We start from the raw sequence: 57,012 nt of genomic DNA, 5'->3' as shown, positions 1-57,012 counted from the left end.
CAATGATCTGATGGCCAAAGCAAACGCCGATCAGTGGTTTTCCGCTTTCCCAGATCTCGCGCACCAAAGCTTCCAACGGGGCGATCCAGGGAAGGTCTTCGTAAACCCCGTGACGCGATCCGGTAATGACCCACCCATCCGCATCATCCGCACTTTCGGGGAAATTGCCGTCGACGACGGCAAAGGTCACGAACTCGAACCCGTTGTCGCGCAGCAACGTGGGGAAAAGTTCGTCATAATCCCCGAATTCTTCCTGTAGCACTTCGGGGGTGTGGCCGGTTTGTAGAATACCGATTTTCATGTGTCACCAAATTTGATCAAATTAATCCTAGCCGAGACTGGTTGATGCGGCAAGGGGGGTCAAACCGTCTCGAGATAGCTCAGCCAGTGATCCTCGGGCGGGATGCTCTCAAATCGGGTGATCTCTTGCCGCTTGGTCATGGTCAGATAGCGGATCAGGTCAGCGGGGAACAGCCGCGCCACCAAGGGATCCGTGGCAAACCTGTCAATCGCGCTCGACCAATCCGGCATCAGCTGAGGCAGGTCCGCGATGTCATAGGCGTTCCCCGTGATCGGGGCAGGTGGTGTCAAGCCGTCCTCGATGCCGACAAGTGCCGCGCCCAGAACCGCCGTCAGCATCAGATACGGGTTTATGTCTCCGCCGGCGACGCGGTGTTCGATGCGCCGTGCGGCCGGGGCTCCGCCCGGGATGCGAATGGCTGCGGTTCGGTTTTCATAGGCCCAGCAGGCGCCCGTGGGCGCATGTGCACCCGGTATGAGCCGTGTGTAGGAGTTGCCGTGGGGGGCAAATATCAGCGTACTGCCTGGCATGGCCGCGACACAGCCAGCTACGGCAGATCGCAAAACCTCGGTGCCTTCCGGCCCGTTGTTGTCGAACACATTGCGCCCGGTCTGGTCCAACACCGAGAAATGCACATGCATTCCGTTGCCCGCGTCATCGGCATAAGGCTTGGACATGAAGGTGGCCGCAAATCCGTGCCTGCGCGCCAATCCACGCGTCAATACCTTGAAAAGCCACGTATCATCGGCACAGCGCATGGCGTCCTGATGGTTCAGGTTGATCTCGAACTGGCCGATGCCGCTTTCCGAGATGGCCGTCTGCGCGGGGATGCCCATTGCGGCGCAGCCGTCGTACAGGTCGGTGAAGAATGCTTCGAACGCGTCCATTTCAGCAACCGACAGAACGGCCTCATCCGCTAGGCGCCGCCCGGTGATCGGATTCACTGGCGGTTGTGGTTGCGCGCCAGAAGCGTCAACGAGTGTGAACTCCAACTCCGTCGCGGCAACAACGGACCAGCCACGTTGCGCATAGCGGTCGAGTATGGCAGACAGAGCATGCCGCGGGTCGCCCGGGAACGGTACGCCGTCATCATCATACAAGCTCATTGGCACCAGCGCCGTTTCCGTATCCAGCCAGGGCACGGGTACCGGGCCGCGTTCGGTCGGGCGCAGCACCCCATCTGCGTCGCCGGTTTCAAAGACCAGCGGGCTACCGTCGATATCTGCGCCCCACAGATCAACGTTCAGTGCCGAGAATGGCATTCGTACAGCCCCCTTCTCCAGTTTGTCCGCATAGACGGGGGGCACGCGTTTGCCGCGCATCTGACCATTCAGATCACATGCGGCAACGCGGAAATTGTGCAGGGCGCTCAGGTCCATTGGGGGCTCCGTCGGTGAAACTCCCCAGTGATTTACTTCAATGGATCTGCTTTGTCATCAAATTTGATCAAATTTTGCTTGGGGGTCGTGGAACGTCCGCGCCGGTTCTGACCGGCGCGGAGAGGTGCTTTTAAGCGAAGCTGACACCATGCGCTTCCATTGGCAATTGCGCCACATGCACACCTGACAGCGCATTGATCGCATTGGCCAATGCAGGCGCTGACGGTGGCGTGCCGGGTTCTCCTACGCCGGTTGGCGCTTCGGCCGATGGCACGATATGTACGTCAATTGCGGCAATATCCCCGATACGCAGCGGTTCGTAGTCCGGGAAGTTGTATTGATCCACAGCACCGCTGGTCAGAGTGATCTGGTCACGCATCACGTGGCCAATGCCATAGCCGATGCCGCCTTCCATCTGCGCGCGCACAACATCCGGGTTCACGGCAATGCCGCAATCCACGGCACAGGTGACCTTTTCAATCTTGATGCCACTTTCCGGATCGCCCGAGATTTCGACCACTTCAGCCGCGTAAGACCCAAAGGACTTATGAACGGCAATCCCCTGCGACCGACCTTCTGGCGCATTGCCCCAGTTTGCCTTTTCGGCCGCCAGCTTCAAAACAGCGGCTTTTCGCTGCTGGTCCGCGTTGCTGCTGTCGGACAGATGGGCCAGACGGAATTCCACCGGATCGCGCCCTGCCGATTGGGCCACCAGATCCATCATGGTTTCCATCGTATAGGCCGTGTGGGTGTGCCCCACCGAGCGCCACCATAGTACCGAGGTTGCCTTGGGCGTATCTGTTAAACCCAGCGCCATTCCCGGAATCTGGTAGGGGCTGTCCGCGATACCTTCGACCGAGCTGTGGTCGACCCCGTCATGCACTGCGAAGGCCTCGAAGGCCGTGCCTTTCATGATTGATTGGCCAGCTACCTGATGCTGCCATCCGACGATTTTGCCATCGGCATCCAGCCCGACCCGGACCTTGTGGCCAAAGGCGGGGCGGTAATACCCGCTGCGGATATCGTCTTCGCGGGTCCAGACCAGTTTCACCGGGCGCGAGCGGTCAGTGACGACAAAGGCCAGGGCGGCCTCGACCTGATAATCCGCATCCGGGGTGGCGCGGCGCCCGAAAGACCCGCCTGCCAGCATGGTCTTGATGTGGATCTTCTCGGCGGGCAGGCCAAAGATCTGCTGGTAGGCCATATGAGGCCCCGTCGGCATTTGTGCCCCGTCATGCAGAACGATGTCTCCGTCTGCGGTCTGCTCGATGGTGCAGTTCAGCGGTTCCATCGGGGCATGGGCCAGCAGTGGGAAGTAAAACGTTTGTTCGACGACCTTGTCCGCGCCGTCGATGGCGGCTGCCACAGCTGCAAAATCCGCCTTGTTCACGTTATACGTGGGCTCAGCCTCCAGCGCGGCCATGATCTCGGCCTTGATCTGGTCCGAGTTGCGGGTTTCCGCGCCGGACATGTCCCATTCGACCTCAAGCGCATCGCGTGCTTGAATCGCGGCCCAGGTGTTTTCGGCATAAACCGCGACACCGGCCTGATTGGGCAGAACCGCGGCGCTGATATAGCCTTTGACCTCTTTCGATGCGCTGTCATCAAAGCCCAGGGCGATGCCGCCCTTCGCTTCCGGGCGTTTGATCATGGCGATCATCTGGTTGGGCAGGTGAACGTCCATGGCAAACATCGCCTGGCCGTTGCCCTTGATTGCCGAATCCTTGCGGCGCACCGTTTCATTTCCGATCAGGCGGAATTCCGACGGGTCCTTCAGGCGCGGCTCTGCCGGAGCGTCCAGTTGCGACGCAGCGGACACGAACTCAGCGATCGGAGCCGACTTGTCGCCTGCCTTGACGATGCCGTCTTCGATGGTGATGCCGGATGCATCCACGCCCCAGCTCTGCGCGGCGGCGTTGATCAGCATCTCGCGCGCAGCAGCACCGGCCTGACGGTATTGCAGCCACGAATTCGCCATCGCGGTCGAACCGCCGGTGCCCTGGAATGGACCAAACAGCAGGTTGTTGTAAACGTTCGGATCCGAGGGGGCGAACTCGTATTCGATCTGGTCCATGGTCAGGCCGATTTCTTCGGCAATCAGCGTCGGCAGCCCGGTTGCCGGGCCCTGACCTTTTTCAAAGTGTTTGACGATGGCGGTCACGGTGCCATCGGCATCGATTTTCACGAACGGGTTGAACTGCGCGGTCTCGGACGAGGCCGCGGCCAGTGCACCGTCCGGACGGGTGCCGACCAGCAGGACGGCACCGGCAGCGGCGGCACTTTTCAGAAACCCACGGCGAGAGGTGTTGATGGTCATGGATCAGGCCTCCAGAATTTCAGACGCGCGCTGGATACCGGCGCGGATGCGTTGATAGGTGGCGCAGCGGCAGGCATTGCCGGACATGTACTCGTCAATCTCCTGAGCCGACGGTTTCGGGTTCTCGGACAGCAGCCCGACAGCCGACATCACCTGACCCGACTGGCAGTAGCCGCACTGGACGACATCCAGTTCGACCCAGGCCTGTTGTATGGCAGCGCCGATCCTGTCGTCACCGACAGCTTCGATGGTCGTGACTTCGGCGCCGTCGACGTCTTCAATGAAAGTCTGGCACGAACGGACGGGTTCACCGTTCAGATGCACGGTGCAGGCCCCGCAGGATGCAACGCCACAGCCGAATTTCGTGCCGGTCAGTTTCAGTTCGTCTCGGATCACCCAGAGAAGAGGCGTTCCGGGTTCGGCCTCAACCTCGTGGGTCTTGCCGTTCAGGTTCAATGTAAGAGCCATGATGAGGGGGTCTCCTGTTGGTGCTGGTTTCCGCAATTGGTAAACTCGCGGGTTTACTCATGGCATATAATTTTGCCTCTGTAAACTTCTGCGTTTACCTAGTGTTTGACCAAGGCGCGTCAACAGGTCTATAGCTCTGACATGAACGAATGCAGCGCACATAATGCGTCCAAGCGCGCACAGATCATCGAAGCTGCCGTGGCAGAGTTCCAGGAAAAGGGCTTTGCGGCGGCCAGTATGGACCGCATTTCAGCACGGGCCGAAGTGTCCAAGCGTACGTTGTACAAGTACTTTGAAAGTAAAGAAAACCTGTTCCGCTCCATCGTGGTCGAATTGTCCAGCCGCTTTGCTGAAGTGCTGGAAATCCGGTATGAAAAAGGTCGCGATATTCGTACGCAACTGACCGAACTGGCCTGGGCCGAGGGACGTATTCTGATGCGGCCCGATGTTATTGCGATGGCCCGGATGGTGATCAGCGAAACCTTGCGCAACCCGACGCTTGCGGCGGAAGCTCAGGGCAAGCTGGACAAGACGGCGACGTTCATTGCCATGCTCAAGGATGCGGCAGAGGATGGGCAGCTTCGGATCGATGACCCGGAACGGGCCGGGCGCGAATTCATTGGCCTGATCAAGGCGCGCGCCTTCTGGCCACTGCTGTTTACGGGTGGCGCGCTTGGCGAAGCCAAGATGACGGAAACGATCGAAAGCAGTGTCCAGATGGTGATGAGCCGATATGGTGTCTGATCGGAAACAGCTGAATCCCGACGGCCGCCGTCGGGACGCCGTCAGAGGGATGTGTTAGGGCTTTTTGACTTGATTCGGGTGGGCAAGACCACTGACAGGCCATCGGATTTCGAAACATAGCAGGACGGAGGCGTTGCTGTGACAGGCAAGGCAACACAGGCTGCGCGTTTAAGCGTGGCACCCATGATGGACTGGACAGATCGCCACTGTCGCTATTTTCATCGGCTGCTCAGCGCGGAAACGTTGCTGTATACCGAGATGGTGACAGCGCCGGCGCTGGTGCGGGGCGGGGCGGTGCATCTGTTGGACCATTCTCCTGAAGAACACCCGGTTGCTTTGCAACTCGGCGGCTCTGACCCGGAAGAACTGGCACAGGCCGCGCGTTTGGGGGCTGAGGCCGGGTATGATGAGATCAATCTGAACTGCGGCTGCCCGTCGGATCGGGTTCAATCCGGCACTTTCGGCGCGGTTTTGATGAAAGATCCAGCCCGCGTTGCCGACTGCGTGACTGCCATGCGCGAAGCGGTGAACGTGGATGTCACCGTTAAATGCCGCATCGGGGTCGATGACCAGGAGCCCCAAGATGTATTGCCCGCATTTCTTGGGCACATCAGCGCGGCAGGGTGCCAAAGGGTGACGATCCATGCCCGCAAGGCGTGGTTGCAGGGGCTGAGCCCCAAGGAAAACCGGGATATTCCGCCTTTGGACTATGACCTTGTGCATCGGATGAAGGATGAGTTTTCGGATCTTCACATATCGATCAATGGCGGCATCAACACGCTGGACGAGGCAGCCTCTCATCTGGAAGCCGGTCTTGATGGCGTGATGATCGGTCGGGCCGCGTACCATCAGCCGGGCGATGTCCTGTCGGATGCTGACCGACGCATCTTTGGTACCGGAAAAACGCGTGATCCGTTCGAGATCGTTCAACACATGGTGCCTTATGTGGAACGGCATCTTGCCAATGGCGGTCGTTTGCACCAGATCACGCGTCATATGTTGGGCCTTTTCGCGGGTCGTCCCGGAGCCCGCGCATGGCGGCGCGCCTTGTCGGAAGGGGCCGTGCAGGATGGGGCCGGACCCGAGGTGATGCTGCGGGCGCTGGATCAAGTGGCGCCTATGGCAGAAGTATAAGCGGCAGGGGGAACGATGCCCGAGACGATGTTGCTGGCCCAGATGCTGGGCCTTTTGCTTGTGATCGGAGCGCTGGCCGGCGTACTTGCCGGATTGCTGGGGGTCGGCGGTGGAATCGTCTTGGTGCCCGCCTTTTTCTATGCGTTTCAAACTCTTGGCTACGGCGGTCCGCAGTTGATGCAGCTGTGTCTGGCCACGTCGCTGGCCACGATCATCGTGACGTCGGTCCGATCCGTTCTTGCGCACAACAAGAAGGGTGCGGTGGATTGGGATATCCTGCGCGGTTGGGGGCCGGGGATCGTCGTCGGTGCGATCATCGGGGTTCTGGTTGCCTCGGCCCTGCGCACCGAGGCCTTGCAGGCACTGTTCGGCATATTGGGAATGGTGATCGGGGCCTACCTGGGGCTGGGGCGTTCGGAATGGCGGCTGGGTGATGTCATGCCCGGTGGGGTAAAGCGGGCCATCCTGTCTCCTGCGGTCGGGTTTCTTTCGGTTCTGATGGGAATAGGCGGCGGCAGTTTTGGTGTGCCGCTGATGAGTCTTTACAACACGCCGATCCACCGTGCCGTGGCAACCGCGGCCGGATTTGGTGTGATCATCGCCGTGCCCTCGGTCATCGGTTTTTTGTTTCTGGATATCGCACCGGAACACCGGCCTCCGCTGACCATTGGGGCGGTCAATCTGGTGGCCTTCGGTATCGTCGTGGCAATGACGATGATCACCGCGCCCTGGGGGGTGAAGCTGGCCCATGCGATGGATCCGAAACCCTTGAAGCGCGTGTTCGCCGTGTTCCTTACGCTGGTGGCGCTCAATATGCTGCGCAAGGCGGTGGGTTTGTGAAGGATTTTGACGTCAGGGGGTGGGTGAAATTCCCCTATGATCCAGTGCTTGCGGCCTGGGTGGGCCATGCGCTGCCTGCCGCACGGGCCTCGGTAACGGACCCGGCCCATGCTGACTGGCTGGATTGTGACGGGACGTGGTTCATCGGTGTTGACGCGTTGCCCAATGACGCGCAGGGCAGGGTTGGCCGTTCGGGGCCTTTGGCAGGAACCGCCATGTCATTCATTGCTGGGCGTTATGGGCAGTTGCCGCTTCACAAAGGCCAAGTCTCGGTCATGCATCCGGGATATCCACGCCCGCGTCGGGGGGAAAACGAAGCCGCCGCGCGGTATCGCAGAAATCGGGACGCGGCCCATGTGGATGGCTTGCGCCCAATGGGGCCGGATCGCCGCCGCCGGGTCGATGAACCGCATGCCTGGATTTTGGGCATACCGCTGACCGAGGCCAGCCCGGATGCCTCGCCCATGGTGTTGTGGGAGGGCAGCCATCATATCCTGGGCGCGGCGTTCAGGCGCGCCCTTGCGGGGAAGCCACAAGAGCGTCTGCATGAAATCGATATAACGGATATCTACCAATCCGCCCGTCGCGAGGTTTTCGAAACCTGCCCGCGAATCGAACTGCCTGCAAAACCGGGCGAGGCTTACGTGTTGCACCGCCATTGCCTGCACGGGGTTGCCCCTTGGGCAGACACGGCAAACGCTGGGCCGGATGGACGGATGATCGCCTATTTCCGCCCGGAATGCGCCGGGGGTGTGGCGGAATGGGTCGAATCCTCTTAACTTCCTGTCATTGTTTGACTTTGGAGGTTTTGACCGATGATTACGGTCCATACGAATTCTGATGGTGCGTTGATTGAAGTCGAGTTGTCGGGGAAGGTCACCAGCGCCGACTACGCGGACATCTTGGTTCCTGCGATCGAAGCGGCGCTCACCGAACACGATTCCGTTCGGCTGCTGGCTATCGTGCAGCCGGAGTTCAAGGGGTATGATTTGGGTGCGGCCTGGTCCGACACCAAGCTGGGGCTCAGCCACTGGCGGGGGTTCGACCGGATCGCGGTTGTTGCCGATCAGGGCTGGGTGCAAACCAGCATCCGACTGGCGGCCCCGATCCTGCCGTGCCCGGTTCAGGTCTTTGAATTGGCCGAGCTTGAGGCCGCGCGCCGCTGGATGCGCGAGTCGCTGGGGTCCATTCACGTGACCGATCTTGAGGGCCCATGCGTGCAGATCAGCCTTTTGGGAAAACTGGACCCGGAGGAATACAAGCAGGCCGAGCGCGACCTGGACGCTTTGTTGCATGACCGGTCCGGGTTTCGGTTGCTGATCGACCTGCGGGAATTTGATGGCTGGCAGGGGTTGTCCGCTCTTGCGGCACATTTTCGTCTGGCCAGCCGCCATATCGGGCAACTGGATCGCGCGGCCATCGTCGGGGACAAAAGCTGGCAGCACATGGCACAACGTGTCGCCAGTCATGTCTTGGGCACTCGGACTCAGTTCTTTCCGTCCGAGGAAATCGAAAACGCCAAAACCTGGTTGGCCGCCGGGTAAGGACCTGCTCTGCGCCCCAACCTGCATCTTGTGATCTTGCTGCCAACGAACGGCTTGCGTGCTTTGTTCTCTGGTCAGAACAAAGCACCTTTGAGCGTGAATTGACCTAATCTGATTGGCTTGTTTCGCGGAACGAAACTCTCCACATGTTTTGAAACCGGTCTTGATACCGTGCCGGTCAAGAATTGTGACGTAAGGGAACTGGTGGGTTTTTCCGTGGAATATCTGACCTTAAGGTCAACACGGACCAAAAACCGCGTGTTTTCCCCCTAAATCTGACCGGAAATGCCCTTACCTACGCCGTGTCGCTGCGGGCCTCCACTCACGTTGAACAGATGCGTTCATGAGCTGGCCCCTCTTGGAGCTCGACCTCGGCCCGCGGCGGCACAGTTATTGGAAGCGGGAAGTTTGCGATGACATTTAAGTTGTTGATGGAAAGATTTGCTGCACGCAAGACGCCGGCATTCAAGGCGGACAAGACCAGCACGAAGCATGTCCAACATGCAACCGACAAACTCGGGACTGCAAAAACAAGCAGATCCGAAATCACTGCTCTGTTCGAGTCAGAGCTGCGCGGGCACGAGCCGAACGGACCTGCCCGCGACAATTCTTGAGAACACAGGGATTTGCCCCGATGCAGACCGGTTGAATTCAGGAACCGTTCAGCCGCGCTGCACGCCCGCCACGACGTTTGCTAAGGCGCGGCTTTCTGGTTGGCAGGTTTTCCATGATTTCGGCGCGTTCGCGGCTGTCCATCTTGGACCAGCGGGTGATTTCATCAATCGTGCGATAGCAGCCGGTACAGATACGTTCAGTCGGGTGAACGACACAGATCTGGACACAAGGGCTTTCGACCTCATTCCTTTTCCAAACCATATTCGTCATCACTGGTCTCCGACCCGTTGCAAAAAGCGCAGCCTGTCCAGCGCCCCTTGCAAGATATAGCTGGCCGCAACGTGATCAATAACCTGTCCGCGACGTTTTCGTGTCGTATCCGCCTCAAGCAGTGCTTTTTCTGCCGCAACCGTGCTGAGCCGTTCGTCCCAAAATCCGATGGGCAAATCGGTCAGGCGGGACAAATTGCGCGCAAATGCCCGCGTTGACTGGCATCTTGGCCCTTCGCTGCCATCCATGTTCTTTGGCAGGCCCAGCAAGATGCCCCCGATCTCGCGATCGGTTACAATTTCGATCAGGCGCGCGGAATCGAGCGTGAATTTCTTGCGCCGTACCGTTTCCAGCGGGCTGGCGACGCCGCGCATCCGGTCGGACACTGCGACTCCGATTGTCTTTTCCCCAAGGTCCAGCCCCATCAGGGCACTCATAGGTTGCAGCGCTGCTGCAAAATCTTCGATAGCGTCATGGATCATTGAGCGATCCCGGCCTGAAGGGCCGCCGCATCGATGATCTGCAGCGCCTCTGAGTTGCCGGCAAACACTTCCATGGCCTCATCGCGAATATCGATGGCACGCTGGCCCTGGCCCAGAACGCCCAAGGCGGCGATCAGGCGGGCCCATTCCTCGGGGGACCCGCCTTCTGTCGCCAGACGGTCAGACAACTGGTCCACCATGCCCTGAATCATCTGCTGCCGTTCTTCGGGGCTCAGCTCTGCGGCGGCGGCCATGTCTTCCTGACTGGGGCCAGGTGCCGTGCTCAGATCCGGTGCATTGAATACACCGGCCCGAAAGGCCAGTTCGTCGATCTGAGCCCGAATTGCTTCGGCCCAGGGCGCACCTGCCGGGGATTCCCGCAACGTTTCGACCCACATGCGATAGGCAAGGTCCGGCCGCCCGATCTGGGCCAGCATCTGCCCCCAATAATAGCGCGCCGGGCCGTGACGGGGGTCACGGTTCAGCGCTTCGATCAGCGCCTGTTCCGCTTCGGGTGAGACATATCCACCTGCGGCCAGAATCATCATTTCTGCCAGGTCCGCATAGGTATCAGCCGTGGCACTGTCGCCGGACAGCTCGATCACCTTTTGCTGTGCGGTGTACCCGTCCTTGAAGTTGCCCGCATTCGTCTCGTGCTGCGCCAGCAGCATCTGACCCTGCAAATCGTCTGGCCGGTTCGCAACCGTTTCACGCAACTGCTTCAGCAGGTTCGCATAGCTTTCGTCCAACTGCGCAGGTTGGGGCGGGGTCGCCAGCTCTTCCGCGGCGCTTTGGGATGGCCGGTTGGCGCGCACTTCCTTGGCCAGTTCCAACCGTGCGGTCAGCGGCATATCGGGCAATCCGACGGCCCCGGTGCGATGATACATCGCCAATGCGCCACCGATCAGAAGCAGCGAGATGGCCAGGATCGACAACGCTGAAACGGTACGAGAAGGTCCGGCGCCGGCGCCCTCTTTCTTCATCTGGTCATCTGCGGCCAGAATGCGACGGGAAATTTCCGTGCGCACCCGTTCCGCGTCGGCCTCGCCAATGACCCCGCGCGCCAGATCCCGATCCACACCGGCCAACTGTTCGCGATAAACCCGCAGATCGTATGCGGCCGCGGGTTCATCCCCACGGCGTTTGCGCAGCAGGGTAAAGCTGAGAAAAGCTGCGATCAGCAGCGCGACAAGAAAAATCAGAACCCAGAACGTCATGGTCCCTCCGAGGATGCTGCCCTGACTTAGACCTGTGAGGCGTCCGACAAAAGGGACAAATGGCCGCGAATGAGCGACATGTCGCAATAGTGCTATATTGCGGCGTTGCACGGCAGGGCTAAAATGCACTCACACGGCATATCTGCGCCCAATCACCGAACCGGATGGATTCGCACATGAAACACTATTCAGCCTTTGCTGTGGCGCGGGAAGCTCTGCGCTATCACACCGGATGGGAGCGCGCCTGGCGCTCACCCGAACCCAAGAAGCGTTATGACGTCATCATCGTTGGTGCTGGCGGTCATGGTCTGGCGACCGCGTATTACCTTGGCAAGAACTATGGCATCCAGAATGTCGCGGTTATCGAAAAAGGCTGGCTGGGCGGCGGCAATACCGGCCGCAACACGACGATCATCCGTTCGAACTATCTGCAAGACCCGTCTGCCGCGATCTACGAGAAAGCGCGCAGCCTTTACGAGGACCTGAGCCAGGAGCTGAACTACAACATCATGTTCAGCCCGCGCGGTGTCATCATGCTGGCACAGACCCAGCACGAGATCCGCGGCTACCAGCGCACGGCCCATGCCAACGCGCTGCAAGGTGTAAAGACGGAATGGATCGGTCCCGAACGCGTCAAACAACTGGTGCCTATCATCAACCTGGACGGCCCCCGGTATCCGGTTCTGGGCGGCCTTTGGCAGGAACGCGGGGGCACGGCGCGCCACGACGCGGTGGCGTGGGGTTATGCGCGTGCCTGTTCGGCGATGGGTATGGACATCATCCAGCAATGCGAAGTCACCGGTATACGCTCGGATAACGGTCGCGTCGTCGGGGTCGACACCACCAAGGGTGCCATCGATTGTGACAAGCTGGGCATCGTCGTCGCGGGCCATTCGGGTCAGTTGGCCGAAATGGCGGGCTTCCGCCTGCCGCTGGAGGCCGTTGCCTTGCAGGCGCTGGTATCCGAGCCGATCAAACCCTGCATGGATGTGGTGGTGATGGCCAACACCGTGCACGGCTATATGTCACAATCCGACAAGGGCGAAATGGTGATCGGTGGCGGCACCGATGGGTTCAACAACTTCACGCAGCGCGGGTCGTTCCATCATATCGAGGAAACCGTGCGGGCGCTGGTCGAAACCTTCCCGATGATCTCGCGTCTGAAGATGCTGCGCCAGTGGGGTGGGATCGTGGACATGACAGGTGACCGCTCGCCCATCCTGTCGAAAACACCGCTACAGGGCTGCTTTATCAATGGCGGCTGGGGTACCGGTGGCTTCAAGGCGATTCCGGGTTCGGGCTGGGGGATGGCGCAGCTGATGGCGACGGGCCACTCACCGCTGACCGAAGCCTTCTCGATGGACCGCTTCAAAGAAGGCCGCTTCATCGACGAAAGCGTCGCCGCCGGGGTGGCGCACTAGGGGGATTCCCGAAGGTGCCAGAAAACAGAATTCAGGTCGGCCCCCGCGCCGACCGACCGCCAAAAGGATGACAACATGCTAATCCTGAATTGCCCCTATTGCGGCGTAGACGCCGAAGAAACCGAACTGGCTGCCGGCGGCGAAGCGCATCTGAAGCGTTTCGGCCCGGGCTCGTCCGATGACGAATTCCACGACTATCTGTTCATGCGTGAAAACCCGAAAGGTGTTCATTTTGAACGCTGGCGCCACGCCAATGGCTGCGGCAAGTGGTTCCACGCCGCGCGCTGCACGCAGACACTCGAAGTGTTCGGCACCTATTCCGCGCAGGTCACCGAGCCGCCGCAGGACATCAAGGATGCCATCACTGCCAAACGGCCCGGCTGGACGTGGAGAGAGTTCTCCTGATGCTTCATCTTTTCAAAAATACTCCCGCCGGAGGCTTTGACGCCTCCACATGCGAAAGGTCAGCGACATGAGCACCCGTCTCGCAAAACAAGGCCGGCTGATTGACCGGTCGAAAAAGGTATCATTCACCTTCAACGGAACCTCGATGCAGGCATATGAGGGGGATACGCTTGCCTCGGCCCTGCTGGCCAATGACCAGATGATGGTTGGCCGGTCGTTCAAATACCACCGACCCCGCGGCGTTGTCGCCAGCGGCGCGGAAGAGCCGAACGCGCTTGTCGGTCTGGGACAGGGCAACCGGTTCGAACCGAACCAGCGCGCCACCACGACCGAGGTGTTCAACGGCTTGACCGCAATCTCACAGAATCATTGGCCAAGCCTTGAACATGATATCGGCGCGGTCAACACGGCCTTTGCCCGGTTCCTTCCGGCCGGCTTCTACTACAAGACGTTCATCCACCCCAAACCCTTCTGGAAACACGTCTACGAACCTTTCATCCGGCAGTCGGCGGGATTGGGTAAGGCGCCCGACAAGGACAACCGGGATGCCGACACTTATGAGCACTTCTACGCCTTTACCGATGTTCTGGTGATCGGCGGTGGTGTGGCTGGTTTGCAGGCGGCCAAGGCGGCGGCACAGTCCGGTGCCAAGGTTCTGCTGATCGAGCAGACCGCGCACTGGGGCGGTCGCGCTCCGGTTGACGGCGGCACCGTCAATGGTGAGCCTGTGGATAAGTTCGTGGAGCAATTGGTTTCCGAACTCGAAACAATGGACAGCGTCATCATGCGCAAGCGCTGCATGGGAGCGGGTGTTTATGACCATGGTTATGTGTTGGGATACGAACGTCTGACCGACCACACGCCGGGCGTGCAAGGCCCGCGCCATCGCTTGTGGCGCATTCGTGCCAAGCAAATTGTGACGGCAACGGGTGCAATTGAAAGACCATTGTCCTTTGCTGGCAACGATGTTCCGGGTGTGATGCTGGCTTCGGCCATGCGCGATTATGTCGTGAACTGGGGGGTGACGCCGGGGGATCGTGTCATCGTTGCCACCAACAATGATGACGCTTACCGCACCGCGATCATCCTGAAACAGGCCGGTGTGGATGTTTTGCGTATTGTTGACGCACGGGCAACGGCTGGACCTCTAGCGGAAGAAGCCCGCCAGTTGGGTATCCGCGTCGACCCGGGCAAGGCCATTGCCAAGGTCAAAGGCGGCAAGCGCGTCAAAAAGGTTGCCATCTGCAATCAGGAAGGTGTCGGCGGCGCGCGTGAAGAGGTCGAGGCGGATGCGGTCGCCATGTCTGGCGGCTGGTCTCCGGTCGTGCACATGTGGTCCCATTGCGGAGGCAAGCTGATCTGGGACGACGCGAACGCGCATTTCCGGCCGGATCCCGAGCGTCCGCCGCTGGGGGCCGACGGCAAGGGGTTCGTTGTTGCTGCTGGCGCGTCCAACGGTCCTCTGGCATTGCAAGATGTACTGACAGACGCCCATGCCGCCGGCAAGGCGGCTGCCAAGGCGGCTGGCTTCAAGCCCAAGAACACCAAGGCGCCCGCAGGTGAGACAACCGTCGAGGCGCCGATGGAAGCGGTCTGGCTCATGCCGGCAAATGCCGAAGTTCAATTGCGCATGAAATCGTGGCTGGATTTCCAGAACGACGTCAAGGTTTCAGACGTCCAGCTGGCCGCGCGCGAAGGGTATGAAAGCGTCGAACACACCAAGCGATATACCACTCTGGGTATGGCGACCGATCAGGGTAAGTTGAGCAATATCAACGGATTGGCGATCCTTGCTGATGCACTGGAATCCGAAATTCCCAAGGTTGGCACAACCACCTTCCGCCCGCCTTATACGCCCATCTCGATGGGCGCGATCGGCGGTGAGGCACGCGGCGATGTATTCCAACCGATCCGTCAGACACCGATGCACAACTGGCACGACAGGAACGGCGCCGATTGGGAGCCGGTCGGTCACTGGCGCCGGGCCTATGCCTATATCCGCCCCGGTGAATCCGTGCACGACGCGGTCAATCGCGAGGTCAAGAACACCCGCGAGAACCTCGGCCTGCTGGATGCCTCGACGCTGGGCAAACTGATCGTCAAAGGCCCGGATGCCGGCAAGTTCCTCGACATGATGTACACCAACATGATGTCGACGCTGAAGGTCGGCAAGTGTCGCTATGGCCTGATGTGTTCTGAAAACGGCTTTCTGATCGACGACGGCGTTGTCGCTCGCATCGACGAGGACACATGGCTGTGCCACACCACCACCGGCGGGGCCGAGCGTATCCATGGTCACATGGAAGAATGGCTTCAGACCGAATGGTGGGACTGGAAAGTCTATGTCGCCAACGTGACCGAGCAATACGCGCAGGTCGCCGTGGTCGGCCCCAACGCCCGCAAGGTGCTGGAGAAGCTGGGCGGCATGGATGTCAGCAAAGAGGCGCTGCCCTTCATGGAATGGCGCGATGGCAAGATCGGAGGCTTCGATTGCCGGGCCTACCGCATTTCGTTCTCGGGCGAGCTGTCTTATGAAATCGCCGTTCCCGCCAGCCAGGGTCAGGCGTTCTGGGATGCCTTGATGGAGGCAGGCAAAGAGTTTGGCGTCATGCCGTACGGAACCGAATGCCTGCACATCCTGCGGGCCGAGAAGGGCTTTATCATGATCGGGGACGAGACCGACGGCACCGTGATCCCGCAGGATCTGGGGCTGCACTGGGCGCTGTCCAAGAAGAAAGAGGATTATCTGGGCAAACGCGCCCATTCCCGCAGCCACATGGCGGATCCCGCGCGCTGGAAACTGGTCGGTCTCGAGACTGTGGATGGATCGGTTCTGCCGGATGGTGCTTATGCGGTGGGCGAGGGCGTCAATGCCAACGGTCAGCGCAACATGATCGGCCGTGTGACGTCGACATATTACTCGGCCAATCTGGGCAAAGGCATCGCCATGGGGCTGATCAAACACGGCCCCGACCGCATGGGCGAGATCGTCGAGTTCCCGGGTACCGACGGCAAAACCTACAAAGCCAAGATCGTGGACCCGATCTTTTATGACAAGGACGGGGAGAAGCAGAATGTCTGAACCCATCAGCGCATTGAACCACGCAAGCTATGACGGCATCGCCCAGGTCAAGGAATGCGGCCTGCAAGGCATGATCACCCTGCGCGGCGACCTGTCCGACAAGGTGCTGGCCAAGGCCGTCAAGGATGCGACCGGCCAGAAAATACCCGGTCAGCGCGAGGCGCTTGTGACCGGCGACACCGGCGTGGCTTGGATGTCGACCGACGAGTTGCTGGTTCTGGTGCCTTATGCCGAGGTCGAAGCCAAACTGGCCGACATGGTCGGTGCCCTGAGTGGCACCCATGCTTTGGCGGTCAACGTCTCGGATGCCCGCGCCGTCTTCAGCGTCTCTGGTGCCAGCGCCCGCGAAGTTCTGGGCAAGGTCGCACCTGTCGATCTGTCGGCGGATGCTTTCCAGCCTGGCCAGATCCGCCGCACGCGTCTGGCGCAGGTGGCTGGTGCTTTCTGGATGGATGATGAACAGACCTTCCGCGTGGTCTGCTTCCGTTCGGCAGCGGATTATGTGTTCAAACTGCTCAAGGTGGCAGCACAGCCCGGCAGTGAGGTCGGGGTCTACTGAACAAAAAAAGCCCCGGTTCCACCGGGGCTTTTTCTTACTTGACTGTCGAACAGGTCCCGACCCCAAAAGGCTTGTTCGCGAAGTTTCCCTGAACAAATGCCATGCGGACGGCGACTGTGTTGTCGGATGGTTTCAGGTTCGCTTGATATCGAACACGGACATTGCCGCCGGCAGCCATTTTTTGATCGAGGTTCCAGATAATACGATACCCCTTGGCGCCGCGGTTTTTGAATTTTGCCTTGGCCCAATCCTGGTACGACGTGGCGGCCATCGCCGAAGTTGCGGCGGGGTCAATCTGGAAAGCATACTCTGGCGCGATCCAGCCATGGGCGTCCTGTTTGGTCATTTTGCAATGATAGGTAACTGTTTCGGCGGCAGCGGTTTATGCAAGCACCGCGGCGGCGACAATCAGGAAAAGTCTTTTCATTTTATCCGGTTGGCTGTGATTTCTTATGTAGGCACTCAAAGCGATACATCTCACAGATGCAAGCAGGACTTCGCGTAAGCGAAGAAAAAATCGGCTGACGTTCTACCCTTGCAAGAGAACGGTGTGAAAACGGCTCAGACCGTCTTTGGTCAGCAAGTCCGAAACCTTCAGGGGGTGCGCTTTGTCGTCCGACAGCCCCGAATAAAACCCCAGCTCATCCATCAAAGCGCTGACACGTTCGTGCCTCTCGTTTTCCGGCAGCAGAGGCGCGTGAAGAGACAGAAGAAGGGCGGGGCGGTGTTCCTTCAGCCACGCGGACAAAGTGGGTGCGACAATGAATTCCGCCCCTTCGATGTCCATCTTGACCAGCGACACCCGCGACAAATCGTTCGCCGCTTCGAACTGGTCCCAGGCGATCGTCAACGCATCAGACCCATGCGCCCCGTCGTGCAGAAGGGAACTGGTGGAATCCCCGGGTTCACCGCGTACAGAGGCCATGCGAGCCACGGCAAACCGATCTGACAGGGCGACCCCGAAGGCCGAGACGTTCTGAATGCCGTTCAGATCAAGGTTCCATGCCAGGTGCCGGAACGCGGTCGGGTCAGGCTCAAAACACCAGACATGCCGCGCCTTGCGTGCGCCGTACAGGACCGTCGGGCCAATCCACGCCCCGATATCCAGATAGTCGCCTTGCGGGGACAGGAACCGGTCAAGAACTGCGAATGTTTCAGGTTCCCACGCGCCCGAAGTGGCCTTGCGCCAGAACTTCGAATGATACGGGTCCAGACGAAAGCGCTCGCCGTTCAGATTGCCCGCATAATATCCGCGGGTGCGATAGAACATCTTGCGCACCTGTGTCAGCATCGTCTGCCTCCGGGTTTTCTTGTCTCGGCCCTTGACCTGCGGCGGTTGCCAAAGCATTTAACCTTGGGAACCGCAACTTACATTTAAACAGGGGGCCGACATGGCTTTTGAACTTCCTGATCTTCCTTATGCACATGACGCGCTGGCAGCCAAGGGTATGTCCGCGGAAACGTTGGAATATCACCACGACCTGCACCACAAGGCCTATGTCGACAACGGCAACAAGCTGATCGCCGGCACCGAGTGGGACGGCAAGTCGCTGGAAGAGATCATCGTTGGCACTTACGACGCAAACGCCGTGGCACAAAACGGCATCTTCAACAACATCAGCCAGTTGTGGAACCACAACCAGTTCTGGGAGATGATGGGGCCGGGCGAGTCCAAGATGCCGGGCGAGCTGGAAAAGGCTCTGACAGAAAGCTTTGGTTCGGTTGACGAATTCAAATCGCAATTCAGCGCTGCCGGTGCCGGTCAGTTCGGTTCGGGCTGGGCGTGGCTGGTCAAGAATGCCGATGGCTCGCTGGCCGTCACCAAAACCGAGAACGGTGTTAACCCGCTCTGTTTTGGTCAGACCGCGCTGCTGGGTTGCGATGTTTGGGAGCACTCCTACTACATCGATTTCCGCAACAAGCGCCCGGCTTACCTGTCGAACTTCCTCGACAATCTGGTGAACTGGGAAAACGTCGCATCCCGGATGTAACGTATTGAACCGACGTCGGTTCATAAAGGGCCTGCTGGCGGTGACGCTGGCAGGCCTTGTCACGGCCGCCTACGGGTTCGTCATTGAACCCGCGGTTCGTTTGCGCGTGCGCAAATGGCGCATTCAGCGGGACGACTGGACAGCGCCGCCGCTCAGAATCGCCGTACTGTCCGATTTGCATGTGGGCGAGCCCTATGTCGGCCTGAACCGCGTAAAGCAGGTGGTCCGCCGAACCAATGCGCTGGCTCCGGACGTGATCCTTCTGCTGGGTGATTTCTTTGCAAGCCACAAAGGTGTGTCGGACACGGTCAAGATGCAGGACCTGGCACCCGTGCTTGCCGGGCTTGAGGCGAAGAATGGTGTCTTTGCCGTGCTGGGCAATCACGACTGGTGGGATGACAGGACGGCGCAGCGGCGCGGATCCGGGCCCAATCGCTATGCCAAGATCCTGGAACAGAATGGCATTTCGGTGTTGTCCAATGCTGCCATCAAACTCGAGGCTCCGGGCATCTGGCTGGCCGGGCTTGAGGATCAGCTAGCGATCTGGCGCAAAGGCAAACCACAAGGATTGGACGATCTGGCGGGTACTCTGGCGCAGATCACCGATGACGCTCCGGTTGTGATGATGGCGCATGAGCCCGATGTTTTTCCCACTGTGCCCGAGCGGGTGGCCTTGACCCTTTCGGGGCACACACATGGTGGCCAGGTGCGCCTGTTCGGCTGGTCGCCCGTCGTGCCATCGAAATTCGGCAATCGCTATGCCTATGGCCATGTACGCGAAGATGGGCGCGATCTGGTGGTGTCGGGCGGTATCGGATGTTCAATCCTGCCGGTTCGACTGGGCGTGACGCCCGAAATCACCGTTGTCGAGATGTCCGCCTAAAGGGTTGATGACCGACCGGTGAAAACCCGCCGATACGTGCGCTTTCTGCATGACGGTATCTTGTTTGCTGCTTTCCAATGCACATCTCTGTAAGGCAGAGGGAGAGAACTGCTTGTCAATTCAAACAATGATCGGGCTGCGCACTGCTGGTGCGTGAACGACCCCGCATGTCCGGCAGGTCGAGAGATACCCAGAAAACAACCTTAACAGGAGATCGCAATGGTCGCACTTACACAGGGAACTTGGGTTATTGTTGCAGATGGAGAGAAAGCGCTGGTGATGGAGAATATCACCGATGCCGACGATCCCAACCTTGTCGTCGTCGCTGTTGAAGAACAAGACGGCCCGACCGGGAAACCGACTGACCGCGCAGGTCGTCGCAACGACGGCGGACCGAAACAGAAATCGGCAGTTGAAGAACCCACGTGGAAGGCACACGCAAAATCTCTGTTCGTGCAGGATCTGGCGAATCTGTTGAATCGGAAGGGGCTGAAAGGGGCCTATGACCGGCTGGTTCTTGTGGCAAGCCCACAGGTTCTGGGTCTGTTGCGGCGTCGTTTGCACAGCGAGGTGCTGGGAAAGGTCGTGGCCGAGGTCAACAAGACCCTGACCAATCATCCTTTGCACAAGGTCGAGCAGGTGGTACGCCACAGTCTGCAACCCAAGGCCAGACTGGCCTGATCAATACGGCGGGCGGCTCAACCGCCCGCACGGCTTTCCATCCTCAGGTCAGTTTGTCTCGCAAGGCGCTCATGGCTGTATCGGCGTCTTCTACCCAGGTGATGAAATCCGCCAGAGACGTGTCGGCAAAGCCTTGCCCGATCACCTGGTCCAACAATGTGTGCAACGCGTCCCAATAGCCATTCACATTGACCACGACGATGGGTTTGTCATGCAGCCCAAGCTGGCGCCAGGTCAGCGCCTCGAACAACTCGTCCAGCGACCCCGGACCGCCGGGCAGAACAACGACGGCGTCGGCGTTCATGATCATGACCTTCTTGCGCTCGTGCATTGTCTCGGTGATCACGAAATGGGTCAGATCCGTCTTCCCGACCTCACGCTTGACCAGATGCACCGGAATGACGCCGAAAGTTTCACCACCGGCATTCTGTGCGGCACGGGCCACTTCACCCATCAAACCGACATCTCCGGCTCCGTAGACCAGCCGCCAGCCTTCCTGCGCCAGCAGGCTGCCAAACTGCCGTGCAGTTTCAGAATAAGCCTTCTCGGCTCCATTGCGTGACCCGCAGTACACACAGATTGATTTCTGAGACATCAAAGGGGGGCTCCGGGGTTGTGTCAGGGGTTTTGACCCGTGATAGCGGGATTGATAGATTGGCTCAACTGTCCGTCGGAAAGCTTTTCAACGCAAAGCTTTTGCCCGGCGGAGTGAAAGGAAAATAATGGACGCCAAATCGGGAAACGGAAGCTCGGGCAATTTCATCTGGGGGGTGATTGCGGGTCTTGTTGCGATATTGGGCGCGGGTGGATTGTATTTGTCCGGCGTCTTCACCAAAGCGCCCGAGCCGAGGGCCCCGCAGGAAACCGCATCCGCCGTAGCCCCGGAACCTGAAAAGCAGGAGACGCAGGTCTCGGAACCGGAAACGGCTGAACAGGCAGTTCCTGCGGATGAAGGGCCCACGACCGAGCCTGCCGAGGACACACGTGAAGCGGCCGAAGCCTCTGACGCGGATACTGCCGCTGCTGAGCCGGAAGATTCCGCGCCTGCGCCAGCGGCCCCTCCAGCGCTGGATCAGATTTTTGTTCAACCAGATGGCACGACGTTGTTGTCCGGCGATGCCGAGCCCGGCAGCCGGATCGAGGTGCTGCTGAACGGAGAACCCCTGCACACATTTTCCGTGGACGGCAGCGGCCAGTTTGCCGAATTCGTTTCGATCCCGTTCAGCGACGCGGCTCAGGGGTTGGTCCTGCAAAGCAAGGATGGCGAACGGATCGCACGGTCCGACGACTATCTGATTGCGGCTTTGCCAAAGCCGGTCGAAGAAGCACCTGTATCTGAAGAATCGCCGGCATCCGATCCGGACAGGCCGGCCGATGCCGAAGACGCCACCATCGCGACAGCCGATGCAGACATTGAGCCCGAAACGGCGACCGAAGTCCAAGCGGCGGAAACTGACGTGACCGGAACCGAAACCACGGTGCCTGAAGCCGAGGAAACGCAAACCGCCGATTTGCCGGCAGAGGCACCCGAACCGGATCAGCAGATTGCCGTGCTGCGGTCCGGCGAAGAAGGCGTTGAACTGGTGCAGCCGCCTGTGGTGCGGGATACGCCCCCCGAACAGATCGCACTGGATACCATCGGATATTCTGAGACCGGCAATGTTCAGTTGACTGGGCGTGTTCAGGACGGCGCAGCCGTTCGACTGTACCTGAACAATCGTCTGATCGCTGATCTCGACCCGCAAGAGGATGGATCCTGGCGCAGCGATCTTGAGGGGATTGATCCGGGTGTCTACACCCTGCGCGTGGATGCGGTGAATACGGACGGGACGGTGCTCAGCCGGGTTGAAACGCCGTTCAAGCGGGAACCGGTTGAAGTGTTGGATGCCGCCGTGGCGGCCAGCCAGGCCAATGCGCAGGGGGAAGCACCAGCAATTCGTTCGGTTACTGTTCAACGGGGCGACACGCTGTGGGCCATCTCGCGCGACCGGTTTGGCGACGGGATCCTGTATGTAAGGCTGTTCGAGGCCAATCGCGACCTGATCCGCGATCCGGATCTGATCTATCCGGGGCAGGTCTTCACAATACCTGAACAATAATCGACTCTGGCCCAAAAGGGCCGGGGTCACTCTCTGACCGCAGTTAAGGTACGTGATGAGACGAACATCTGCTATGACCTCGGACGATATGGTGCCGCGCGACGAGCGAAGCTCGGGCTGGCGCACGATCCGCAAAGTGACCCCCTATCTTTGGCCGCAGGATGAGCCATGGGTAAAGCGCCGCGTGGTGATTGCCATGGTCATGCTGGTGCTGGCCAAGCTGATCGCGGTCTACACGCCGATCCTTTACAAGGGTGCGGTTGACGCGCTGGCAGGTGAGGGCGTGCCACCAGTGGCGCTGGGCGCAGTCGGGCTGACGGTTGCCTATGGCGTGGCGCGGATGTTGACAGTGGGTTTTCAACAACTGCGGGACGCGGCCTTTGCGCCTGTGGGGCAAAGGGCCCTGCGGGCGCTGGCGCTCGAGACCTTTCGGCATATTCACAACCTCTCGATGCGTTACCATGTGTCCCGCCGTACCGGAGGTCTGAGCCGCATCATCGAACGGGGCGTCAAAGGCGTCGAGTTCCTGTTGCGCTTTCTGCTGTTCTCGATCGGGCCGCTGATCCTGGAGCTGCTGCTGGTGGCGATCATCCTGATGTGGCTGTTCGATGTCTGGTATCTGGTGGTTGTCGCTGTCACAATCGGTCTGTATATCTGGTTCACCTTTGCCGTGACCGAATGGCGGGTGAAGCTTCGGCGCGAGATGAACGATCAGGACACCGAAGCCAATCAGCGCGCCATCGACAGCCTGCTGAATTTCGAAACCGTCAAGTATTTCAATGCCGAAGAGCGCGAAGCTGAACGGTATGACGTGTCGATGAAAGCCTATGCCGGGGCGGCGCTGAAAACGGCATATTCGCTGGCATTTCTGAACTTTGGCCAGTCATTCCTGATCACCTGTGGTCTGATCGGAGTGATGGTTCTGGCTGCAATCGGGGTTCAGAGCGGAAACCTGACCGTAGGCGATTTTGTCATGGTCAACGCCTACATGATCCAGATCACCGTACCGCTGAATTTTCTGGGGACGGTCTATCGGGAAATCCGGCAATCGTTGGTCGATATGGGGCAGATGTTCGATCTGCTCGAACAGCCTGCCGAAGTTACCGACAAGCCCTGTGCACCCAACCTGAAGGTAGATGGCGGCGAAGTCACTCTGGACGATGTGCATTTCGGCTACGATCCGGAGAGGGAGATCCTCAAGGGTGTTTCATTGACCGTCCCGGCGGGGCAGACCGTGGCCATCGTGGGGGCAACAGGGTCGGGCAAGTCCACCATCGGGCGGCTGCTGTTCCGGTTCTACGATGTGACCAAAGGGGCGTTGAAGATCGATGGGCAGGATGTGCGGGATGTGACACAGACCAGCTTGCACGCGGCCATCGGAGTCGTGCCGCAGGACACGGTATTGTTCAACGACAGCATCCGGTACAACATTGCCTATGGCCGCGATGGAGCCACCCCGGAAGAGGTCGAGGACGCAGCCCGAGCCGCACAGATCCACGACTTCATCACCTCGCTGCCCGACGGCTATGACACTATGGTGGGTGAACGGGGGCTCAAACTCTCCGGCGGTGAGAAACAACGTGTGGGCATCGCGCGGACCTTGCTCAAGAACCCGCCGATCCTGTTGCTGGACGAGGCGACCTCGGCCCTGGACACCGATACCGAGCAGGACATCAAGGATGCGCTGGCGCGCGCAGGAGAGGGACGTACGGTTATCACCATCGCCCATCGCCTCAGCACCATTGCCGAAGCCGACCGGATCGTGGTTCTGGAAGCTGGCGAGATCATCGAACAGGGCACGCATGACGAGTTGTTGGCGCGGTCGGGGCGGTATGCGCAACTGTGGAACCGGCAGCAATCTGACGGCGAAGCAGCCTGAGGACCCAAACATGATGCGAAACATGGTATGATGCAACAAACCAGAAGGGTGCCTGCCATGATGAACCGACTGAAATCAAGACTGTCGTCCATAGTGATCGCGATTTGTCTGCCGGTCGTTGTGGCGGCCGATCCCATCGTGGGTGTCTGGAAAACTGAACCTGACCGCAAGAACCTGATTTCGCACATCAAAATTACGGCGTGTGGGGACAAGTTCTGCGGTCGGATCCTTTCGGCCTATGACGCGTCCGGCAAGGAAGTCCAGACGCCGAATATTGGCAAGAAACTGTTCTGGGACGTGGCCGGTGAAGGCGATGGAAAATATGGCGGGGGCGAGTTCTGGGTCCCGTTGATCGACGTGGATGCCGTGCCACAGATGACGTTGCAGGGGGACAAGCTGCTGGTCAAAGGATGCGAACACGAGATTTGCGCGCATCAAACGTGGTCCCGGTTGTGATGATGGTCAAATGAAAAAAGGACCGGGAATACCGGTCCTTTTCGTTTATTCAGCAGCTTTCAGCGGCGGGCCAGAGGGGCGGTCAGACTGATCTGATCGACTCTCCTGTTCCGGTTCTTCGGAACGCGTGTCGTCCTCCCACACGATTTCGGTGGCCTGCACCTTGCGGGCAGAGCGCCCTATCGCCATGTCCTGCGCGATCTGGCTGGAGCGACCTGCGGTTACACGGGCCAGAACGCGGCTGAGCCAAATCGCATAGGTCGTCACCCAGACCCGCAGTGCCAGAAGCGACGGGGTGACGATCAGCGTCAGGACAGTTGCGATGCCCAGACCAAAGACCACAGCCGTGGCCAACTGCTTCCACCACAGGGCGGTGGGGCTGTCGATGGAATAGCCACCGTTGATGAAATCCAGCGACAAGCCGAACATCATCGGCGTCAGACCGGCCATCGTTGTCAGTGTGGTCAGCAGAACCGGACGGATACGCGATTCCGCGGTGCGGATGATCGCCTCGATCCTCGGCATATAGCTGCTGTATTCCTGATAGGTGTCGATCAGAACGATATTGTTGTTCACCACGATACCCGCCAGCGCCACGATGCCGGTCCCGGTCATGATGATCGAGAAGGGCTGTTCCATCACGATCATGCCGATCAGAACCCCGGTGGTGGACAGAACCACCGCCAGCAGAACCAGAACCGAGTTGTAGAACGAGTTGAACTGCGCCAGCAGGATCACGAACATCAGCCCCAGGGCGCCCATGAACGCGTTCACCAGGAAGGCGCCGGATTCTTCCTGCTCTTCCTGATCACCAGTCCATTCCCAGCTGATCGCGTTGGCGAACGGGCCGGTTTCCAGCCATTCCGTCAGCACCGCAATACGCTCGTTCGGGTTGATCAGCGCAAACTGCGCATCCCCGTCTTCAATCACGCCGCGCAACTGATCGACGCTTTCTGCACCGGTCAGTTGAACCAGTTCGTATGATTTTCCGCCCGCCGCGTTCAGCACCGTGCCAGTAGGTGTGTAACCTTCCGCCACTTCACGCACGACAGCCAGCCGCACCTGTTTTCCATCGGGGCCTTCGGTCACGACCTTGCTCAGCCCCGGTTCGACATCCGCTTTGACGTCATAGTATCGCTGTTGATCGACGCGGTTGATCTCGGCCAGCTTGGCCACGGGTTTACGTGTCACGAAATTCGACAAGGGCACCAAACCGTCCGGGGTACGGACCTTGAGCGCATCCAGCGTCGACAAAACGCGGTCTTCTTCGGGCAGGCGAACGCGAATTTCGATCTCTTCATCATTGCTGTCCGGGCGCATTTCGCCCAGGAGGATGCCGCGCGTGACCAACTGGACCATGGCGCCAACCGTGGCCACGTCGGCTCCGAACCGACCGGCCTTGGCGACATCCACGTCAATCTGCCAGTCGATACCGGGCAGGGGCAGGGTATCTTCGGTCTTAATCAGGCCCGGCGTGGTGTCGAAAACCTCGCGGGCGGTGATCGCTGCCGAGGTCAGGTCTTCCCACCCGTCACCCTTGATGCGCAGATGCACAGGCTTGGCCGAAGCAGGGCCTTGCTCCAACGGCAAAATCTCGACGATGATGCCGGGGATCGTTGCAAGTTGGGCATTCAGCTCATCAATCACGAAGTCGCCGTCATATTCGGGCGCCACGAAGTGCCGCTCGAACAGGCCCCACAGGGCGGATTCCGAGATGTTGGGGCGATCCTCCCAAGGGATGATTTCGAACTGAACCCGGCCCACTGTATCGGCCGGCGCCTGAGCACCACCGTTGTTCTGGTTCAAACCGCCTTCGCCCGCAAAGGCAAAGACATTGATGACCGCGGGATGAGATCCGATGATCTCTTCTGCCTGAAGAACCATCGCGTCTTTTTCCGCCAGGGACAGGTTCCCGCGGGCCCGTACATATGCGGTGGCCTGTTCAGGTTCGCTTTCCACGAAGAATTCCACGCCTCGGGACTCCTGGGGAAACCAGAGGAAGGCCACGAAATACACCGCTGAGAAAACCACCAGCAGTGATACAATCGGCATGATTGGGTTGCCGACAAGGAACCGGACCACGTGGCCAAACAATGTGTGTTCGTCCGCCGTGTGAACATGGTCCTCTTTGGCGCGTTCAATTTTTGCCGCGCTCAGGGTTACGGACCCGGCAAAAGCCCCGAACAGGAACAGCAGCGCCCCGGCGATCGCGCCACCGGGCAGCAGGTAGTCGGGGTTCAGGACCTGCATCGCGCCCAGAAAGATCATGTACAGCGACGGCGGCACCATCAACACCCGTACCCACCATGGCGTGCGGGCCCGCAACCAGACCGAAGACCGGTCGAAGATGCGGCTTAGCCGACCGGAAACACCGCCCATGACCGGCAGATAGATCAGCGCCACGATCAACGAGGCCGACAGAACGAAGATCAGCGTGACGGGCAGCATTCCCATGAACTCGCCGGGAATACCGGGCCAGAACAACATGGGCAGGAACGCACACAGCGTCGTCGCGGTCGAGGACACGATGGGCCAGAACATGCGCTGGGCGGCCTCGACATAGGCGTGCATCGGGCCCACGCCTTCCTTGATGCGTTTGTCGGCGTATTCCACAACCACGATGGCACCGTCAACCAGCATCCCCACAGCGAGGATGAGGCCGAACATCACGATGTTCGAGATGCTGACGCCCATGACGGCGAGAAACGCAAAACACAGCAGGAACGAGGTCGGGATCGCAAAACCCACCAACAGGGCAGCCCGCGTCCCCAGCGAGGCCAGAACCACGATCATCACCAGCGCGATCGCGGTCAGAACCGAGCCTTCAAGCTGGCTGACCATCGAGCCGACGATGCGGCTCTGGTCGTTCGATGTGCCCAGGTCAACCGCCGCCTGAAGCTCGGGCGGCCACTTGGTCTTTGCCTGGGCGATGGTCTCCTTCACCTGCGCGACGGTGTCGATCAGGTTGTATCCCTTGCGTTTGACCACTTGCAGCGCAACGGTCGATTCACCGTTGAAACGGGCTGTCCCTTCGCGGTCTTCGAAAGTGTAGTTGATCTGTGCCAGCTCCCCCAAGGTGACGACCCGATCGCCGTTGACCTTGATCGGCAGGCCGTAAACATCCTGTGCGGTTTTGAACGACGACGGTATCTTGACCGAAAAGGTGCCCTGTGCGGTTTCAACCTCACCGGCCGCGATCAACTGGTTGTTGTTGCGCACCACGTTGATCAGCTCGTCCGCCGTCACGTTGTACGCCTCAAGCCGCAGCGGATCGATCACGACCTCGAGCATCTCGTCGCGATTGCCTGCGATACCGGCTTCGAGAACGGAATCCAGAGCCTCAAGATCGTCCTGTAGATCCTTGGCGACACGGGCCATCGTGCGTTCGGGTACGGGACCGGTCAGGTTCACGATGACGATCGGGAATTCGGAAAAGTTGATCTCAGTCAGGGAGTATTGCTCTGCGCCTTCGGGGAAGTCCGCCTGAGCTGTGTTCATCGCGTCACGCACATCGGCCATGATCGCGGTTTTATCCCAACCGAAGTCAAATTCCAGCGCGACCCCTGCATAGTTTTCGGCTGCGGTCGAGGTCATTTCCTTGAGCCCGTCGAGATCCGCCAGTTCGGTCTCCATCGGCTTGATCAGCAGGTTTTCAGAATCCTCTGCGGAAATCCCGGGAAACTGCACTGAAACGAACAGGGCGGGGATTTCGATATCCGGCTCGCCTTCTTTCGGAAGCGAGACATAGGCAAATCCACCGATAACCAGCGAGATGGCGATAAACGCCAATACCATTCGGGCCCGATCAGCGGCCCATGCGACGATACCGGTCATTGTGATGCTTCCCGATAGGTCGGCGCAACGGTTACTCCGCGTGTAACGAATTCCTGACCGACAACAATGATATCCGTCGTTTCGGGAAGGCCGTCGATCCACACGCCCTCTGCCGTGTCACGCAGAATGCGGACGGGCATGAAATCGACGACATTGCCGGTACCGACCGTACGGACACCCAGTTGACCTTCGTTGTTCAGGGTCAGTGCGGATTGAGGCAGCAGGTGCGCCTTGGTGCCCTCGGCTGCGATGCGGATGGTCGCGGTCTGACCGTCGCGAATGGTCAGATCCGGGTTCGGAACCGTGATTTCAACTTCGAAGGTGCGTGTTGTCTGATCCGCCGAGCGGCTGAGGAACGTGACGCGGCCGCCAAGCTGCCGACCGGTGACCAGTGTTGCCGACGCTTCGGACCCCACCTGGACACGGTTGACCTCGGTTTCCGGAACATACCCGACCAGTTTGATCGGATCGAGCTGAATAACAGTTGCGCAAAGGGATCCCGGCTGCATCAGGCTGCCCAATTCGGCGGTGTCACTTTCCAGCAGGCCCTTGAACGGGGCCTTGATGGTCAGGCGGCCAACCTCTCGCTGCGCGGCTTCGACGGCGGCTGCGGCTGCTTCGATTCCGGCCCGGGTGGCCTCCAGCTCGGCTTCGGCGGATTTTACACCTGCTTTGGCAGTGCTCATCGCAGCCTCGCTGGAAATGCGGCGGGTTTCCGAAGCAAACCCGGTTTCCGCCAGTTTGCGCGACGCGGTCAGGTTGATTTCGGCCTCGGCCACACGGGCATGCGCCTCTTGCAAGCGGGCTTCAGCCTCGGGGATGCGGCTTTCAGCTTCCAGTTTGCCAGCCAGTGCCTCGGCCAGTTGCGCCGGGCGCGTGCCGGGGTCGAGTTCACACAGAACATCCCCGGCCTCGACAAACGCACCTTTGCGCTTGGGTTCCGAGATGACCGTGGATGTGGTTTCAGACAGAACTTCGACCTGCCGGTTCGCCTTGGTTTGTCCACGCAGCAGAACCGCACTGTCAATTTCGCGCGCCTGCGATCGCAGGGCGACGACGCCAACGGCAGCAATATCGGTATCGTCGGATTCAACGGCTTCTGTCTGCGCGGCTTCTTCCGTGTCCCCACGCCCGGCGAAGGCGAACAAAGAGTCGCGCTCAAAAACGAGATAATAAAGCGCAACAATAACCAGAAGGGCGTTGATGAAAGAAATCAAACGCATACAGTATTTCTCCTAGAATTCGGTGCCAACAAAAGCGGGCCTGTCTCGCTATGAAATGGGGCGTCGGCCGTGTAATTTCCACACTAAACTGAATAGTTCGGTTTGGTTTTTTTCGCAAGAGAGAAGCCAAGCGGTGAAAATGCGCAAAATCGGACCCTTGGCTTGGCGTTGGTGCCGGGGTATGACATGGCGCACTTATGCAAGACACACAGCCCAGGGGGCAGGAATGAGCGACACCGACAGTTTCATTGATGAGGTCACGGAAGAGGTACGCCGTGACCGGATGTATCTGCTGCTGCGCCGCTGGGGCTGGGTTGGTGTGGCGGCCGTCGTGCTGATTGTTGGCGGGGCTGCATTCAATGAATACCGCAAGTCCCGCGACACGGCGCAGGCGCAGGCTCTGGGTGACTCGATTCTGGCAGCTCTGTCGGAAAACGATTCAGATGCTCGGGCAGCCGGGTTGCGGGATATCGAGGCGCAGTCGCCGGGCGGGGATGCAGTATTGAAGATGCTGCTGTCTGCGTCGCAGGTAGAGGCCGGATCGCGCGACGAAGCAGTCAACAGCCTGAACGCGGTTGCTAGGCAGGGGGACCTGCCCGAGATTTATCGCGCGATCGCAAGCTTCAAGGCGCTGTTGTTGCAAAGCGACACCTTGCCTGCTGCCGACCGTCGACAACAGTTTGAGGCGCTGGCTGCGCCCGGTGCGCCTTTGCGTCTGCTGGCCGAAGAGCAACTGGCCCTGATTGACGTGTCCGAGGGCAATGTCGATGCGGCACTGGACCGTTTGCAAGCGCTGCGTCAGGACGCCGAGGTCGGTATTGATCTGCAACAGCGTGCGGCCCAGCTGATAGTCGCTTTGGGCGGCGAACCCGAGCCATTGGTGGCGCAACAGGGCTGACCAGGCGGGACAAAAGACTTTATGACAGGCGAGTTCGGAACACCATGGTAACAAGAATTATTTCCCGCGCGGGATGGCCGGTTGCGGCACTGGCTTTGACCGCATTGACCGCCTGTGAACCTCCCGAAGCGATCCTGCCCGGAGAACGTGAGGACATCCGTCCGGCGTCTGATCTGGAAACGGTGGAAAAAAGCGGCTCTCAGCCCATCAGCCTGCCGGCTCAAAAGGCGAATGCCAGCTGGCCGCAAAGCCCGGGGACGGCTGCCTACCGAACCTCGAATGCGGCCTTGCGTGCCACGCCGCAGCGGATCTGGTCCGCTTCCATCGGGCAGGGCGACTCGCGCAAGCAACGGATCACCGCCGAACCGGTGGTTGCGGGTGGGTTGATCTATACGCTGGATGCGGGGGCGGCCGTGTCAGCGGTTACTCCGCAGGGCCAGCTGGCCTGGGATACCGACCTGATTCCGCCAAGCGACGGCGATGTGGACGCCACAGGTGGGGGCATGGCCTATTCGGACGGTGTTCTCTATGTGTCGTCCGGGTTTGGGCGATTGACCGCTCTGGACGCAAAAACGGGTGCAGTGCGCTGGCAGAAGCGACTGGAAGCAACCGGGAGCGGCGCGCCGATGGTCAATGACGGGCTGTTGTACCTGGTCGCGGGTGACGAAACCGGTTGGACCATCAATGCCAAGGATGGCAAAATTGCCTGGCAAATCGAAGGCACGCCCAGCGTCGGTAACGTCCTGGGGGCTCCGGCACCGGTGATCGCTTCGGACCTGGCAGTGTTTGCATTTGGGTCCGGCGATGTTGCGGCTACCTTCCGCCGTGGCGGAATCCGTCGCTGGAATGCGTCGGTCGCAGGCGGGCGGCGGGGGCGGGCTGCCGCGCAGATCGTTGACGTGACCGGCAGTCCGATGGTTGTCGGAGACACAATCTTTATCGGCAACCATTCTGGCCGGACCGTAGCCTTTGACGCCGCCACCGGTGAACGCCGCTGGACCGCCGATGAAGGCGCGGTCGACACTGTCTGGCCCGCGGGCAACAGCATTTTCCTGATCAGTGACCGCAGTCAGCTGGTGCGCTTGAACGCGGCCGATGGCTCGGTCATCTGGGCGCAGGATCTGCCAAGCTTTGTCAAGGACAAGCGAGGCCGTCGCGGGCCGATCTTTGCACATTACGGTCCGATCCTGGCCGGAGGCCGTATTGTGATTGCGTCCAATGACGGGTATCTGCGCTTCTTCAATCCGGTTAACGGAGCACTGGTTCACCAGGTCGAAGTCCCCGGAGGCGCGACAACGGCGCCGGTTGTCGCCGGGCAAACGCTGTATGTCGTTTCCTCCAAGGGTGATCTACACGCTTTCCGTTGACGGCAAGATGCGCTAAAGGGCGCTTCTTGAGTCTTGAAAGTTGAGTATCATGTCGCTGACCCTCGCCATCGTGGGGCGCCCGAATGTGGGCAAATCCACACTGTTCAACCGCCTTGTGGGCAAACGTCTGGCCCTGGTCGACGACCAGCCCGGCGTGACGCGTGACCTGCGCGAAGGCGAAGGGCGTCTGGGCGATCTGCGCTTTACAGTGATTGATACGGCGGGTCTTGAGGACGCGACGGATGACAGTCTTCAGGGTCGGATGCGCCGCTTGACGGAACGTGCTGTGGACATGGCTGATGTCTGCCTGTTCATGATCGACGCGCGCGTGGGTGTGACACCAACGGATGAGATGTTCGCCGAGATCCTGCGCAAACGGTCCAAGCACGTGATCCTTGCGGCCAACAAAGCCGAAGGCAATGCCGCGGATGCGGGTGTTCTGGAAGCTTACAATCTGGGTCTGGGTGAACCGGTCCGCTTGTCAGGCGAACACGGTGAAGGGATGACGGACCTGTATGCGCAGCTGATGCCTCTGGCGGATGCGGCAGAAGAAAAACAGGTCGAGGAAGCCCCGCAAACGGACATTGAACTGGACGAAGACGGTGAGGGCGAGACGCCGCTGATCACCGCGGCCAAGCCCTTGCAGGTTGCGGTAGTGGGGCGTCCCAACGCGGGCAAATCCACCTTGATCAACAAGATCATTGGCGAAGACCGTCTGTTGACGGGACCAGAGGCTGGCATCACGCGTGACGCAATCAGTTTGCGAATCGACTGGGCTGACCCGGATGGCGAAAGCACTCCGATGCGGATCTTTGACACCGCAGGGATGCGCAAGAAAGCAAAAGTACAGGAAAAGCTGGAAAAGCTTTCCGTGTCGGACGGTCTGCGCGCGGTGAAGTTTGCCGAGGTCGTCGTTGTGTTGCTGGACGCCGCGATCCCGTTTGAACAGCAAGACCTGCGAATCGCCGATCTGGCCGAGCGCGAAGGCCGGGCCGTTGTCGTCGCGGTCAACAAGTGGGACATCGAGGACAACAAACAGGAAAAGCTGCGCGAGTTGAAAGAGTCGTTTGACCGGCTGCTGCCACAGCTTCGCGGCGCGCCGCTGATCACGGTTTCCGCCAAGACGGGCCGGGGGTTGGAGCGTTTGCGCGCCGCGATTCTGCGCGCCCATGACGTCTGGAACCGTCGGGTGCCGACTGCCGCTCTGAACCGCTGGCTGACCGCCATGCTGGAACAACATCCGCCGCCAGCCCCACAGGGACGCCGGATCAAACTGCGCTACATGACGCAGGCCAAGACCCGACCTCCGGGGTTCGTGGTGATGTGTTCGCATCCCGACAAGATGCCAGAAAGCTATACCCGTTACTTGGTGAACGGTTTACGGCAGGATTTCGACATGCCCGGAACACCGATCCGCCTGACTCTGCGCGGGCAGGGGGACAAGAACCCCTACAAGGGGCGGCGCAAGAAAAACGCGGGCGCATTGGCCAAGCATCTGAAGGGGCGCGGGTAAGCTGCGCACCGGAATCAGGGCTTTGATGACACAGGCAGACTGATTAAATCGTGCCCAAGGACGAATGCGCGGTTCGCTTCTGCGGCGTTGGCGATACCCTCTGACGTCCCATTGCCCTGTTCAATGGCCGTCGCCAGTTCGGCCGCGGCCGAGCCGGTCGTGAAGATCGATGCAATTCTCGTTCGACCTCCGAAAAGACCTTTGGAAGCGTTGGCATTGTCATAGGTCAGGTCAAATGTGGAAACCAAACTGACCGCCTCGTCATCGGGTCGTTTGTTTTGATTGCGCGATATGGGCGGAACCAGCGTTGTCACGCGGCGCTGTACACCCGCGTTGACTTCGACAGGCAGGGCCTTGGCAGGATCAGAGCGTAACGCGATGTTCACGCCGCTGCGTTCCCCGTAGACCAAACTGCGGTCCTGAATCGAGGTGCAGCCGGCGACCACGCAACTCGTGCACAACTGTATTGCCGGTCACGATGGCGGCTGTGGATGAGGTGCCAAAACCGTTATACGAGCACCCCGCAAGCGCGGCGCAGATCAATGGCGCCAATGGCAATATATTTCTCGATAAAGTCAATCAATAGGCCTTAAAACACGGCTTCTTACTCTGACCGGAAGTTTCCCATGCGTCAACTCGGAGGCATGTGAATACTGTTGAAGCGTTCCGAAACACTGTGGGGCTTTGTTCTTCGGGCGCGTCCCTGTTGTCAGGGGCGTGTTTTTCGGTGCCTGTGATCGTCACGCAAGCGCGTAACTGCGCCAATATTCAGCGTTTTCGCTCTGGGGGCGTGACAGCCCCTGTTCTGCGCGCTAGCATTCAGGTGTGTGCATCTGTCAGCACATGCATTGTTTTCACGCGGTCAATCCGCGCCTGGATTTTGAACGGATTATAACAGGGCCATCGTGGGGAGCGGACTGGATGGATCTGAGGGAATACACAAGACACTATGCAGTTCAGGACAACAGATTGGCTGCACTGAGCTATTTTGGCACGTTTGCGGTGTATTTCGCATCGCTGGCTGTGGCTATCATATTCGTGGATCGCTGGTACATCATGGTCCCGGCCGGGATCGTCTTCGCCTTTTCGGCAGTGCGCCTTTATGTGCTGCAACATGATTGCGGGCACCATTCGCTGTTTGAAACGCGAATGCAGAACGAATGGGCGGGGCACGGTCTTTCCCCCTTCACCTTTGCGCCGTTCGAGGTGATGAAGCAGAATCACAATCTGCACCATGCTGGGATCGGAAACCTCGAGCATCGCGAGACCGGTGAAATTCACACCATGACGTTGCGGGAATGGAATAACGCGGACTGGAAAACACGTTTGTTTTACAGGCTGTACCGAAACCCCTTCATTCTGGTGCCGGTCGGTGCCCTGTTCACATACTTCATTCGCTATCGCTGGCCCAAGAACACTGTTCGTTTCGGTGTCAAAGGCGTTTTGCTGCACAATGCCTCGATCATCGTATTTTTGGGCCTGTTGTATCTGATCGCGGGCATGACCGGTATTTGGGTTTGGTTGGTGTTTTCTTTCCTGGGCGGAATGCTGGGTGTGTTCCTTGTGTATCTGCAACACAATTTTGAAGACACCTATTGGGATCGCCGCCCTGATCTGAACCCGCAGACCGCGGCGCTTCATGGGTCTTCCGCGCTGGATTTCGGATGGTGGTTCGATACCGCCGTAGCCTGCATCACGCTACACGACATCCACCATTTCAATGCACGTATCCCATCTTATCGGTTGCGGGCCTGCCACTATAACCTGCCGCCTGAATTCACCCCTCGCCGGATCAAGTTCCCCGAGGCAGTAGCGGCTTTGAACCTCAAGCTTTGGGATGAGGATGCGAAACGCCTCGTGCCGTTCCCGAAAAATGACCGAACCGCTGGGCTGGCGCATAGCTGATCCATTGGTTTTGGGAAGGCAAGCGCTGAACTTGCGGATGTGCATATCCAGTGTATTTGCGATGAGGCAGGGCGATGGAGAAAGGACCCTTGGATGACCGTAGTGACCAACGTTAAAGGTGTGGGAGAGGCGCTGAAAAAAGCCCTTGCAGCCAATGGCTTTAAGACCGCAGAAGCGATAGCGAAGGCGTCACCCGCAGATCTGGTCAAGGTTCCACGGGTCGGAGAGAGCCGCGCCGCCGTATTGATCGAAGCCGCAAAAGCGGCAATAGCTGCAACGCCCGCAGCCGGGAAGCCTGGCGCGCGCAAGGCGCCGGCCCGAAAGCCGGCGGTCCGTAAACCAACAGCTGCAAAACAAGCCGCCCGAAAACCAGCCGCCCAAAAAGCCACCGCGCGCAAGACCGTGGCCGCTGCGGCTGCCGAAAAACGGGCGGAAGAGGCCGCACGCAAAGCGGCGGAAGAAAAAGCGGCAGCTGAAAAGGCTGAAGCTGCGGCCAAGAAAAAGGCTAAGGCCAAGGCCAAGGCTGAAAAAGCCGCCAAGAAACGCAAAGAAATGGAAGCAGCGTTTTCCAAGGCCAAGGATAAGGTGAAAGCAAAGTCCAAGAAGGGCAAAAAGCCGAAGACGGACGACAAGAAAAAAGACGCCAAGAAGGGCAAAAAAGACGCCAAGAAGGCCGAGAAAAAAAGTGACAAGAAGAAAAACCGCAAGAAGGACAAGAAAAAGGCGAAGAAATAAGTTCCTTCGCCCCGTCTTTCTTTGTGAACCGGCGCCTGGTGGTGCCGGTTGCGTTTTTCAGGCCAGTGTGCCGTCCAGTTGCAGGGTCAGTTTGCCGCCCAGATAGGGGCTCAGGACTTCGGGCAAGGTCACGGTGCCGTCCGCGTTCTGGCCGTTTTCCAGCACAGCGATCAGGCAACGCCCAACAGCCAAACCCGAACCGTTCAGCGTATGGACGTATTCCGGCTTGCCGCCACCTTCGGGGCGGAACCTTGCGTTCATGCGGCGGGCCTGGAAATCACCACAGGTCGAAACCGAGCTGATCTCGCGATAGGTGTCCTGACCGGGCAACCAAGCCTCGATATCATAGGTGCGGCGGGCGCCAAAGCCCATGTCACCGGTGCACAGGATGACGGTGCGGTAAGGAATGCCCAGCTTTTCCAGAATGCCCTCGGCGCAGCGCAGCATGCGCTTTTGTTCTTCGTCCGATTTGTCCGGATGCGTGATCGAAACCATTTCGACCTTTTCGAACTGGTGCTGCCGCAACATCCCGCGGGTGTCTTTGCCCGCGGATCCGGCCTCGGACCGGAAGCACAGGGAATGCGCGGTGTATCGGCGGGGCAGATAGCTTTCCTCGATCAAAGTGTCGTTGACGATATTGGTCAGCGACACTTCGGAGGTCGGGATCAGCCACCAGCCTTCGCGGGTCTGATAGCTGTCTTCGCCAAATTTCGGCAATTGGCCGGTGCCCTGCATCATCTCGGACAGAACCAGAACCGGGCCGTTCACCTCGGTCAGCCCGTTTTCAGTGATATGGGTATCCAGCATGAACTGCGCCAAAGCGCGATGAATACGGGCGACGCCGCCGGACAGCAGCACAAATCGCGAGCCGGATAGTTTGGCTGCGGTTTCGAAATCCATGCCTTGCTGAACGGATTCGATCTCGAAGTGTTCCTTGGGCGCGAAATCCAGTTCGCGCGGCGTACCCCAGCGGCTGACCTCGACATTGTCGTTTTCATCCACGCCATCCGGCACGTCTTCGGCGGGCAGATTTGCGATGCGGATCAACTGATCTGTCAGCAGGGCGTCCAGATCCTTGGCCTCGGTCTGCATCCGTGCGATCTCGGCCTTTTTCTCGGCGACCAGCGCGCGCAGACGCTGAAACTCGGCTTCGTCGCCTCGAGCTTTGGCCGCGCCGACTTCCTTGGACGCTTTGTTCTGTTCGGCCTGCGCCGTTTCGGCGGCCAGAATCTTGGCGCGGCGACTTTCGTCCAGCCTGAGCAAATCTGACGACACCGGCGCGTCCCCACGGCGCGCTAGAGCGGCGTCGAAAGCGGCAGGGTTTTCGCGAATGGCGCGGATGTCGTGCATGTCTCAGATCCTTGAATGCGTGAATCACTGAAACCGCTTATGCACCATCTGTCGGGCGGGGTGTAGCACCGGTTACGACTTATCGGCCTCGTCGTGGATTTCATGCGCCAGATGTCCGTCCCATTCTTCTGTCGGGATTTTTGGTTCCGGTGGATCTGCCATGTAAGACGGCGTCATGATCTGCACTTTGTTCTCGTTGAATACGGCGACAATGTTGCGATGCAGGTCCGAGCGGATTTTCGGAATGATGCTGCCGCGGGTGGTATAGCCGTTGATCTGATAGTTGATGGCGTAGTCGGCCAGCGCCGTCCACAGCACGAAAGGTTCCGGCTTGGCCTTGATCCCCTTGGTGCGGTTGGCCGCCTCGATCAGCATTGCTTCGATCTTTTCGGGCGGTTCTTCATATCCGATGCCAACCGTCGTGTGCAGCAGCAAACCACTGCCATCGGTTTTCTTCGAGAAATTCACGACATCCGAATTCATCAACTGTGCGTTCGGGATCGAAATCAGCTCGTTCTTGATGGATTTCAGATGCGTCTCCATCAGTTTGATCTGAACCACGTCGCCTATATGCTCTCCGATCTGAATGCGGTCGCCGATTGACGTGGAACGGCGATAGATCACGAACAGCCCCGCCAGCATGTTGGACACGACCGAGTTGGCCCCCAGCGACAGCATGGCGCCGACCAGAATGGTCAGTCCCTGGAAGGCGGCCGAATCCGAACCGGGAATGTAGGGAACGGCAAAGACCAGCGCGATCAGAATCACGACAACCCGTGCGATGTTGAACGTCGGATTGACCCAGTGCTTTTCAAAATCGCCCATTTCGAAGGAACCGGCTTCGACCGCGTCGAAGAACACGCGCATGCCCTTGATTATGTACAACGTGACCCATGCGATCAGGCTCAGCATAATCAGGTTCGGGATATAGCTGAGTATTCCCTTGAATATCAGCAGCACCGGTTCTGTCAGATAGGTCAGCAGCAGCTGCGCGAAATAGCGTGTTTCCGCAAAGGCCAGCAGAACGAAGGACAGGTAGTAGTAGAAGCCGAGAAAGAAGATGACCAACAGGGCAAAATTCAGTCCGTATCGGATCAGGGCGGCGATTGCTTCGGCCTGAACGCTTTTGGCCGTCGCCGTTTCGACATCCTTCAAATAACGCTTTACCAGTTTCAAAGTGCGCCGCCTGATCCGCCGGTGCAGCCAAAGGATAACCAGCACGAAGACGACAAAGCCTAAGGTCCATCCAGCGGCCTCAATCGCTCCGGATACCCGGGCTTGATCTGTACGGTTGGAGCGGTAGGCAAGGATGGCCTCTTCGATGGCCTGACCATGCAAGAAGCCGAGGACGTCCAGCTCCATCTGGTCCAGTTCGGCGTCCGCAACCGTTACGATCGATACGATTTCACCGTCGGCGCGAATGCGTATGCCCAGATCGGTTTCTTCAAAGGTGATGTCGACCGCGGGGCTTTCCGAGGCTTCGGCCACCTCAATGATCTTATTCTGAACGCCTTCGGCCCGTTCCGGCGCGGGCAGGGCGCTGGAGCCGCGCAAGAAGAACAACATGTCGCCGTCGACGATGACAGGTGCCTTGAAACTTTCGGTTTCTTCCACATCGGGCTCGGTGATTTCGGCAGGTGCTTCCTGGGCCTTTAGCGGCACTGCCAGGCACAAGAACAAGGTCAGCAGAGACAGCAAAAGCGTCAACGATTGGAACGGCTTGTAACGAGTTTTCATTGTCCCCCCTGACGTCTGACTATAGCAAAACTGAAATATCTGCATAGGACATATCTGCAACGTTCAAACGGTTCTTGAGGCACCTTTGTCAGGTTGCAGCCGGTCACATGACCACCTTTGCTTGCAAACACGCATTTCAAAGCATAGGTTCCGGCCAAATTTGCGGAACGGTGCCGCAAGATCTGAATAAAGGAATATCCCATGGAAGGTGGCGCAATCGCCCAGTTTCTCCCGCTGATCCTGATCTTTGCGATCATGTATTTCCTGCTGATCCGTCCGCAGCAGAAGAAAATGAAGGAACATCAAGCCATGGTCGACGCCGTGCGTCGCGGGGATCAGGTTGTCACCCAGGGCGGGCTGATCGGCAAAGTGTCGAAGGTCAAGGAAGGCGACAACGAGATCGAAGTCGAGATCGCCGAAGGTGTAAAGGTGCGTGTGGTCAAGTCGACCATTGCTCAGGTTCTGAACAAAACCGAACCCGCGAAGTAATTCCACCTTACAATTCCTTGAAAAGGCAGGGTAATGCTGCAAATTGATACCTGGAAGCGGGTTCTGATCTGGCTGGTCTGCGTGACTGGTCTGCTCATGGCCCTGCCAAACGCGTTTTATACGCGGGTTGAGCAATCAAACGACGCCAAGGCCGCGATAGAGCTGGGCGTGGACACGCCTGAAATGCAGGCCGAAGCCGGGCAATGGCCGAATTGGTTGCCCTCATCACTGGTCAATCTGGGTCTCGACCTGCGCGGCGGTGCACATCTGTTGGCCGAAGTTCAGGTGCAGGACGTCTACGAGACCCGGATGGAGGCGATGTGGCCGGAAATCCGTGACGCCCTGCGCGACGAACGCTCGACCGTCGGGACGATCCGCCGTCAGGAATCGGCTCCCGATGAGATTCGCGTGCGCATCAGCCAACCCGAGGGCATGGCGCGGGCATTGGAAGTCGTGCGCGGTCTTGCCCGTCAGGTGCAGACCCTGACCGGTGTCGGGGCAACGGATATCGAGGCGCGTGCCGAAGGCGACACGATTGTCGTTCAGTTGTCCGAGGCAGAAAAACTGGCCTCAGACGACCGCACGGTTCGTCAATCGTTGGAAATCATCCGCCGCCGGATCGACGAAGTGGGCACCCGAGAGCCCACCATTCAGCGTCAGGGTGCAGATCGTATCCTGATTCAGGTGCCAGGCATCGGCAGCGCGGGTGAGTTGAAAGAGATCATCGGTACCACGGCACAGCTGACCTTTAACCCGGTTGCCGGACGAGGCACCGACCCGGATGCCGTTGCAGGCATTGGCGAAGAAATCGTGCCGTCGATTGACGAAAGCGGTGTTTACTACACCATTGAATCCGCTCCGGTTGTTACCGGCGAGGAACTGGTGGATGCGCAGCCCGCATTCGACCAGAACGGCCGCCCTGCGGTCAACTTCCGGTTCAACACGTCTGGTGCGCGCAAATTTGGGGATTACACCCGCGACAATATCGGAGCCCCCTTTGCCATCGTTCTGGACGACGAGGTGATATCGGCCCCCGTGATCCAAAGTCATATTCCGGGCGGTTCGGGTATCATCACCGGCAACTTTACGGTTGAGGAAAGCACCAATCTGGCCGTTCTGCTGCGAGCGGGCGCACTGCCTGCCGGTCTGGAGTTCCTCGAAGAACGCACCATCGGGCCCGAGTTGGGGCAGGACAGTATCGACGCGGGCAAAGTCGCCACCATCGTGGCCTTTGTCGCGGTGCTGGTATTCATGGCGCTCAGCTATGGTCTGTTCGGGATCTTCGCCAACATCGCGCTGATCATCAACGTGGGCCTGTTGTTCGGTCTGCTGTCCATGATCGGGGCAACCCTGACCCTGCCGGGTATCGCGGGGATCGTGTTGACAGTTGGTATGGCGGTGGACGCCAACGTGCTGATCTTTGAACGTATCCGCGAGGAACTGAAATCGGCCAAAGGTCCGGCGCGCGCAATCGAACTGGGCTATGAAAAGGCGTTGTCGGCCATTCTGGATGCGAACGTGACCACATTCATCACCGCCGTGATCCTGTTTGCCATGGGCAGTGGCCCGGTGCGCGGCTTTGCAATTACTCTGGGCCTTGGCATTCTGACCTCGGTCTTCACCGCAATCTTCGTGACGCGCCTGATGGTCGTGATGTGGTTCGAACGCCGCCGTCCGAAAACGATCGAGGTTTGACATGAGACTGAAACTCGTACCCCAGAACACCTCGTTCGATTTTTTCAAACACTGGAAGGTCTGGTTGGGCATCTCCGGCCTGATGATGGTGGTTGCCTTCACCTCGTTCCTGTTGCAGGGGCTGAATTTCGGCATCGACTTCCGAGGTGGCACCACGATCCGGACGCAAAGCGCGGTTGAGATCGATGTGGGCACATACCGAGATGCCATCGCCCCTCTGGAACTGGGTGACGTGACCATCACCGAGATTTTCGACCCAACCTTTGCGGATGACGAAAACGTCGCGATGATCCGCATTCAGGCGCAAGAAGATGCCGAGGCTGTGGAAGCTGCGACCATCACCGCCGTGGAAGAAGCGTTGCAGCAGGTTGTTCCCGACATTCAGTTCGTGTCAGTGGAATCCGTGGGGCCCAAGGTCTCGGGCGAGTTGATCCAGACCGCCGTCATCGCGGTGGCTTTGGCGATCGGCGCGGTGCTTGTGTATATCTGGCTTCGGTTCGAATGGCAGTTCGCGCTGGGGGCCGTGGCGGCGCTGGTTCACGATGTGATCCTGACCATCGGTATCTTCTCGGAACTGCAAATCCGCTTTGATCTGGCCATTATCGCGGCCCTTCTGACCATCGTCGGTTATTCGCTGAACGATACCGTGGTCGTCTTCGACCGGGTGCGTGAGAACCTGCGGAAATACAAGAAGAAAGACCTCAAAGAGGTGCTGAACATTTCGATCAACGAGACCCTCAGCCGGACCGTCATGACCTCGGTCACCACGTTGCTGGCGTTGATCTCGCTTTATGTTCTGGGCGGCGATGTGATCCGCGGCTTCGTCTTTGCGATGATCTGGGGCGTGATCGTGGGCACCTATTCATCGGTCTTCGTGGCCTCGACCATCCTGCTGTGGCTGGGGGTCAAGCGCGACTGGTCCAAGCCGTCCAACACGGCGGGCAACCAGTTTGCCAATATCGATGCCTGAGGCGTTGCAACAGGCCTTGTCCCTGCCGGGGCTGGGTTGGTTGATACTTACCATCGGAGCCGCGGGACTTGTCCGCGGCTTCACTGGTTTTGGCACCGCGATGATCTTTGTGCCGGTGGCCACTCAATTCCTGCCGATTGCCGATGTCGTCTTTCTGATGGCGGCCACCGGGATCGTATCGACCTTTGCGCTGGCGCCGCAGGCGTGGCACGAATGCGACAAGATCGAAATCAGCACTTTGGGCATTGCAGCGACATTGACCGTGCCACTGGGGCTTTGGGTCATGGCACAGGCCGACACGGTCGTTCTGCGCTGGATCGCTTGCGGCATCACTGGCGTGACCCTGTTGGCGATCGTCACCGGCTGGCGCTGGCAGGGACGACTGGGTGTGCCCGGACGGCTGGCCATCGGAGGCAGCGCGGGCGTGATCGGCGGCATGACCGGACTGACCGGCCCGGTCGTTATCGTATTCTATCTGGCCAGTTCTTCAGATGTGCGCAAGATTCGCGCCAACACGATCATCTTCCTGGCGCTGCTGGATGTGGCCATCGTTTTCAGTATCCTGATCGGAGGCGCTGCGGATCTGTCGATCCTGTGGATTGTCCTGCTGCTGGGTGTGCCCTATCTGACCACCACACTGATCGGCAAGGCTCTGTTCGATCCAAAGCTCGAACGGATCTATCGCGCTGCGGCTTATTCGGTCATTCTGATAGCAGTCGTGTCCGGTTTGCCGATCCTGGATTGAAGGAGGGAAGAAATGCGCCTGAACCAGGTTACGTTTTCAGATGCCAAGCCGGTTGATGGCTATGGCCCCGGTTTTTTCCGCATCGGCGGTGATGTGTTCGAAGGCGCCGTTCTGACCGGTCCCGCAGGACCTGCCACCTGGGGCGGCTATGAAGATTCGCAGCCACTTCTGGAACTGGCCGATGAAATTGACGTTCTGCTTGTCGGTACCGGCAAAGACATGGTTCACATTCCCCAATCTTTGCGCACCCGGCTGGAAAGTGCCGGAGTCGGCGTCGAAATCATGAATTCTCCGGCTGCGTGCCGCACTTACAATGTCTTGCTCTCTGAAGGTCGCCGCATAGCGCTTGCTCTGATCCCGGTCTGACGGGACCCCTTCATCTGGCTGAAAATATCCCGGGGTGTGTGAGGGGCTGGCCCCTCACTCGGACCTCTCTGCTCAAAGCTCCCGTAACCGAACTGCGGCAAATCCCACCTTTTGCCTCTGATGACATTCCGATAAGCGGGTCTCATGACTCTGATAGTAACCGACCTGTCGATCACCCGTGGTGGCATTCCCGTCCTGGAGCATCTCAGCTTTCAGCTGCCTCCGGGCAAAGCGCTGATTCTGCGTGGGCCGAACGGGATCGGCAAAACGACCCTTCTGCGCACATTGGCCGGGTTGCAGCCGCCGCTGGAAGGTCAGATCCAGGGCGCGGAAGACCAGATCGCATATGCGTCCCATTCGGACGGGCTGAAACCGACGCTGACTGTATCCGAGAACCTGACGTTCTGGGCTTCTGTCTTTGGCACCAACGGCATCCAGACGGCGCTGGACGCGTTCCAGTTGAACGAGCTGGCGGACCGCCATGCGGGGAACCTGTCGGCTGGTCAGAAACGGCGGCTGGGGCTAGCGCGAATGCTGGTCACCGGGCGGCCGATCTGGATGCTGGACGAACCGACCGTTTCGCTGGACAGAAATGCGGTGCAAATGTTCGCCGATGCAGTCCGCGCGCATCTGGGGCAGGGCGGGTCAGCCCTGATCGCGACCCATATCGACCTTGGCCTGGATGGCGAGGTTCTGGACGTCGGCCCGAACAAGGCCAAACCCAAACCCATTGACGATTTCGACGGAGGCTTCCTGTGATCGCCCTTCTGCTGCGCGACCTGAAACTGGCCTTCCGTGCAGGCGGAGGGTTCGGATTGGGATTGGCCTTTTTCCTGATCGTGACCGTGATGGTGCCGTTTGCAGTGGGGCCACAATCCTCGCTGCTGTCCACCATTGCACCCGGAGTGCTCTGGCTGGGGGCGTTGCTGGCCTGCCTTCTGTCTCTCGACAGGCTTCTGGCGCTGGATTGGGAGGACGGATCGCTGGACCTTCTGGCCACGGCACCGCTGCCACTGGAATCAGTTGTGACCATCAAGGCGCTGGCCCACTGGCTGACCACAGGCCTGCCTTTGGTTCTGGCCGCGCCCTTTCTGGGGGTTTTGCTGAACCTGCCTGCACCGGGCTTCTTCTGGCTTGTCATCTCGCTGCTGATCGGAACCCCGGCCATGAGCGTGATCGGCACATTCGGCGCTGCCCTGACCGTCGGCCTCAAGCGTGGCGGGCTGCTGTTGTCGCTCTTGGTGCTGCCGCTTTACGTCCCCACCCTGATTTTCGGGGCCGAAGTCGCCCGGCGTGGGGCAACGGGGATGGACGTGCAGACGCCGTTGTTGATGTTGGCAGGGATCACGGCTGCGACGATAGCATTGTTGCCCTTTGCCAGCGCGGCTGTGTTACGTATCAATCTGCGGTGAACCGTCCCAACTTTGACTGATGTCAATTGAGAAAACCCCCAACTCGGACTAGATAGGGCCCATGTCGATAGCAGCCAAAGCCAATGCCCTCTGGGAATACGCCAACCCGCGCAAGTTTCTTGCGACCAGTGAACGTGTCCTGCCGTTTTTCTGGATCATCTCGATCATCTGCATCGTCGTCGGGCTGGTCTGGGGGTTCTTCTTCACGCCGGACGACTACAAACAAGGGTCGACGGTCAAGATCATCTATCTGCACGTCCCGGCGGCGCTGATGGCGATCAATTGCTGGCTGATGATGCTGGCGACTTCTTTGGTCTGGCTGGTGCGACGTCACCATGTCAGCGCGCTGGCGGCGCGGGCGGCTGCACCGATCGGGATCGTGATGACCCTGATTGCGTTGCTGACAGGGGCGATCTGGGGACAGCCCATGTGGGGCACCTGGTGGGCGTGGGATCCGCGTCTGACGTCGTTTCTGATCCTGTTCCTGTTCTATCTTGGCTATGTCGCGTTGTGGGAAGCTATCGAGGATCCGGACACCGCGGCGGACCTGACCTCGGTTCTGTGTCTGGTCGGATCCGTGTTCGCGCTGCTCAGCCGATATGCGGTCAACTTCTGGAACCAGGGCCTGCATCAGGGCGCATCGGTCATGCGGGCGGCTGCCGTGACCGGAGCCGATACGGAAGAAAAAGTCAGCAATATCTACTTCTATCCGCTGTTGCTGTGCATCATCGGATTTGTTCTGCTGTTCATTGCTTTGGTGCTGTACCGCACCGGGACTGAAATCCGCGCGCGTCGCATCAAGGCGTTGCAGGCGCGGGAAAGGGTGGGCGGATGATCCCCGATCTTGGAAAATACGCTGACGCGGTTTTGTCGTCTTATGCCGTGTCCATCGTGCTGCTTGTGGCATTGATCGTGTTCAGCGTGATGCGAGGGCGCAAGATACGCACTGAGATGGAAAAAATCGAACAAAGGATTTCGCGCAATGGCTAAGATATCGCCCCTGATGATCGCGCCGCCTTTGATTTTTGGCGCTTTCGCCGTGTTGGCCGGGATCGGTATGTTCCGGGAAGACCCCAACGCGTTGCCCTCTGCCCGCGAAGGCCAACCGGCTCCGCCCGTGGTTCTGACCGAGTTTCCGGAAAAGAAGCTGTTTGATGATGCCACGCTGCGGGATGGAGAAGTCAAACTGGTCAACTACTGGGCCAGCTGGTGCGCGCCGTGCCGTGCCGAGCATCCCAATCTGGAAGCGCTGGCCGCCGAAGGCATCCCGGTCTATGGCATCAACTACAAAGACCAGTTGGGCAACGCCCAAGCGTTCTTGACCGAGCTGGGTGACCCCTACGCCGCGATTGGCCGTGATGAGAAGGGCCGCATGGCATTGGATTGGGGTCTTTACGGCGTACCCGAAACCTATGTGGTTGATGGCGACGGCACAATCATCCTGCGCTTTGCCGGCCCGATTACGCAGCGCGTGATTGAAAACACTCTGCGTCCGGCGTTGGAAAAGGCTGCGGGCGGTTGAGCAATTTGGAAAACGAGGTTTAAGCCACCTTACAAGCGATACCCTCCGGTCACGCCCAGAACCTCTCCGGTTACGAACCCCGCCGCGTCCGAGGCCAGAAACCGAACGACCCTGGCGATGTCTTCGGGTGTTCCGATCCGGCCCAGCGCCGTTTCCTTGACGAAAAGCGATGTCAGATCGTCAGGACGGGGGGCTTCGGGGATGTTGATGGCGCCCGGCGCAACCGCGTTGACACGGATGCCTTCGGGGCCGAGTTCTTTCGCCATGGCCCGTGTCCACAGGTTCAAAGCCGCCTTGCTTGCCCCATAGGTCACTGCGTCGCGCGGTGGCAAAGTCGCGTTCATCGATGAGATGCTGACGATCGAAGCGCCGCGGTTCAGATGCGGCAATGCCGCAGCCAGCAACGCGGCGGGGGCCAGCAGATTGAGGTCAAGAATGGCGCGATGGTCTTCAACCCTGAACGCTTGTTTCGGAGTGGCGCGAACAAGACCCGCGTTGTTCACGATCACGTCCAGTCGTCTGAAGTGATCGATGACCTTTTCGACGACCTGGGTGGGTTGGTTGTCTTCGGTCAGGTCCGATTGAATTGCCAGAACGTCGCCTTTCAGCACTTCAGAATCGGGCTGGCTGGCCAACCAGGTGAAGGCAACATGGTGATCTCGGCTTAGGTCTTCGACTATTGCCCGCCCGATCCCACGGGCACCACCGGTTATCAGTGCAACTTTTTCCATGAACTCAGATGACCGGCAAAGCTCCCAGGATTCAACGTTGTTTTTTGCGCTGTCGAAATGCTGTCACTTGCGCAGCAATATCCAGAGCATTGCCGCGATGAACGCAAAGGTGACAAGGTTCATCAGAGTGTCCGTGAGATCACCGATCAGCATTGCGTTGCCCCTCCTCTCTGAGCCCGCGGAACAAGCACGCCATCAGCAGGACTGAAATGAAGACAAAGGGCAATGCGCCAAGCGAGATGAGGATCTTCACCGAGTCCACGGATCCCGAAAGGATCATCGCGACACTCAGCAGCCCAAGCAATCCTCCCCAGATCAGCCGGACGCGCGGCGGGGGATTCTCGTCCCCGCCCGTCGAGAAGGTGCCCAGAACAAATGCCGCACTTACGACGCTGGTCACGATGAACAGAAAGGCGGCCAGTACCGTTGCAAGCGTGGTGATCACAGACAGTGGAAGTCGGTCGAGCAGGGCGAAGGTCACGCGTTCGATGTTTGTCTGCGTATAGGCCAGCAGTTCGCCCGCACCATTGAGCGCCTCGAACAGGCCAATGCCACCAAAGGCGCCGAACCAGAGGATTGAAAACAGCGTGGGGGCGAACAGGACCCCGATCACGAATTCCCGTATCGTGCGACCGCGAGAGATGCGGGCGACAAAGACGCCCACAAACGGGCCCCAGGCGATCCACCAGACCATGTAGGTAAGGGTCCAGTCGCTGAACCATCTGGTGACGTCATCGCCGAAGAACGTAAAGGTCTGAAAGCCCCTGGGAATGACATTGGTGACATAGTCGCCGAACCCCTGAACGATGGTATTCAGAAGGTATTCGGTGGGGCCAAGGACCACGGTGTAGGCAACAAGGCCGATTGCGATCAGCATGGCGGCATTGGACAGGCGCGCCATGCCCTGACCCAGATCGATCAGGAGTGCCGGGATATAGGCCGCAACCATTGCCAGAAACACGGCGCCAATCAGAAGGGCGCCGACGGTTTCCCGTCCGCCGAGAACGGCGATGCCGTCTGCCACCTGAAATACGCCCATGGCCATGGAACCGCCGACACCAATGGCAATGGCGATGATCGCCATGAAATCCGAAAGCCAGCCGACACGTTCAGCCCAGCATTCGCCGGGAAACAGGCTTTTGATCGGCGCGCTGACCATCATTCCGGTGCTGCGCCGAAAACTGAAAAAGGCGATGGAAAGCGCGGTTGAACCGTAAATGGCCCAGGCGTGTAAGCCCCAGTGAAAGTTCGTCGCCAGCATGGCCTGCTGCGCCGCGATGAAATCCGGTGCCATGCCGTTGATAAAATTGAAATGGGTCAACGGTTCTGCCACTGCCCAAAACAGAAGACCGACGCCCATACCGGCGGAAAACAACATCGAAATCCATGTAGCCGTGGAAAACTCTGGTTCCTCGTCATCCCGACCAAGGCGAATATTGCCATAGGGTGAAAACGCCAGGAACAGGCATCCGATCAACATGCCCGAAGCGGCGAGCATCACGAACCAGCCGCGGCTGTGGAAGGTTTGTCGGACGATGCCACTGGCCCAGGTCACCAGGCTTTGAATGTCCACGACACCCCATATCCCGATCACTGCAATTACGCTGAGCGAACACACCAGCAGGGCGTTGGGCTTCTTCATGGCGATTGGTTTTCCGTTGATGACGTTACCCAACAGTTTCAGGTTTTCGAATAAATGACCAGAATACAAAAAAACCCCCGGCAGATGGCCGGGGGTTTGAATTGAGCGCTGTGCTATCGGTTACGATGCCTTCGCAAGATTGCGCAGGACGTAATGCAACACGCCACCGTTTTCGATGTATTCAATCTCGGGCGCGGTATCGATACGGCATTTCAGGGTGATGGTCTTTTCGGTTCCATCGCCATAAACGATGGTGCAGGGGACTTCCTGTAGCGGCTCGATTGTATCCAGCCCGTGTATCGAAACGGTTTCATCCCCTTTCAACCCCAGGGTTTTGCGGTTGTCGCCTCCTGTGAACTCGAACGGAATGACACCCATACCAACAAGGTTCGAACGGTGGATACGCTCAAAGCTCTCGGCGATGACGGCCTTGACGCCCAGCAGAGCCGTGCCCTTGGCCGCCCAGTCGCGGCTTGAGCCCGCGCCATATTGCTCGCCACCGAAGACAACCAGCGGGGTGCCATTCGCCTGATAGGCCATCGAGGCGTCATAGATTGACATCTGTTCGCCGTCCGGACCCTTGGTGTAACCGCCTTCGACGCCGTCCAGCATCTCGTTCTTGATGCGGATGTTGGCGAAAGTGCCGCGCATCATCACCTCGTGGTTGCCGCGGCGTGAACCATATGAATTGAATTCACGCGGCTGAACCTGACGTTCGATCAGGTACTGGCCTGCGGGCGAGGTCGTCGCAAAAGACCCCGCAGGTGAGATATGGTCGGTCGTGACCATGTCGCCCAGAATGGCCAGAACCTTGGCACCTTCGATGTTGGAAATCGTGCCCGGTTCGGGGCTCATATCCTGGAAGTAAGGCGGGTTCTGGATATAGGTCGATGTCGGCGGCCAGTCATAGGTTTCCGCGTCGGTGGTTTCGACCGACTGCCATTTTTCGTCACCTTTGAAGACGTCGGCGTATTTCGACTGGAACGCTTCGCGTGTCACCGTCTGTTCGACCAGTTCCGCGACCTCCTGCTGGGTTGGCCAGAGGTCTTTCATATAGACGTCATTGCCGTCCTTGTCCTTGCCGATCGGCTCGGATGTCAGGTCGATATCCATGGTGCCTGCCAGCGCATACACGACGACCAGAGGCGGCGAAGCCAGATAGTTGGCGCGCACATCGGGCGAGATCCGACCTTCGAAGTTACGGTTGCCGGACAAGACCGAGGTGGCGACCAGATCGCCTTCCGCAATGGCCTCCGAGATTTCTTTCTGGATTGGCCCCGAGTTGCCGATACACGTGGTGCAGCCGTATCCGACGAGGTTGAAACCGATCTTGTCCAGATCCTCCTGAAGGCCTGCGGCCTCGAGGTAAGCGGATACAACCTGCGACCCCGGTGCCAGTGAGGTTTTGACCCAAGGTTTGCGGTCCAGCCCCAGCGCGGCTGCCTTGCGCGCCACGAGGCCCGCTCCGATCATCACGTAAGGGTTCGACGTGTTGGTGCAGGACGTGATCGAGGCGATCACGACCTTACCCGATTCCATGCCGTAGTTTTCGCCTTTGACCTCAACCTGTTTGCCCATCGGGCGCTTGAAGGTCTCGGCCATTTCCCTGGTGAAGGCGGCCTTGGCGTCGGTCAGCGCAACATAATCCTGCGGGCGTTTGGGCCCCGAGATCGCCGGAACAATCGTGCCCATATCCAGCGACAGGGTGTCGGTGTAGATCGGCGCATAGTTTTCATCGCGCCAGAAACCGTTTTCCTTGGCGTAGGCTTCAACCAGAGCGACACGATCTTCGTCGCGCCCTGTGTTGCGCATGTAACGCAGCGTTTCACCGTCAATCGGGAAAAAGCCGCATGTCGCGCCGTATTCCGGTGCCATATTGGCGATGGTCGCACGGTCGGCCAGCGGCAGACGATCCAGGCCTTCGCCGTAGAATTCGACGAACTTGCCGACAACGCCTTTTTCGCGCAGCATTTCCACGACTTTCAGAACAAGATCTGTACCTGTTGTACCTTCGACAAGATCTCCGGTCAGTTCAAAGCCCACGACTTCGGGGATCAGCATCGAGATTGGCTGACCCAGCATTGCGGCCTCGGCCTCGATCCCGCCAACACCCCAGCCCAGTACGGCCATGCCGTTGACCATGGTGGTGTGGCTGTCGGTGCCCACCAGCGTGTCGGGATAAGCGACTTCTTCACCGTTCTGGTCGGTGTCGGTCCAGACGGTCTGGGCCAGATACTCAAGGTTGACCTGGTGGCAGATACCGGTGCCGGGGGGGACAACGCGGAAGTTGTTGAACGCGCCCTGACCCCATTTCAGGAACTGGTACCGTTCCATGTTGCGTTCATATTCACGGTCCACATTCATCTGGAACGCACGCGGATTGCCGAATTCGTCGATCATGACCGAATGGTCGATGACCAGATCGACCGGGTTCAGCGGGTTGATCTTTTGCGCGTCGCCGCCCAGCGCCTTGATGCCGTCCCGCATCGCGGCCAGATCCACCACGGCGGGAACGCCGGTGAAATCCTGCATCAGTACACGGGCAGGGCGATAGGCGATTTCACGGGGGTTTTTGCCACCGTTCGCGCCCCATTCGGCAAAAGCCTTGATGTCATCGACCGAGACCGAGAACCCGTCATCCTCGAACCGCAACATGTTTTCCAGCACTACCTTGAGTGCGGCAGGCAGTTTGGAGAAATCGCCCAGGCCCGCCTCTTGCGCGGCGGGGATGGAATAATAGGAAATGGATTTACCATTCACGCTCAGACTGCGGCGCGTTTTGGCGGTATCCTGTCCGACTTTGATGGGCATCTGTGGCCTCCCTCTCAAATGACTTGGATATTAGGATTTGCTGAGTGTTATCTGCATCACCAAGCCCCCGTGTTCAAGGTCCAACAGGCGTTGAGAGGTAAATTTGTATACTATTGTACACTTTTTTCCTTGGGGCGTGTGTCAATGTCTCAAGAAACCTTGATTGGTCGTTGAGTGGCAAAGCAGCTATCCCTGAGATCCAACCGCTCAACCCGAGAGTTCTCATGTTCAGATCCATTGCCTTGACCACCGTGTTTTCCTGCCTTGTGGCGGCAAAGGTCGCAGCCGGGGAAGACCCGGTTGTGGTCGAGCTGTTCACGTCTCAGGGGTGTTCATCCTGCCCGCCGGCGGATCGGATCATGCATGATCTGGCCAAGCGCGACGACGTCATAGGGCTGGCTCTGCATGTCGATTACTGGGACTATATCGGGTGGAAGGACGAGTACGCAGACCCCGATCATACGCTTCGGCAGCGGGCTTATGCGCGAGAGGGGGGGCGTTCCATGATCTACACCCCGCAGATGGTGATCAACGGGCAGCACGACATCGTCGGGGCGCAAGCCCGGGAGCTTGATCGATTGATCGAAGCACATCTGAAAGCAGCGCCCGAAGCGCTGGTGACGGCCGTGCGCTCGGCCGATGAGGTGACAGTGGATGTGACGCCCGTCGAGTTGCCGAAAGGCGATACCTATGACGTGCATGTGGTTCAGTATTCTCCCATGCGGCACGCTTCGATCCGCCGTGGAGAACTGGCCGGGCACGAACTGGACTATGCCAATGTCGTTGAGGCCTGGCAGATTGCAGGGCAATGGGATGGAACTGCGCCGCAAACATTTACGGTTCAGCTTGGTTCAGATTTGCCGGCTGTCGTTCTGATTCAAAGGGCCGGGGAAGGGCCGATTGTTGCCGCCACCCGGGTCAGGTGATCAGGGCATCTCTTCCGGTTTGATGCCCAACCCGTTCCAGTGCTTCCAGCGGCGGTGAATCCAGAACCATTGCCCCATATGCTGCCGCACCATCTTTTCCAGATCGTCATTGGTGAACTGGGTCATGGTTTTTGGGTCGGTGTGCGGAACCGGTTCGTGCAGAACGATCTCAAAATCGAGACCGTTGGGCTGACGCACCGCGTAACACGGTATCAGCTCGGCTTTGTATTTGATGGCCAGCTCGGCGTTCAGCACGGATGTCACCGCGGGTTTGCCGAAGAACATCAGTTCCTCACCGCCCATTGCGTGAAGATCGGAAACGATGGCAATGATCCCGCCCTTTTTCAACGAGCGTACCATCTCGACCATACCACGCCGCCCCTGTTCGAACATCGGAGCCCCTGTCTTGTAGAAGGCCTCGACATAAGCGTCGTTGAAATACGGGTTGGCCATCCGCCGATACAGGCAGCCGATGGGCTGACCGCTGTAGGTTTGCAAGGCGATGCGCGCTGCCAGGTAGTGACCGAAATGCGCCGTAATCATCATGATCGGACGCCCCTCGGCAACAGCCGCGTCAAATGCGGCAATGCCTGGGCCTGAAATCTTGGCTTTGCTCTGGCGTTCGATGAAATCTTCCGGAGAAAAATGCTCCATGATTGCACGACCGGCATTGTCCGGCACATCGCGGCAGATCTGCCTGACTTCGGCTTCAGGCAAGTCCGGGCAAGTCAGCTTCAGATTCCGACGGACACGTTTGCGAAACCCGACAACAGGTGCCAGAGACCGCACGATGGCCCCCATCGTTGGAATACGCCGCTCATAGGGAAGCATGCGCATAACGCGGATGACCCCCTGAAGAAACAGGTTGGCGACATAGTATTTCCCAAGCTCAAACCGGCTGAGCTCCGACTTTTCAACGGGCATGGAGGTGTCTCACCGCGTGTTGCGAATTGCTGAGAATGACATACAGCCCGATGCCTGCAAGCTCAAGCGCCCAGACGGGCGGAAAACCTGAACCCGCAGCAGGTGGCCGGACAGAGCAAAACTCCTGATTTCACGTATCAGGCCGTATCTTCCTCATCATCTTTTTCGATCAGAGTAATTGAACCGGCGTCGACCAGAGTGCGAATGGCGGCCACGACCTGTGTCATGGCGTCTTCGGCTTCCGATTGTTTGACGCGCCCACGTTCGGCCATTTCCTCGCGCAGATTGTCGGCCATGCGGGACGAAATGTTTGACAGAATGAATTCAACGGATGCCTTGTCATCATCCGCGGCGGCCCCTGCCAGTGCGGTGACAAGAACCGGCTGTTCCACTTCACGCAGGATGGCGGGAACATCGCGGGCCGCGATACGGCTTGGGATATGGGCAAAGGTGAAGATCGACTGGCGTACCAGATCCGCAAATTCGGCGTCGTCCTCGTCCAATGCGTTCAACAAGTCGTCGCGTGTTGCGGCCGCCGACTGGTTCAGGATCGCGCCGACTCGTGCGTCGGGGCCATTGTCGAAAGCCTGAGCAGGCCGCCGATCCAGTTGCGCGGCCAGCGACCAGCCAATACGTTCAACAGCTTCGGGGGTGACATTTGTTGTTTTCGAGATGGCATAGGTAATGCGCCGCGCAACCGGGCCCGGCATATGGGCCAGCATCTGTGCTGCCTGCGCGGTATCCATCTTTGAAAGCATGACGGCCGCCACCTCGGTGCTTTCAGCCTGAGCCATTTTGGCAAGATCCTCAACGGGTACGTCACGCAGGCGTTGCCATGGATCGCCGATCTGGCGCACCCCGGCAAGCTTGCGCAGGCGCGCGGCTGTCGATGGTGCGATCTTTCCGTTCACCGCATCCAATGCCCCTGCAAGCCCATGCGGAAAAGCCAGCCCGACATTGTCCAGAGCGTCGCTGAATTCCTGGGCCACTGCGCCCAGGGTTACACGATCCACAAGGCCCATTTGCCCAAGCTGATGGGTCAATGTTTCTTGCAGGTCGTCGGGCAATTCCTCAAGTGGAATATCGGCGCCTTCGTTCAACAGAAGGCGCACGACAACGGCCGCTTTTTGCCGGCCGGTCAATGTTCGCGGAACAACTTGCGGCGCGCCGTCATCCCCCGCGGCAAGCGGCGCTGACCCCCCATTTGCCATTTGTATCAAAGCGTTTGTGTCCTGCATCTGCCCGTAGTGCCAAGTTTTCCGAACCACGGGCAGAATAACGAGAGTCGGGTTAAATAACCCTGAAGCTCAGTAGCTGTAGGTCAGCCCCGTCCGGATGGCCTCGCGCAGGGACGTCTCGGCCCAGGTCCCTTCGCCGCCGCGGGCCTTGATCTCGCGCCATTGCTCGATCGCCAGATCGGTTTTGCCTTCGGCTACAAAGCCTTGCGCCATGTAGCTGCGCGCCAGAAGATTGTCGGGATTGGCATTGATGGCATTCTGGTAAAAGACGTTCGCCAACTCCAGCTCGCCCATCTTGCGGTAGGTAAAGCCCCAATAGGTTTGCACGCGGTCATCGTCCTGATCCATGATCCGCAGGATATCCTGAGCGTGCCCGTATTGCCCGTCATAGGCCAGTTCGCGGACGGCGTCGTATAGCTGATCTTCCGATAGGTTGGTCTTGTTGGGTTTGACGCACCGGCCTCTGGCTTCGTCATAGACCCGACCGAACAAACATTTCTTGGTCGTATTCGTCGGTTTTGGTGGGCTGCTGCTGTCGCCGCCTGCGGCGTGGACCGCCGGGGCAAAGGCGAAGGCCTGCAAAGCGAGGGCTGAAGCTAACAAAAGGCGCATATTCTTACTCCGTTCTCGGGGCTGCTCTCAAAATCATAGTGCGATCTACAAAAAAGCTAACAGTGGAACGGTTGCTTTTATTCACAAGTCGGACAGAAATTCGTCAGCTATTGACCGATTTCGTGCAGCTTTGCGTTTCAGTGTCCCAGGCTGTGCCCGGTGCGCAGGATTGCGTTTGTTTGGAATGAACGCTGCATGCAAGGCCGGCAGACGCCGCGCAAACAAGTGCAAGTGAGCAAAGAACGGTACGGATCATGGTGCCTCTCTCCAATAGTTCATCCACAGAATAGCCGATTTCGGGCGGTCTGGCAAAAACAAGGCCCGGCCTGCGAATTGCGGGCCGGGCCGTGCGAACGGGATGTCGACACGCAGCTTATTCGCCGAATACCCGGGCGAAGATCGTATCCACGTGTTTGGTGTGATAGCCGAGGTCGAATTTCTCTTCGATTTCCTCGGGGCTGAGCGCGGCAGTCACGTCGGCGTCAGCCAGCAGTTCCTCTTTGAAATCGGTGCGGTGTTCCCAAACCTTCAGCGCGTTGCGCTGGACCATGGCATAGGCGTCCTCACGGCTGACCCCTGCCTGGGTCAAGGCCAGCAGAACGCGCTGGCTCATGACAAGGCCCGGGAATTTGTTCATGTTTTCCAACATGTTTTCGGGGAAGATCAGCATCTTGTCGATCACGCCAGTCAGACGGGCCAGCGCAAAATCCAGAGTGATCGTGGCATCCGGCCCGATCATGCGTTCGACCGAGGAATGCGAGATATCGCGCTCGTGCCAGAGGGCGACATTCTCCATTGCCGGGATCACAGCTGCGCGCACCATGCGCGCCAGCCCGGTCAGGTTCTCGGTCAGCACGGGGTTTTTCTTGTGCGGCATGGCGGACGAGCCTTTCTGGCCCATCGAGAAGAATTCTGCGCCCTCCAAAACCTCGGTCCGCTGCATGTGACGGATTTCGATGGCGATGTTTTCGATGCTGCTGGCGATGACGCCCAGCGTCGCAAAGAAGGCCGCATGGCGGTCACGCGGGATCACCTGGGTGCTGATCGGTTCGGGCACTAGGCCCATTTTGTCACAGACATGTTCCTCGACGGCGGGATCGATATTGGCAAATGTACCGACGGCACCGCTGATCGCGCCAGTTGCGATTTCCGAACGGGCGTCGCGCATGCGGGACAGGTTGCGGTCCATCTCGGCATAGAACCGGGCAAAGGTCAGGCCCATTGTCGTGGGCTCTGCGTGGATGCCGTGGCTGCGGCCGATGCGCACCGTGTCCTTGTGTTCAAACGCGCGGCGCTTGAGTGCAGCCAGAAGCCCTTCGAGATCGGCGATCAAGAGGTCGGCCGCGCGCGTCAGCTGGACGTTGAAACAGGTGTCCAACACGTCCGAGCTGGTCATGCCCTGGTGCACGAACCGGGCCTCTTCACTGCCAACATGTTCAGCGAGATGGGTCAGGAAGGCGATGACGTCATGTTTGGTGACGGCTTCGATCTCGTCGATGCGGGCGACGTCGAATTCCACATCCTTGGCTTTCCAGACGGCTTCTGCATTCTCGCGCGGGATCACGCCCAGATCGGCCATGGCATCGCAGGCATGCGCCTC

The 57,012-nt window shown here is 59.1% G+C and carries 53 protein-coding genes (2 of these 53 only partly in view); 31 read left to right on the top strand and 22 right to left on the bottom strand.

Annotation, left to right across the window (positions count from 1 at the left end; all coding sequences use genetic code 11):
* The 4 genes from AC2FF8_RS03150 to AC2FF8_RS03135 all read right to left on the bottom strand — a co-directional run.
* A protein-coding gene (locus AC2FF8_RS03150) for a type 1 glutamine amidotransferase (protein ID WP_257598992.1) crosses the window boundary here: on the bottom strand, positions 1–301 show its start. 380 nt of this gene lie to the left of the window's left edge; 301 of the gene's 681 nt are visible here — the first part of the coding sequence; the start codon lies at positions 299–301; the stop codon falls past the left edge of the window.
* A gap of 59 nt (positions 302–360) precedes the next feature.
* A complete protein-coding gene (locus tag AC2FF8_RS03145) occupies positions 361–1,680 on the bottom strand; it encodes a glutamine synthetase family protein (protein ID WP_496878892.1) in 1,320 nt (439 codons plus the stop codon).
* A gap of 130 nt (positions 1,681–1,810) precedes the next feature.
* Entirely contained in the window at positions 1,811–3,997 is a 2,187-nt protein-coding gene (locus tag AC2FF8_RS03140; protein WP_496878891.1) for a xanthine dehydrogenase family protein molybdopterin-binding subunit, read from the bottom strand.
* Between the two features lie 3 nt (positions 3,998–4,000).
* Positions 4,001–4,465 (bottom strand): (2Fe-2S)-binding protein, encoded by a 465-nt coding sequence (locus tag AC2FF8_RS03135; protein WP_496878890.1) that lies wholly within the window; start codon positions 4,463–4,465, stop codon positions 4,001–4,003.
* A gap of 141 nt (positions 4,466–4,606) precedes the next feature.
* On the opposite strand from AC2FF8_RS03135, the gene AC2FF8_RS03130 reads away from it, so the two are divergent.
* The 5 genes from AC2FF8_RS03130 (at position 4,607) to AC2FF8_RS03110 (ending at position 8,727) form a co-directional block, all read left to right on the top strand.
* The gene (locus tag AC2FF8_RS03130; RefSeq protein WP_496878889.1) at positions 4,607–5,209 is read left to right on the top strand and encodes a TetR/AcrR family transcriptional regulator; all 603 of its coding nucleotides are present in this window, start codon (positions 4,607–4,609) and stop codon (positions 5,207–5,209) included.
* 138 nt (positions 5,210–5,347) lie between these two features.
* Positions 5,348–6,343 carry a tRNA dihydrouridine(20/20a) synthase DusA gene (dusA, locus tag AC2FF8_RS03125; protein WP_496878888.1) on the top strand — a complete coding sequence of 332 codons (996 nt, stop codon included), beginning with the start codon at positions 5,348–5,350 and terminating at the stop codon, positions 6,341–6,343.
* Positions 6,344–6,358: 15 nt separating this feature from the next.
* Positions 6,359–7,183: a sulfite exporter TauE/SafE family protein gene (locus tag AC2FF8_RS03120; RefSeq protein ID WP_496878887.1), complete on the top strand. Its 825-nt coding sequence runs from the start codon at positions 6,359–6,361 to the stop codon at positions 7,181–7,183.
* On the top strand, positions 7,180–7,962 hold the full coding sequence (locus tag AC2FF8_RS03115; RefSeq protein ID WP_496878886.1) for a hypothetical protein: 783 nt from the start codon (positions 7,180–7,182) through the stop codon (positions 7,960–7,962). The genes AC2FF8_RS03120 and AC2FF8_RS03115 overlap by 4 nt, the downstream gene beginning before the upstream one ends.
* A gap of 36 nt (positions 7,963–7,998) precedes the next feature.
* Positions 7,999–8,727 (top strand): SpoIIAA family protein, encoded by a 729-nt coding sequence (locus tag AC2FF8_RS03110; RefSeq protein WP_496878885.1) that lies wholly within the window; start codon positions 7,999–8,001, stop codon positions 8,725–8,727.
* A gap of 651 nt (positions 8,728–9,378) precedes the next feature.
* Here the strand turns inward: AC2FF8_RS03110 and AC2FF8_RS03105 are convergent.
* The 3 genes from AC2FF8_RS03105 to ccmI are packed head-to-tail and all read right to left on the bottom strand — an operon-like array spanning position 9,379 to position 11,311.
* On the bottom strand, positions 9,379–9,612 hold the full coding sequence (locus AC2FF8_RS03105) for a DUF1289 domain-containing protein (RefSeq protein ID WP_171327948.1): 234 nt from the start codon (positions 9,610–9,612) through the stop codon (positions 9,379–9,381).
* Positions 9,612–10,094, bottom strand: coding sequence for a Holliday junction resolvase RuvX (gene ruvX, locus AC2FF8_RS03100; protein ID WP_170343861.1), 483 nt, complete (start codon positions 10,092–10,094; stop codon positions 9,612–9,614). The genes AC2FF8_RS03105 and ruvX overlap by 1 nt, the downstream gene beginning before the upstream one ends.
* On the bottom strand, positions 10,091–11,311 hold the full coding sequence (gene ccmI, locus AC2FF8_RS03095) for a c-type cytochrome biogenesis protein CcmI (protein ID WP_496871981.1): 1,221 nt from the start codon (positions 11,309–11,311) through the stop codon (positions 10,091–10,093). The genes ruvX and ccmI overlap by 4 nt, the downstream gene beginning before the upstream one ends.
* A gap of 176 nt (positions 11,312–11,487) precedes the next feature.
* Between ccmI and AC2FF8_RS03090 the strand changes: the two genes are divergently transcribed.
* The 4 genes from AC2FF8_RS03090 to AC2FF8_RS03075 all read left to right on the top strand — a co-directional run bounded on the left by AC2FF8_RS03090 (position 11,488) and on the right by AC2FF8_RS03075 (position 16,778).
* Entirely contained in the window at positions 11,488–12,732 is a 1,245-nt protein-coding gene (locus AC2FF8_RS03090; RefSeq protein WP_170343863.1) for a sarcosine oxidase subunit beta family protein, read from the top strand.
* Positions 12,733–12,807: 75 nt separating this feature from the next.
* Positions 12,808–13,137 carry a sarcosine oxidase subunit delta gene (locus AC2FF8_RS03085; protein WP_152458389.1) on the top strand — a complete coding sequence of 110 codons (330 nt, stop codon included), beginning with the start codon at positions 12,808–12,810 and terminating at the stop codon, positions 13,135–13,137.
* A gap of 67 nt (positions 13,138–13,204) precedes the next feature.
* Positions 13,205–16,219, top strand: coding sequence for a sarcosine oxidase subunit alpha family protein (locus AC2FF8_RS03080; RefSeq protein ID WP_496878884.1), 3,015 nt, complete (start codon positions 13,205–13,207; stop codon positions 16,217–16,219).
* The gene (locus AC2FF8_RS03075) at positions 16,212–16,778 is read left to right on the top strand and encodes a sarcosine oxidase subunit gamma (protein WP_496878883.1); all 567 of its coding nucleotides are present in this window, start codon (positions 16,212–16,214) and stop codon (positions 16,776–16,778) included. The genes AC2FF8_RS03080 and AC2FF8_RS03075 overlap by 8 nt, the downstream gene beginning before the upstream one ends.
* A 34-nt stretch (positions 16,779–16,812) precedes the next feature.
* On the opposite strand, the gene AC2FF8_RS03070 is transcribed toward AC2FF8_RS03075, so the two are convergent.
* Positions 16,813–17,124, bottom strand: coding sequence for a hypothetical protein (locus AC2FF8_RS03070; protein ID WP_496878882.1), 312 nt, complete (start codon positions 17,122–17,124; stop codon positions 16,813–16,815).
* Positions 17,125–17,307: 183 nt separating this feature from the next.
* A complete protein-coding gene (locus tag AC2FF8_RS03065; protein ID WP_496878881.1) occupies positions 17,308–18,069 on the bottom strand; it encodes an FkbM family methyltransferase in 762 nt (253 codons plus the stop codon).
* A 100-nt stretch (positions 18,070–18,169) separates the two neighbouring features.
* Between AC2FF8_RS03065 and AC2FF8_RS03060 the strand changes: the two genes are divergently transcribed.
* The 3 genes from AC2FF8_RS03060 (at position 18,170) to AC2FF8_RS03050 (ending at position 20,333) form a co-directional block, all read left to right on the top strand.
* Positions 18,170–18,769: a superoxide dismutase gene (locus tag AC2FF8_RS03060; protein WP_171228054.1), complete on the top strand. Its 600-nt coding sequence runs from the start codon at positions 18,170–18,172 to the stop codon at positions 18,767–18,769.
* Positions 18,770–18,773: 4 nt separating this feature from the next.
* Positions 18,774–19,652 carry a metallophosphoesterase gene (locus AC2FF8_RS03055; protein WP_257598979.1) on the top strand — a complete coding sequence of 293 codons (879 nt, stop codon included), beginning with the start codon at positions 18,774–18,776 and terminating at the stop codon, positions 19,650–19,652.
* Positions 19,653–19,871: 219 nt separating this feature from the next.
* Positions 19,872–20,333, top strand: a complete 462-nt coding sequence (locus AC2FF8_RS03050; RefSeq protein ID WP_170343871.1) for a host attachment family protein — start codon at positions 19,872–19,874, stop codon at positions 20,331–20,333.
* A 43-nt stretch (positions 20,334–20,376) separates the two neighbouring features.
* On the opposite strand, the gene AC2FF8_RS03045 is transcribed toward AC2FF8_RS03050, so the two are convergent.
* Positions 20,377–20,928, bottom strand: coding sequence for an LOG family protein (locus AC2FF8_RS03045; protein WP_170343872.1), 552 nt, complete (start codon positions 20,926–20,928; stop codon positions 20,377–20,379).
* Between the two features lie 127 nt (positions 20,929–21,055).
* On the opposite strand from AC2FF8_RS03045, the gene AC2FF8_RS03040 reads away from it, so the two are divergent.
* The 3 genes from AC2FF8_RS03040 (at position 21,056) to AC2FF8_RS03030 (ending at position 24,767) form a co-directional block, all read left to right on the top strand.
* On the top strand, positions 21,056–22,432 hold the full coding sequence (locus tag AC2FF8_RS03040; RefSeq protein WP_496878880.1) for a LysM peptidoglycan-binding domain-containing protein: 1,377 nt from the start codon (positions 21,056–21,058) through the stop codon (positions 22,430–22,432).
* 73 nt (positions 22,433–22,505) lie between these two features.
* Positions 22,506–24,311: an ABCB family ABC transporter ATP-binding protein/permease gene (locus AC2FF8_RS03035; protein WP_170343874.1), complete on the top strand. Its 1,806-nt coding sequence runs from the start codon at positions 22,506–22,508 to the stop codon at positions 24,309–24,311.
* A gap of 57 nt (positions 24,312–24,368) precedes the next feature.
* A complete protein-coding gene (locus AC2FF8_RS03030) occupies positions 24,369–24,767 on the top strand; it encodes a DUF2147 domain-containing protein (RefSeq protein ID WP_170343875.1) in 399 nt (132 codons plus the stop codon).
* 45 nt (positions 24,768–24,812) lie between these two features.
* On the opposite strand, the gene AC2FF8_RS03025 is transcribed toward AC2FF8_RS03030, so the two are convergent.
* Together AC2FF8_RS03025 and AC2FF8_RS03020 are read right to left on the bottom strand one after the other, a co-directional pair.
* On the bottom strand, positions 24,813–28,601 hold the full coding sequence (locus AC2FF8_RS03025) for an efflux RND transporter permease subunit (protein ID WP_496878879.1): 3,789 nt from the start codon (positions 28,599–28,601) through the stop codon (positions 24,813–24,815).
* Positions 28,598–29,824: an efflux RND transporter periplasmic adaptor subunit gene (locus tag AC2FF8_RS03020; RefSeq protein WP_496878878.1), complete on the bottom strand. Its 1,227-nt coding sequence runs from the start codon at positions 29,822–29,824 to the stop codon at positions 28,598–28,600. Before AC2FF8_RS03020 ends, AC2FF8_RS03025 begins: the two co-directional genes overlap by 4 nt.
* Before the next feature lie 226 nt (positions 29,825–30,050).
* Here AC2FF8_RS03020 and AC2FF8_RS03015 point away from each other — a divergent pair, with 226 nt between their 5' ends.
* The 3 genes from AC2FF8_RS03015 to der are packed head-to-tail and all read left to right on the top strand — an operon-like array spanning position 30,051 to position 33,602.
* On the top strand, positions 30,051–30,722 hold the full coding sequence (locus AC2FF8_RS03015; RefSeq protein ID WP_170343878.1) for a hypothetical protein: 672 nt from the start codon (positions 30,051–30,053) through the stop codon (positions 30,720–30,722).
* Positions 30,723–30,766: 44 nt separating this feature from the next.
* Positions 30,767–32,089 (top strand): PQQ-like beta-propeller repeat protein, encoded by a 1,323-nt coding sequence (locus tag AC2FF8_RS03010; protein WP_496878877.1) that lies wholly within the window; start codon positions 30,767–30,769, stop codon positions 32,087–32,089.
* A 49-nt stretch (positions 32,090–32,138) separates the two neighbouring features.
* Positions 32,139–33,602 (top strand): ribosome biogenesis GTPase Der, encoded by a 1,464-nt coding sequence (gene der, locus AC2FF8_RS03005; RefSeq protein WP_170343880.1) that lies wholly within the window; start codon positions 32,139–32,141, stop codon positions 33,600–33,602.
* Between the two features lie 14 nt (positions 33,603–33,616).
* Here the strand turns inward: der and AC2FF8_RS03000 are convergent, their stop codons facing one another.
* On the bottom strand, positions 33,617–34,012 hold the full coding sequence (locus AC2FF8_RS03000; RefSeq protein ID WP_496878876.1) for a hypothetical protein: 396 nt from the start codon (positions 34,010–34,012) through the stop codon (positions 33,617–33,619).
* 511 nt (positions 34,013–34,523) lie between these two features.
* On the opposite strand from AC2FF8_RS03000, the gene AC2FF8_RS02995 reads away from it, so the two are divergent.
* Both AC2FF8_RS02995 and AC2FF8_RS02990 read left to right on the top strand, forming a co-directional pair.
* Positions 34,524–35,507, top strand: a complete 984-nt coding sequence (locus tag AC2FF8_RS02995; RefSeq protein ID WP_170343882.1) for a fatty acid desaturase — start codon at positions 34,524–34,526, stop codon at positions 35,505–35,507.
* A gap of 93 nt (positions 35,508–35,600) precedes the next feature.
* Positions 35,601–36,242, top strand: a complete 642-nt coding sequence (locus AC2FF8_RS02990) for a helix-hairpin-helix domain-containing protein (RefSeq protein ID WP_496878875.1) — start codon at positions 35,601–35,603, stop codon at positions 36,240–36,242.
* Positions 36,243–36,299: 57 nt separating this feature from the next.
* Here AC2FF8_RS02990 and serS read toward each other — a convergent pair whose 3' ends face one another.
* Both serS and AC2FF8_RS02980 read right to left on the bottom strand, forming a co-directional pair.
* Positions 36,300–37,592, bottom strand: a complete 1,293-nt coding sequence (gene serS, locus AC2FF8_RS02985; RefSeq protein ID WP_496878874.1) for a serine--tRNA ligase — start codon at positions 37,590–37,592, stop codon at positions 36,300–36,302.
* A 72-nt stretch (positions 37,593–37,664) separates the two neighbouring features.
* The gene (locus tag AC2FF8_RS02980) at positions 37,665–39,329 is read right to left on the bottom strand and encodes a mechanosensitive ion channel family protein (protein ID WP_496878873.1); all 1,665 of its coding nucleotides are present in this window, start codon (positions 39,327–39,329) and stop codon (positions 37,665–37,667) included.
* A 201-nt stretch (positions 39,330–39,530) separates the two neighbouring features.
* On the opposite strand from AC2FF8_RS02980, the gene yajC reads away from it, so the two are divergent.
* The 10 genes from yajC to AC2FF8_RS02930 all read left to right on the top strand — a co-directional run bounded on the left by yajC (position 39,531) and on the right by AC2FF8_RS02930 (position 46,528).
* Positions 39,531–39,818 carry a preprotein translocase subunit YajC gene (gene yajC / locus AC2FF8_RS02975; RefSeq protein WP_117868574.1) on the top strand — a complete coding sequence of 96 codons (288 nt, stop codon included), beginning with the start codon at positions 39,531–39,533 and terminating at the stop codon, positions 39,816–39,818.
* A gap of 33 nt (positions 39,819–39,851) precedes the next feature.
* Positions 39,852–41,513, top strand: coding sequence for a protein translocase subunit SecD (secD, locus tag AC2FF8_RS02970; RefSeq protein ID WP_425078477.1), 1,662 nt, complete (start codon positions 39,852–39,854; stop codon positions 41,511–41,513).
* A 1-nt stretch (position 41,514) separates the two neighbouring features.
* Positions 41,515–42,483, top strand: coding sequence for a protein translocase subunit SecF (secF, locus tag AC2FF8_RS02965; protein ID WP_170343887.1), 969 nt, complete (start codon positions 41,515–41,517; stop codon positions 42,481–42,483).
* Positions 42,464–43,228, top strand: a complete 765-nt coding sequence (locus AC2FF8_RS02960) for a sulfite exporter TauE/SafE family protein (protein ID WP_496878872.1) — start codon at positions 42,464–42,466, stop codon at positions 43,226–43,228. The genes secF and AC2FF8_RS02960 overlap by 20 nt, the downstream gene beginning before the upstream one ends.
* 12 nt (positions 43,229–43,240) lie before the next feature.
* Positions 43,241–43,594: an Mth938-like domain-containing protein gene (locus AC2FF8_RS02955; protein WP_425078475.1), complete on the top strand. Its 354-nt coding sequence runs from the start codon at positions 43,241–43,243 to the stop codon at positions 43,592–43,594.
* A gap of 144 nt (positions 43,595–43,738) precedes the next feature.
* On the top strand, positions 43,739–44,353 hold the full coding sequence (gene ccmA, locus AC2FF8_RS02950) for a heme ABC exporter ATP-binding protein CcmA (RefSeq protein WP_170343889.1): 615 nt from the start codon (positions 43,739–43,741) through the stop codon (positions 44,351–44,353).
* Positions 44,350–45,006 carry a heme exporter protein CcmB gene (ccmB, locus tag AC2FF8_RS02945; protein WP_170343890.1) on the top strand — a complete coding sequence of 219 codons (657 nt, stop codon included), beginning with the start codon at positions 44,350–44,352 and terminating at the stop codon, positions 45,004–45,006. Before ccmA ends, ccmB begins: the two co-directional genes overlap by 4 nt.
* A 61-nt stretch (positions 45,007–45,067) precedes the next feature.
* The gene (locus AC2FF8_RS02940; protein WP_496878871.1) at positions 45,068–45,841 is read left to right on the top strand and encodes a heme ABC transporter permease; all 774 of its coding nucleotides are present in this window, start codon (positions 45,068–45,070) and stop codon (positions 45,839–45,841) included.
* Entirely contained in the window at positions 45,838–45,996 is a 159-nt protein-coding gene (gene ccmD, locus AC2FF8_RS02935) for a heme exporter protein CcmD (RefSeq protein ID WP_170343892.1), read from the top strand. The genes AC2FF8_RS02940 and ccmD overlap by 4 nt, the downstream gene beginning before the upstream one ends.
* The gene (locus AC2FF8_RS02930) at positions 45,989–46,528 is read left to right on the top strand and encodes a DsbE family thiol:disulfide interchange protein (protein ID WP_170343893.1); all 540 of its coding nucleotides are present in this window, start codon (positions 45,989–45,991) and stop codon (positions 46,526–46,528) included. Before ccmD ends, AC2FF8_RS02930 begins: the two co-directional genes overlap by 8 nt.
* Positions 46,529–46,557: 29 nt before the next feature.
* Here the strand turns inward: AC2FF8_RS02930 and AC2FF8_RS02925 are convergent, their stop codons facing one another.
* From AC2FF8_RS02925 to acnA, 3 genes are all read right to left on the bottom strand, one after another.
* Positions 46,558–47,259: an SDR family NAD(P)-dependent oxidoreductase gene (locus tag AC2FF8_RS02925; RefSeq protein WP_496878870.1), complete on the bottom strand. Its 702-nt coding sequence runs from the start codon at positions 47,257–47,259 to the stop codon at positions 46,558–46,560.
* Positions 47,260–47,398: 139 nt separating this feature from the next.
* A complete protein-coding gene (locus AC2FF8_RS02920) occupies positions 47,399–48,901 on the bottom strand; it encodes a BCCT family transporter (protein WP_496878869.1) in 1,503 nt (500 codons plus the stop codon).
* Positions 48,902–49,021: 120 nt separating this feature from the next.
* Complete coding sequence (gene acnA, locus AC2FF8_RS02915; protein ID WP_170343896.1) at positions 49,022–51,712, bottom strand: aconitate hydratase AcnA; 2,691 nt, start codon at positions 51,710–51,712, stop codon at positions 49,022–49,024.
* Between the two features lie 224 nt (positions 51,713–51,936).
* Here acnA and AC2FF8_RS02910 point away from each other — a divergent pair, with 224 nt between their 5' ends.
* Positions 51,937–52,638 (top strand): DUF1223 domain-containing protein, encoded by a 702-nt coding sequence (locus tag AC2FF8_RS02910; protein WP_170343897.1) that lies wholly within the window; start codon positions 51,937–51,939, stop codon positions 52,636–52,638.
* Here the strand turns inward: AC2FF8_RS02910 and AC2FF8_RS02905 are convergent, their stop codons facing one another.
* From AC2FF8_RS02905 to purB, 4 genes are all read right to left on the bottom strand, one after another.
* Positions 52,639–53,562, bottom strand: coding sequence for a lysophospholipid acyltransferase family protein (locus tag AC2FF8_RS02905; protein WP_171327996.1), 924 nt, complete (start codon positions 53,560–53,562; stop codon positions 52,639–52,641).
* Positions 53,563–53,699: 137 nt separating this feature from the next.
* Positions 53,700–54,773 (bottom strand): flagellar motor switch protein FliG, encoded by a 1,074-nt coding sequence (locus tag AC2FF8_RS02900; RefSeq protein WP_496879271.1) that lies wholly within the window; start codon positions 54,771–54,773, stop codon positions 53,700–53,702.
* A 96-nt stretch (positions 54,774–54,869) separates the two neighbouring features.
* Positions 54,870–55,412 carry a tetratricopeptide repeat protein gene (locus tag AC2FF8_RS02895; RefSeq protein WP_170343900.1) on the bottom strand — a complete coding sequence of 181 codons (543 nt, stop codon included), beginning with the start codon at positions 55,410–55,412 and terminating at the stop codon, positions 54,870–54,872.
* 373 nt (positions 55,413–55,785) lie between these two features.
* On the bottom strand, positions 55,786–57,012 hold the 3' portion of the coding sequence (gene purB, locus AC2FF8_RS02890; protein WP_170343901.1) for an adenylosuccinate lyase. Its footprint extends 78 nt past the window's final position; 1,227 of the gene's 1,305 nt are visible here — the last part of the coding sequence; its start codon lies off the right edge, out of view — the gene reads right to left on this strand; it ends in the stop codon at positions 55,786–55,788.

This window comes from Ruegeria sp. YTSA144, from assembly GCF_059610125.1.
The sequence above is the reverse complement of the archived record's forward strand: the minus strand, read 5'-3'. Positions and strand labels throughout refer to the sequence as shown.

Coding starts and splice junctions, on each gene's coding strand:
- AC2FF8_RS03145 (WP_496878892.1), bottom strand. CDS start 1,680: ATGGACCTGAGCGCCCTGCACAATTTCCGCGTTGCCGCATGTGATCTG.
- AC2FF8_RS03140 (WP_496878891.1), bottom strand. CDS start 3,997: ATGACCATCAACACCTCTCGCCGTGGGTTTCTGAAAAGTGCCGCCGCT.
- AC2FF8_RS03135 (WP_496878890.1), bottom strand. CDS start 4,465: ATGGCTCTTACATTGAACCTGAACGGCAAGACCCACGAGGTTGAGGCC.
- AC2FF8_RS03130 (WP_496878889.1), top strand. CDS start 4,607: ATGAACGAATGCAGCGCACATAATGCGTCCAAGCGCGCACAGATCATC.
- AC2FF8_RS03120 (WP_496878887.1), top strand. CDS start 6,359: ATGCCCGAGACGATGTTGCTGGCCCAGATGCTGGGCCTTTTGCTTGTG.
- AC2FF8_RS03110 (WP_496878885.1), top strand. CDS start 7,999: ATGATTACGGTCCATACGAATTCTGATGGTGCGTTGATTGAAGTCGAG.
- AC2FF8_RS03105 (WP_171327948.1), bottom strand. CDS start 9,612: ATGACGAATATGGTTTGGAAAAGGAATGAGGTCGAAAGCCCTTGTGTC.
- ruvX (WP_170343861.1), bottom strand. CDS start 10,094: ATGATCCATGACGCTATCGAAGATTTTGCAGCAGCGCTGCAACCTATG.
- ccmI (WP_496871981.1), bottom strand. CDS start 11,311: ATGACGTTCTGGGTTCTGATTTTTCTTGTCGCGCTGCTGATCGCAGCT.
- AC2FF8_RS03090 (WP_170343863.1), top strand. CDS start 11,488: ATGAAACACTATTCAGCCTTTGCTGTGGCGCGGGAAGCTCTGCGCTAT.
- AC2FF8_RS03085 (WP_152458389.1), top strand. CDS start 12,808: ATGCTAATCCTGAATTGCCCCTATTGCGGCGTAGACGCCGAAGAAACC.
- AC2FF8_RS03080 (WP_496878884.1), top strand. CDS start 13,205: ATGAGCACCCGTCTCGCAAAACAAGGCCGGCTGATTGACCGGTCGAAA.
- AC2FF8_RS03075 (WP_496878883.1), top strand. CDS start 16,212: ATGTCTGAACCCATCAGCGCATTGAACCACGCAAGCTATGACGGCATC.
- AC2FF8_RS03070 (WP_496878882.1), bottom strand. CDS start 17,124: ATGACCAAACAGGACGCCCATGGCTGGATCGCGCCAGAGTATGCTTTC.
- AC2FF8_RS03065 (WP_496878881.1), bottom strand. CDS start 18,069: ATGCTGACACAGGTGCGCAAGATGTTCTATCGCACCCGCGGATATTAT.
- AC2FF8_RS03060 (WP_171228054.1), top strand. CDS start 18,170: ATGGCTTTTGAACTTCCTGATCTTCCTTATGCACATGACGCGCTGGCA.
- AC2FF8_RS03050 (WP_170343871.1), top strand. CDS start 19,872: ATGGTCGCACTTACACAGGGAACTTGGGTTATTGTTGCAGATGGAGAG.
- AC2FF8_RS03045 (WP_170343872.1), bottom strand. CDS start 20,928: ATGTCTCAGAAATCAATCTGTGTGTACTGCGGGTCACGCAATGGAGCC.
- AC2FF8_RS03040 (WP_496878880.1), top strand. CDS start 21,056: ATGGACGCCAAATCGGGAAACGGAAGCTCGGGCAATTTCATCTGGGGG.
- AC2FF8_RS03035 (WP_170343874.1), top strand. CDS start 22,506: ATGACCTCGGACGATATGGTGCCGCGCGACGAGCGAAGCTCGGGCTGG.
- AC2FF8_RS03030 (WP_170343875.1), top strand. CDS start 24,369: ATGATGAACCGACTGAAATCAAGACTGTCGTCCATAGTGATCGCGATT.
- AC2FF8_RS03025 (WP_496878879.1), bottom strand. CDS start 28,601: ATGACCGGTATCGTCGCATGGGCCGCTGATCGGGCCCGAATGGTATTG.
- AC2FF8_RS03020 (WP_496878878.1), bottom strand. CDS start 29,824: ATGCGTTTGATTTCTTTCATCAACGCCCTTCTGGTTATTGTTGCGCTT.
- AC2FF8_RS03015 (WP_170343878.1), top strand. CDS start 30,051: ATGAGCGACACCGACAGTTTCATTGATGAGGTCACGGAAGAGGTACGC.
- AC2FF8_RS03010 (WP_496878877.1), top strand. CDS start 30,767: ATGGTAACAAGAATTATTTCCCGCGCGGGATGGCCGGTTGCGGCACTG.
- der (WP_170343880.1), top strand. CDS start 32,139: ATGTCGCTGACCCTCGCCATCGTGGGGCGCCCGAATGTGGGCAAATCC.
- AC2FF8_RS02995 (WP_170343882.1), top strand. CDS start 34,524: ATGGATCTGAGGGAATACACAAGACACTATGCAGTTCAGGACAACAGA.
- AC2FF8_RS02990 (WP_496878875.1), top strand. CDS start 35,601: ATGACCGTAGTGACCAACGTTAAAGGTGTGGGAGAGGCGCTGAAAAAA.
- serS (WP_496878874.1), bottom strand. CDS start 37,592: ATGCACGACATCCGCGCCATTCGCGAAAACCCTGCCGCTTTCGACGCC.
- AC2FF8_RS02980 (WP_496878873.1), bottom strand. CDS start 39,329: ATGAAAACTCGTTACAAGCCGTTCCAATCGTTGACGCTTTTGCTGTCT.
- yajC (WP_117868574.1), top strand. CDS start 39,531: ATGGAAGGTGGCGCAATCGCCCAGTTTCTCCCGCTGATCCTGATCTTT.
- secD (WP_425078477.1), top strand. CDS start 39,852: ATGCTGCAAATTGATACCTGGAAGCGGGTTCTGATCTGGCTGGTCTGC.
- secF (WP_170343887.1), top strand. CDS start 41,515: ATGAGACTGAAACTCGTACCCCAGAACACCTCGTTCGATTTTTTCAAA.
- AC2FF8_RS02955 (WP_425078475.1), top strand. CDS start 43,241: ATGCGCCTGAACCAGGTTACGTTTTCAGATGCCAAGCCGGTTGATGGC.
- ccmA (WP_170343889.1), top strand. CDS start 43,739: ATGACTCTGATAGTAACCGACCTGTCGATCACCCGTGGTGGCATTCCC.
- AC2FF8_RS02940 (WP_496878871.1), top strand. CDS start 45,068: ATGTCGATAGCAGCCAAAGCCAATGCCCTCTGGGAATACGCCAACCCG.
- ccmD (WP_170343892.1), top strand. CDS start 45,838: ATGATCCCCGATCTTGGAAAATACGCTGACGCGGTTTTGTCGTCTTAT.
- AC2FF8_RS02930 (WP_170343893.1), top strand. CDS start 45,989: ATGGCTAAGATATCGCCCCTGATGATCGCGCCGCCTTTGATTTTTGGC.
- AC2FF8_RS02925 (WP_496878870.1), bottom strand. CDS start 47,259: ATGGAAAAAGTTGCACTGATAACCGGTGGTGCCCGTGGGATCGGGCGG.
- AC2FF8_RS02920 (WP_496878869.1), bottom strand. CDS start 48,901: ATGAAGAAGCCCAACGCCCTGCTGGTGTGTTCGCTCAGCGTAATTGCA.
- acnA (WP_170343896.1), bottom strand. CDS start 51,712: ATGCCCATCAAAGTCGGACAGGATACCGCCAAAACGCGCCGCAGTCTG.
- AC2FF8_RS02910 (WP_170343897.1), top strand. CDS start 51,937: ATGTTCAGATCCATTGCCTTGACCACCGTGTTTTCCTGCCTTGTGGCG.
- AC2FF8_RS02905 (WP_171327996.1), bottom strand. CDS start 53,562: ATGCCCGTTGAAAAGTCGGAGCTCAGCCGGTTTGAGCTTGGGAAATAC.
- AC2FF8_RS02900 (WP_496879271.1), bottom strand. CDS start 54,773: ATGGCAAATGGGGGGTCAGCGCCGCTTGCCGCGGGGGATGACGGCGCG.
- AC2FF8_RS02895 (WP_170343900.1), bottom strand. CDS start 55,412: ATGCGCCTTTTGTTAGCTTCAGCCCTCGCTTTGCAGGCCTTCGCCTTT.